The following is a 57,671-nucleotide window of genomic DNA, read 5'->3' on the forward strand; positions in this document are numbered from 1 at the left end:
GACCAAAGTCATCTAGGCAGATGGTTCAAACGCTGCTATAAATTCACTCCAGCAGATTATAAACGGCGCACGTTTATTCTATAAACATAAAACAGCTCTAGGCACAATTACCTTCTAAAGAAATGACGAGGTTAAGCTGTGTTGAGTTATTATTTTAATTTTCTTGTATTTGCTTTTGTGGCATCGATTACACCAGGCCCAAGCAATTTAATTTCACTAATGATTGGTTCGAAACGAGGTGCATTTGCGGCAATACCATTTGTTATTGGCTCATCTTTTAGCGCCGCTTTAATTTTGTGGTTATCAGGCTATGGATTGGTTTCACTGTTTACCACCTTTCCATTAGCACAAACCATAATGACTTGGACAGGCGCTTTGTGGATAAGTTGGTTGGCTTGGAAGTTATTTCAGTCTACCACTCAACACACCTTATCAGAACCGCAAAAAACTATAGGCTGGATCGAAGGCGTAACCTTACAGTTGGTAAACCCAAAAACATGGATAATGGCTATTACTGTTAATGCTATTTTTACAGCCCCTGATGCCCAAAATTCAACACCACTATTTTATCTAGCAGTTATTTTCTTCTTTGTATCAACGCCTTGCTTGTTAAGTTGGAGCTGGTTAGGTCAAGCAGCGAAATTGATTAAGAGCTTTGCTAGATGGGAACGTCTAATCAATCGCTCGTTAGCAGCTCTTTTGGTAATAACAGTATGGTTTTCTGTATTTATGATGCAGTGATGAGCTGTTTATCACATAATTCAAAAGCAAAATCCTGCCCTTTTAGACTTTGAAACTACCAAAGCAAACTCATGTATAGCATGAAAAACCTGGGCAATTGAAATCCTAACAGGTTAATCTTATCAACACCATTAAGCAAATTAGTGCTTGTGAGCACTGTATTCAAAGAGATCAAAGTATGAAAAATCTAAATTTTAAGGATCATTTTTCCAAAGGTTCTGAGGGTTATGCAACCTACCGTCCTTCATACACCCTTGATTTAGTGAATGAGCTTGCTGATTTATGCCTTACTCAAGGTCGTGTTCTAGATTGCGGTTGTGGTACAGGACAGCTTTCTGTGCTATTAGCCGAAAGGTTCAAAGAGGTTATTGCTACTGATGCAAGCTCAGCTCAAATAGCCAAAGCCCAGCAAAAAGATAATGTGATCTATCAAACAGCTTTGGCTGAACAAAGTGGATTGGCTGATGAATCAGTTGATTTGATTACCGTCGCTCAAGCAGCCCATTGGCTAGACTTAGATAAGTTTTATCAAGAAGTAGAGCGTATCGCTCGGCCTAACGGCATTTTGGCATTAATTACCTATGGTGTTTTACACGTAGAAGGTGCAATTGATACCCTTATTCAACAGTTCTATTACCAAACCATTGGACCATATTGGCCAGCTGAAAGACAGCATGTAGAAGATGGTTATCAAAGCTTGTCCTTCCCATTTACAGAGATCAAAGTGCCTGCTGTCAACATGGAAGAGTTTTGGAGTTTAGATGAACTGCTTGGTTATTTCAATACTTGGTCAGCAGTCAAAGAAGCTGAAAAGGTACTGGGCTTTAATCCAGTGCATCAGTTTCGAATAATTTTGTTACCTGAATGGGGACATCCTGAAGATAAGAAAAAAATCACTTGGCCTCTATCCATTCGAGCTGGAAAAGTAAAGACTCAATAAGTTTAGAAAAATAATGGTCAGCAAGTAATAAGGTATGACACTACAAACTACAATTTCGACAACATAGGACAGTTCGATGCCTGTATAGCACACCGAACACAAGTTTATGAGATAAGCGCAAGACTGAGCATATCTGTCCACTACCCAAAGTTGGACGTTAAGAACTGCACACCCTCGCCATGATATAGAACGTCAAAACAGACATAAAGACCCTTAGCTAGGCTTTAAGAGATGAAAATGAAAAAAAATTAGCAAGATAATTCTATTGTCCTTGATAGCGGTACTATTTTTAGCTCTTAGTATTGGGCTATATGTTCTTTATCAAGGTTATCTAGTGATTTTACATTCTGTCTAATAAGCAGCTTTAAGGATAATAAAAGAATGAATGAAATCAAAAAACCTTCGAGTTAATCACAATGATTACACTCACAAGTATATTGACAGCTACCATTAATATATAAAAATTTTAATCTCAATAACTTAGGTGCTATGTTTAAGTCTTCACTAGGGTACCATCATAAATATAATGCCATAAAAAAACTGAGCATATGGCTCAGTTTTTTATTTTATGCTAAGTATCAGACACTTATTTTAATGGCACACCAATACGGTCAGCCACTTCTTCATAAGCTTCAATCACATCGCCTAATGACTGACGGAAACGGTCTTTATCAAGTTTCTTCTTAGTGTTCTTGTCCCAGATACGGCAGCCATCTGGTGAGAACTCATCACCTAATACGATACGGTCATGGAATACGCCAAACTCTAGTTTAAAATCAACTAAGATTAAATCACCCGCATCAAACAATGCTTTTAGCACATCGTTGACTTGATAGGTTAGCTCTTCCATCTTAGCCAATTGCTCTTTGGTAGCCCAACCAAGAGAGACAGAAAGTGATTCGTTAACCATCGGATCACCTAGCGCATCATCTTTATAAAACAGCTCATACGTTGGCGGCGTCAATGCTTGACCTTCTTCTAAGCCTAAACGACGCACCAAACTACCAGCTGCAAAGTTACGAACCACGCACTCTACAGGAATCATGTCCAAGCGTTTAACCAACACTTCGTCATCAGACAATTGCTTCTCAAAATGTGTTTCGATACCAGCATCAGACAATTTTTGCATGATAAAAGCATTAAAGCGGTTATTAACCACACCTTTACGTGCTAATTGTTCGATACGCTTACCATCAAGCGCTGAGGTATCATCACGGAAGTGCAAAATCAGAAGATCATTGTCTTCTGTTTCATAGACAGATTTGGCTTTACCTTTATACAGCAGTTGTTGCTTTTGCATTATGGGGGTTCCTGTTCGTTCAAGCTTATGTGGTAAAAACGCGCAGCTACCGCTGACTGATGTAAGATACATGGTTTGCGGCTATGATAAAAAACGCAAAAGTCAGCGATATAGATAAGGTAATAAGTTTAGTTCGAAGTGTTGCTAACAGCACGCTGAGGTTTTGGTAGCTGATACTGATTGCCTGACTCATTTTGTAGCTTGAGCGTGTTTGCCCCAGCGTTAGGTGTTGAATACAAAGGTACAAAAGGTGCCGTTTCTTGGGCGGCAGGCAGCTCTATCGGTGCAAGCTTTTTGCTTTGCTGATAATCTAAGCTACCGTTGTCACGTTTACCAAGCAAGTTTTTGGTCGCTTGACAGCCACTCAATACCAAAGTGCTACCCAAAACCAAGGTCAGTATTGCTGGAAATAATTTTGTCGTTGATGATACTGTCTTTGATGTTACTGTCATCATGTTGTCTCTCTGAGTTAGCAGTTATTGCTTATGTAGGCGATTGACTTACCGTGATAAGGTGACTTGCTACTAGATCGAATGGCACTCATCTAATGTGCAGCAAGTCTTAAATCGCCGAATATCAATTGGCTAAATATCAATTTATAGTATGTTTGCTCGAACCAATGCTTCATCGATAGTCGCATGATGCTGCTCCGCGAGCCAAACCAATGGCAGACGAATACCCGTCTCGATCATACCCATTTTATGCAATGCGTACTTCGCTGGGATAGGGCTTGATTCGATGAATAGGTCGCGGTGCAGATGCTTGACCACGTCATGAATCTGACTAGCCGCTTCAAAATCGCCACGCAAGCCAGCAGCGAAAGTCTCGCTCATGGCTTTTGGTGCGACGTTGGCCGTTACTGAGATATTGCCTTTGCCACCTACTTTCATTAGATCAAGCGCAGTGCCGTCATCACCAGATAACACAACCATTCTGTCACCAACAGCTTTGATCAATTGCTCACCGCGACCGACAGATCCTGTCGCATCTTTGATAGCAACGATATTATCGATATCACACAAACGCTCGACCGTTTCTTGAGCGATATCAACCACTGTACGTCCAGGCACGTTATACAGCATTTGCGGTATATTTACGGCTTTGGCAATGGCTTGATAATGCTGGAATAAGCCTTCTTGTGGCGGCTTATTGTAGTAAGGAGCAACGAGCAGCGCGCAATCTGCACCTGCATCGGCAGCATCCTGAGTCAGCTTGATGGCTTCCATCGTGTTGTTGGCACCAGTACCCGCGATGACCGGCACACGACCTTTAACATGCTGGACAAAATAGCGAATGACATCGCTATGCTCTTGCATAGATAGGGTCGCTGATTCGCCAGTAGTACCAACAGCCACAAGGCAATGCGTACCCTGCTCGATCTGCCAATCTATGAGATCTGCGAGACGTTTATAATCGACCTTACCGTCAGGGTGCATGGGCGTTACCAAAGCTACCATTGAGCCTTGTAGTCGGGTTTTGATCTCGTCGTATGCTGTGCTCATAACCGTGCCTTACTGTATTATCCTAGCTTTTATTAAAGCTGTCACATGATAGGTCGTTTGCAAGTACCATTGCTTTATATGCGTTGATAAACGCTGATGGCGTAACTTGCTTGATGTTAATGCTGCGTCTCTACTTACTATAATAGCGTTTGTATCATAGATAATTATATCTATGATATCAGTATCGTGATGGCAATCTACCAAGAGTAATGGGCGTACCTACTAACCGACAGAAATATAATAATAAGAGTGCTCGTTAGTGTAGCATATTTTGATTTGACCGCTATCAATCAATTGGCAGTCAACCCATAATTTTAGTACCAAAAAACGTGTATTATTTTTTGCTTAAATATATAAAGCTTGGCCTAAAACCTTGCAAATAAATAATCACATTACTACAGAAGCAGTTTAGCGTAATCAATGTACGCTGATAAGTCTCTTATGTAATATTAACGAATCGTCAACACATCGATAGTAGGTCGATAGAAACGAAAAGGCAACCCTCTCGTATCGATGCTCATGAATATACAACATTCTATTAATAAGCTAAATAGAAAGCATAGTCATTGACGTGCTCGCTGCCTTTATACTCTGAACCCTATTCTAAGTTACATTATTAGTAACATTAACAGTCACGCTTTAATCATGACACCTACTCAATACGCAGACCAATAATAGCAGGAATGCCTTGACGTATAACTTCTATAGTGACCACGCCTTTTTTAGGAAGAGAAGCAATAGCACCTGAAAAGTCTGCCACTGTTTTAATCGGCTTTTGATGAAAGTTAGTAATGACATCACCTGCCAGAATACCTGAGCGAGCGGCCAATCCAGTAGGATCAACTGTGGTAACCAATATGCCTGTTTTATTATCTACAGCGATTTCTGCTTGTTCATCTGCCGTCAAATCGCGTAAACGCAAGCCCAATTGTACATCATCATTTTGCTCATCACCGCTCTGTGCTCTTACATCGTTGGGCGCGTAAGCGAGCTTGCCGTTAATTACCATCTGCTTACCGTTACGCTGAATCCGTGCACGGAAGGAGTCGCTTGGACGCGCTCGATTGAGCAAGTTCAGCAAATCTGATGCTTCCATGATTTGTACGTCATTGTATTGCAAAATGATGTCACCAGGTTTTAGGCCTGATTTTTGTGCTGGCGAATCTGGTGATACACGAGTCAGTAAAGCACCTTGAGGACGCTCTAAATTATAAGCCTCGGCCAGATTGCGATCGATATCTTGTGGATAGATTCCTAAATATGCACGTGCCACTTCACCGTCATTTTTTAGCTGCTCATAAATATCCATGGCAGCGTCAATAGGGATAGAGAATGACAGACCCATATAACCGCCAGTACCACTAAAAATACGCGAGTTAATACCAATCACTTCACCGCGTTGGTTAAATAGTGGCCCGCCAGAGTTACCTGGGTTTAATGCCACATCCGTTTGGATAAATGGCACACTGGTCTCACGCGAGAAGCTACGCGACTTGGCACTGACAATACCAGCAGAGGCTGAGTAGTCAAAACCAAATGGCGAACCGATTGCTAATACTGGCTCCCCTACTTTTAGACCATTGGAGTCGCCAATAGGCAGGGCTGGAAATTGATTGCCCTCCACTTTTAGCACGGCCACATCTGAGCGCTCGTCACTACCAACCAAAGTTGCATCAAGCTCGGTTCTATCATTGAGCGTCACAGTGATTTTGTCCGCACCTGAGATGACATGATGGTTGGTCAGCATATATCCATTAGAGGTAATAAAAAAGGCCGTACCATAAGCATGTTCAATCGCTGGCGTCGCGACTCGATCAGGGATACGTAGACGATCACCGAAGAACTGACGCAACACTTCAGCAGTCTGAGCCTTAGCAAGCTCGGCTTCACTAATCGTTTTAGTGACATTGACGCGTGCCACTGCTGGCGTGACTTGTTGCACCAAACCAGAGAAATCAGCCGTAGTGACTGCAGCCTGCGCACTGTTTATCGTCGTGACATTGATACTAGCAAACATAGCGGTACTAACAGCGAGTGCCAGCGCACTACGTTGTAACCAGCGCTGCATATTGGCAGTCGTCTGTCCTTTGAACATATTGATAGGCATTTTGTGTCCTCCATATGAGTAATCGCTGTTATTAACAGCCACGTTATGATTTTCAGCGATAGCGACTACACCAAGCGGTATGCCCCTATTCGTTACTATTTGGTGAAATTATATTCTTTTATCTATTGATATTGTGCAGCACTTTTATTCGAGCTTCCTGTTATAACCATTTAGCCGTTACTTTACGCTTATTTTTATCACTACTCATTACTTGAATACTTATAGAGCGCTCGTCTTCCAAATATGAATAAGGTTGTATCGTAAAATAAATACTATCAGCCGTCAGTATATGACATTTCATGGCACTAACACTATTATCCTGTGCGCGACGTGCATGCCCAACGCAGCTACTGTATGATAAATAAAAACTTAAAGCATTATGCTGATGCCTTTTGTATAGTGCAGGATAACCCAAGGCAGCGTTATTTCATATGGGCTTCGTATACTTTTGTGGCCGTGAGATAGCTTTTTAGCAGGTACGGCTTACATCAGCTTGAAATAAAATCATGGTATGATGTCAAACCAAATATTTTACTAAACAAACAAAAGTTAGCTTGTATATGAGTCTGTTTATTGCAGGCTTATGAACTGGCTATCATCACTCTTGTTTTCCATCTTTTGCATTTCTAGCGTATTGTGATTTATCTAGAAGCGCTTTTGTCTTTGCTACTTTATAGTAGTTATATCATATCTAGCTTATGTTGTGATTCATGAGGGCTATCAGTGCGATGGCTTGGCTACAACAAAAACGGATAACAACTTATTGTTAAATAAACGGTAGCGACTATCTTATAACAGCTATCGATAGATATAAAATATGACAAGATTATAAAAGGATTAATTTATGGATACCGCCCTTTTGCTATCCGGCGTGGTTGGGATTGGCATTGCCGCCCAATGGTTGGCTTGGTATTTAAAGCAACCATCCATTTTATTTTTATTACTGATTGGTATTATCGTCGGCCCAGTGCTGGGTGTATTTGACCCAGATCTGGTATTAGGCGAGCTGATGTTCCCCTTCATCTCTTTGGGCGTAGCGATTATCCTATTTGAAGGATCGTTAACGCTAGAGTTCGATGAGATTAAGCAACATGGTACCGTGGTACAGATGCTGGTATCGGTCGGTGTACTGATTACAATTGCTATTGTGGCACTATCAACTTATTTACTATTCGATGTCGACCCATTGATTGCTCTACTCTTCGGTGCACTAGTCTGTGTGACTGGTCCAACGGTCATTATGCCACTGCTGCGTAGTGTACGCCCTAACAAAACCATTTCCAACATCCTAAAATGGGAAGGTATTATCATTGACCCAATCGGCGCTATCGCTGTGGTATTGGTCTATGAGTACATTATCTCAGGCGGCGAAGCCAGTAGTATTCTACTGTTTGCTAAGATTGTCGTATTGGCGACTGCAATGGGTATGGCAGGCGCTTGGCTACTTGCCTTCCTTATGCGTCGTCATATGATTCCTGAGTTTTTGCGTAATGTTTTTACTCTAGCATTTGTACTGGTGTTATTTTCAATATCGAATCACCTAGAGCATGAATCAGGTTTATTGACTGTCACAGTATTGGGCGTAGCACTGGCAAACTGGCCAAAATTCCCCCGTGAGACGATTTTAGAGTTCAATGAGTCGTTGACCATTCTGCTGATTTCAGTGCTGTTCATTATTCTGGCGGCGCGTGTAGAGTTGGCAAGCTTGCTTAGTGTTGGTTTTGCAGGGCTAGTGCTCCTCGCGATTGTGATGTTTGTCGCACGCCCACTATCAGTCTGGGCATCCGCTATCGGCTCGAACCTTAAGACCAATGAAAAGCTAATGATTAGCTGGATTGGCCCACGTGGTATCGTCGCTGCTGCTATCTCATCACTGTTTGCCATTCGTTTGCAAGAGTATGATATCCAAGGCGTAGAGCTACTTGTACCTCTCGTATTTATGGTCATCATTGGTACGGTCATGATTCAGGGTCTAGGTGCAAAGGTCGTCGGCAACTTACTAGGCGTACGTGAGCCTGAGACCAATGGTATCCTTATCGTCGGCTCAAACCCAATTGCGCTATTGATTGCTACCTCTCTCAAAGACCAAGGCTTCGATGTCATCGTTGCGCACAATAACTACACCAATATTGCACGCGCACGCATGAGCGGTCTGCGTACTTACTTTGGCAACCCTATCTCCGATCACGCAGATCATCATCTGGATCTGATCGGTATTGGTCGCTTGTTTGCGATGAGTATGGACAAAGAAATGAACACGTTGTCCGAGATTCATTATCGTCATGAATTTGGTGAGCGTAAGCTATACCGTCTTAAATTCAGTGATGAAAAAGTCAAAAGTGAGCGTGATGACAAGCAATCGAACTTCCATTCACAGTGGTTGTTTGGCAAAGATGTGACCTATACCAAGCTTGCCAGTATGCTGTCCAAAAAAGCTCGAATTAAGATTACCAATATTACGGATAGCTATAGCTTTGAGCAATATAAAGCGGACAATAAGCAATTCGTACCGCTATATACCATCGACAAAGAAGGCAAACTGCACGTCATCACAGATAAGTTTGACGGTACTGTCCCTCGTGACCGTAAGCTTATATCGCTAGTGGTAGATGATGAAGTACAGCCGAAGCCAGTCGATGTAACGCCTAAGCAAGAGCAGGCTCGCATGGCAGCTGATGCTAACTTTGAGTCCAACTCAAAAGCACCTGAAAAGCGAAAAGAGCAGGAGCCTAGCCCTGATGATAGTCAGACAGCAGCGCCAGAGCCTTCGGTAGATAGTGACAAAAGTGATGAGCAAAACACTGCCAATCCGTCATCAACTACCCAAAGCAGTAACACCGAGACTAAGTCACCTTCTAGCACTACTGTAGAGAAAAGTGAACCAGTAGAAGAGCCAAAAACGTCTGCTACTAATGTGGATAATAAAGGCGTCATGTCTGCAAACTCAACAGCGACTTCGAAGACCAAAACCTCTACGAACAGTAATGGCAATGGTAGTGCGCCTAAAAACAAAAAAGGGGCGCTTGACCCAAACCGTCTACCTGACTCTGCTCAGGATAGCGACGCCTCTATCGCGACTACTGAGGATGTAAAAGTAGATAAAATAGATGACAAATAACGTGCATTGTTATCTGCTTTATTGACTTAAAGATGAAAGATTTAGCTTAATAAAAAGCCCCAGCATATTGCTGGGGCTTTTTATTGATGCTGACTGGCTATCGATACTTCTAACTACCTTATAAACCTACTTGGCAAAATTTAATTATTTGATATCAAATCTATCTATAACTGTCTGCCATATACGCGCACTCACATCATCCGTACTGCCCGATGCATCAATACGCTGTATTCGCTCAGGGTACTCGCTCGCAAGCTGGCTAAAACCAGTATGCACCCAAGTAAAAAACTCGGTAGCCTGCTGCTCAAAACGATCTGCCGCACTGCGCTTGTTGGCACGTTTCATGCCTTCTGCTACTGGCAAATCCAACCACAATGTCAGCTCAGGAAGCTGCGTCACAAATTGTTTGATAAGCATATCGATTTTGCCACGTACCAACTCGTCGCCATACGCACGCCCAAAGCCCTGATACGCAATAGTAGAGTCGGTAAACCTGTCACATATTACCCAAGTACCATTTTGGAGCGCTGGTAAAATGACTTGCTGCATATGATCACAGCGCGCCGCAAACATTAGCAGCAGCTCAGTATCGTCTTCGATATCAGTCGCTGGGTCCAATAATATGTCACGCAATTGCTCAGCAAATGGGCTACCACCCGGCTCACGAGTACGCAGATACGAGATGCCATTAGCTTCTAAGCGCAAACACAGCTGTTCAATCGCGGTGGTTTTTCCTACGCCTTCGGTCCCTTCAAAACTAATAAAGCGGCCTAAAGTCGGTGCCGTCTCCGTATTTGAAGCACTTGATTCAGGTGGATTCGATGGTGGTGTGTTGGTATATGACGGTGTTGCGCTAGTGTGCATAGATACTGACATGATATGACCTTATGTCATTGATGAGCGCTACCTCTACTTTGTAGCACTCAATAAACGATAAGTTTTTTAAGAAGATTAAGAAGGAATATTACTGCGGCGGCGTTTGAGATTTTTTCTCACGCATGACACTGAGATAGTCTTTTACCGCTTGATTGTGTTCAGCCAAGCTATTGGTAAATTTGTGCCCACCATTGCCCGTTGCCACAAAATACAACGCTTCACTATCGGCAGGATGTAAGGTCGCTTCGATAGAGGCCGCTGATGGTAGCGCAATTGGCGTTGGCGGTAAACCATCAATTTGGTAGGTGTTGTAAGACGTTTTTTCATTGATGTCTTTGCGGCGGATATTGCCATCATAACGACTGCCCATACCATAGATGATGGTCGGGTCCGTCTGCATACGCATGTTTTTGTTCAAGCGGTTTCTAAATACGGCAGAGACTAAAGGACGTTCATCAGCAACGCTGGTCTCTTTTTCGATAATAGAGGCCATCACTAGCGCTTCATATGGACTTTTGTAAGGAAGGTTCGGTGCACGATTTTCCCACGCATCAGTCAGTACCTGCTGCTGACGCTTATACAAGTCAGTCAATACTTCTTTATCGCTGGTCCCTTCACCATAATAGTAGGTATCAGGCGCGAACCAACCTTCAAGATTGTAGTTAACAATCGAGTCACTGCTATTAGCTACACTATCTGGCAATACACCTGTCAAATCTAGTGCTTGGGCGATACTAGCATTGTCACTATCTGCGGTCAGTACTTCTTTTTCGATTTTGTCATTATCACGCAGCGCTTGATAAAGGTCTTTAGATGTCTTGCCTTCGATGATTTGCACTTTGACCATGGCCGCTTTTGCGCCTTGACCTAGTATCTGTAGCGCCTCAGCGATAGTCGGGTTTTCGGGTAATTGATACGTACCAGCATGCAACGGTGCATCGACTTGCGATTTGATATACAGCTTGGCCACGCCTGCCGAAAACAGCGGAATCTGCTGCTGCCACTGCGGTAGTAGACCATAATAGGTCTGACCTGGTTCAATCGTGACCATTTGCTGCGGCTGCTCGATACGACCAAACAACGTCTGATAAACCATGACTAAGAAAAATGCAGCAATTAGCCCTAGCACTAGCAGCACTTGATAGCCACGTTGCATAAAAAAAGATGGGTTATTGACTTTATATTGACGCGGTTTACTGTTACCACTGATGAGCGAGACGTTGGTTGCTGGCGTGTCTTCCACCTCATCTACCACTGGTTGCGCGTCCGGCAGCGTGGTATCGACACGCTCCTCGACTGTGCCATCTTGCTTGTTTGACGGCGACTCATTGGGACGTTCAGGTGGTATATTGGGTGTAGGCTTGCTCATGGCAACTCGCGAGGCAGATGTTTGCTAGAATTTAGCACTGAACCGTGCGATTTTCAATGATATTTGTTTAGCTTATGAATTATCTTGCTATTGATAGCAGTTTGTATGACTTAACACTTAGGTGTTTTTTCAGTATTCTCAGCTTATCTATTAATAATGAAAATATCTTATGAACCTACATTTCAACCAAAGTCTTGCTACAAACTATCACTCTGAACCTCAAAAAGTTCGTGTACTCAGTGAGGGGTGGATTGAAGACAACTATACAATATTGTAGAAGTAATGGATAAAAATAAACAGTCTGCACTATTAAAAGCGCAAGAGATGTATAGAAATGAGCAGGTAGCATTATATCCAGATGATTTTATTGATACCAAATTTGTTGTTTTTCAATAGCAACTAAACGGATTCAAAATCCACAACATCACCTGACAATAACATCAGACTGCTCATTGGCATGATACCGCGCAGTGCATTGCAAAAAAATAACTGCGTTAATTTAGGTAAATCCTCATCTTGTAGCGACCTGATTATGACTGGATATTGTGTCGTGGATAGTGCATCTATAATTACCTGACGCATGACGCCAGTGACGCCCGATTGAGCCATAGAAGGGGTGTACCATTGACCGGTGGTTAAGTAATCTTCATCATCTTTATGAATACTAGAGGTGGTTTTGGATTCTGATAGTGGCGCTTCTGCCAATTGATAGAATACATTACTCATCGTACCCTCGACCCACTGCCAGCTCATATCGCGTAGCAGTCCTTCACTAAGTGTTGAAGCAAGATTTGATGCCAATGGCTCAGATTTTATACGTTGTAGCTCACCACTAGCGAGGACATTGTCTAAGCGATTAAGGCTCTTGAGACCTGCCAGCGATGGCGGTAAGCAAGCAATCTGAGAAGACAAACATATTGCCGAGGCATTAGGTTGGATGGGTACTAAGCTTCCATCAGGCAAAGACAATTGCAGTGCCGTAGAAACCCTCATTGCCATAGCCTTTAGCCATATTTCACAGTCGCTACCGTTTGTACTAGGTTCATAGCCATAACCGCGCACATTCTGCGCAGCGCGAGTGACTACTAGCTTTAACATACCCTGCCCTAACTGTTGGGCATACAGCTGCAGTACTGCTAATAGCTCTTCGCTATTTATATTTAGCTGCAAGGCTTCAGCATGAGATACGAGCCGCTGATAATGATAGTCTGACCATAGTATCAACCCATCGATGACACCCATGGTGGTAAAAAAACCATCAGCGTATGCCAGCCCGCGATTATCTAAAGACATCGTTACCGTTTGGCTAGTCGCTCTATCCTCTTCGATCACACTATTGTCTTCGATCAAACGGCTGACTTGTGGGTACAGACACACCCAGCCGTTTGGCACTGACGTCGTATCGGTCATGATTTAGCTATTGTCTGTTTGAGCAGCGGCTTTATTGATAACCAGCATGCAGCTATAAAACTCGCATTTTGCTAGCTCTATTTTTTGTCCACCGACGATTCTATTTTTAATGATTTGACTATTGAGCATATCAGCAACCATTTTACCGCCATCATCACCCATCAATTGACGCGATAGCTGATAGGCTTTTTTGGCGTGGTTTTGGCTCAGCTCTTTTTCTTTGTCTGTGTCAGTAGGATTGGCATAGTACCAGCCTAGCTCTAGATATTTTTCAGAGTCGATGATATCTAGATAAGGCGCATCCGTTTTCATAAAGCGATATTTCGCCGCTGGATTACTGGCATAGTCCAAGCTGTTTTCGTCAGTACTCATCACTTCGCCAAACACCGATTTTATATTATCTAACTCATCCACCGCGAGCGACTCAACCTTATCCGCACCCCATGCTGCAACATCATATCTCACTGGCGTACCTTGCTGAGCAGTTGCACCGTCTAGGTCCGGATTGTTTGCGCTGTCCTGTACTGGCTCATTCGTTGTTGCCTGCTCACTGGTGGTCTCAACATCTGGATTTTGAGCATCGTCTTTGGTGCTATCACAGCCACTGAGCGTCACACCAACTGCCATTATCGTACCGACTAGAAGGGTCTGTAGGTTAGGATTCCACATGGATAATTTACTCACACTTTTAGATTGATCTCGAAATAGTATTAACGAGCTGGCAGGAACGCCGCTGATAACGAATAGTTTTCAATAAAGAGCATATTTCACAAACATTATAATCTAGCAGTCATTACAGCATATTGATATAGGTTTCCATATTTTATAGTTTACCCAACTGCTCAGCAATTGACTACCTTTTACGTTACGCGGAGCACTCCCCGAGAGTATAGATTTGTTAAATATATAACGTACCAAAACAGTCTTCTCTTTAATAGAAAGTACAAAACTGCTTGCGCGTGTTTAGCGTACGTTTGCCTCAATGTCATAATTTATTTTCAAAAGCGATAAGGCCGCCTCTGACTAACGCTGTCATTTGCTAATCATTGATTAGTGATAGCCTTCTTGGTTTGTCAATCATAGCGTTATCCCTTATGATGATTGAACGCCATTTATCGCTCCTTCTATAGTATTTCTATTTTCTAGCCAGCGGACTATTTATGACCCAACACTTTATCGTTATTGGCAATCCAATCGCCCATAGTAAATCTCCTGAGATTCATGAGCAGTTTGCTATACAAGCAGGGATTGATATTAGCTATCAGCGTCAGTACTGCCCTGATGATGCCGCCAGTTTTACGGCTGTCGTTGAGGCTTTTTTTTGTGGTGGCGGTATGGGCGCTAACGTGACGGTTCCTTTTAAACAAGTCGCTTATGACTGCTGCGTGGCGCGTGGTGGTTTATCAGAACATGCCAAGACGGCAGGCGCGGTCAATACGTTATTGTTGAACAAAACACTATTAGAAAGCGGCGTACCAATCACTGAAGCACTCTATGGTGATAACACGGATGGACAAGGACTTATCAATCACATTATGAGTATGGACTGGCCGCTGACCGATGCTCGTGTGGCGCTAATAGGTGCAGGCGGTGCAGCGCGTGGCGTGATATTACCGCTATTTGAAGCGGGTATTGGCTCTCTCACGATTGCCAATCGCACCGTGTCTAAGGCAGCCGATTTGGTAAATGAGTTAAGTGCGGCCAGCTCAGTAATCGATAAACAACATATTGAGGTTTGTGCGACCAATGAACTCAGTGGCTCTTTTGACATTATTATTAATGCCACCTCTATCGGTCTATCAGGTGATACGCTGCCACTAGATGATGCTCTAAACTGTCAATACGCTTATGACATGATGTATGGTCGTTCGCTGCCATTCTTGCAGCATTTTGCCGCTCGTGGCGCACAGACCTCTGAAGGCTACGGTATGCTTATCGGTCAAGCCGCTTTAAGCTTTGAGCGTTGGACTGGGCATACTATCGATGTAGTACAAGCGACAACAGCACTAAATAAAGACAGTTAATCAAAGAGAAATCCTTACAGAGCTGTAGCTATTAACTAAAGCGCTGTAATAACCAGTTTTCAAAACGGCGTAGCGGTACACGCAATCTCGTAGAGTGTATCGCTATACCACCGCTCAACCCAATCATGCAACCGAGCGCCGTATCAATCATACGTGCTTGGATAACGTCTCCAGCGACTGGTGGCACCGACATCGTACTACCATACTCAGCGATAAATATCGTCAGCGGCGTGATAAATATTACTGCCAGTCCATAATGCCGATCAACAAATGACTCAATCAAAAACATCATACACAGTATCGCTATAGCGATGCCCCATACCGAGAGTCCCCAAGACAGCATCCAACCTGCCACGCCCATGCCAGCCAACGTACCCAATAATCGATGCAACTGTTTGATCCACATGGTTCGTAACTGCATACCTTGGATAATAATAAAGCAACTCATCGCTGCCCAGTATGGATAAGGCAGCTCTAACAGAACGGCTATAACCAACGCCAAACTGATAAAACTCACCACGATAAGGCTATCGCTAATCATATCAGGGTGATAATCATAGGAAGGTACAGGAGTAACAGGACGCGTCGCCAATAAAAACAAACTATACAATAATGCTAGCAACATCGAGGAGCCACTACCCAATATCACAAGCCCTATCGCTGAGAGCACTTGATCAATCGGTACAGGGATAAACAACGCTATCGCACCCGCCATCAATACAAACAGTCCTGCTGGTGGTGGCTGCCGATAGTAACGACCTAACATCACTACGCTAATACCAATCAGCATAAACACAGGTAGCCGAAGTACTGGCAATAGCTGCGCTATCAGACCTAGCGCAAAGCTCAGTATCATCGCAAACCCCCAAGCCATGACCGTCACTAGCCGATATGGTAGTCCGCCTGCAAATGGTAGGTTTAAGATAATCATTGAGCCTAGCGAGGCTTTGATACCTGAAGACAAATCACCAAAATAAGCTCCTACAAACACCGGAAAGCTAATCGCAATTGCCGCGATGATTGGCATATGCCATGGTCGCTGACTGCGATTGACTGTGAGTAAATGATTCAGCTCACCATTGATTAACCACTTAATACGAGTTAATAACGCGCTCAACCAAGAGGCTCGCTGTTGCTTTTTTGAGGTGCTCATAAATGGCTTTTCCTATTTGATAAGTCCATTTTTCTTTGGATTTAGATGAGCCTAAATAGCCCTTTATAAAATAATTTCAAGCAAAGATACAACTTACCTGTACAAACTAAAATGAATTAATAACATAGTTAATCATGAATAATAGTTATTAGTTGTATATTTGTTGCTGTATAAGATCTATAATCATATCAACGCCATAACAGCTGTCGCCACTAAGGACGTTCTAATAACTAACACCTTTGAAAGCTGTCCACTAATAATCTACTTGATGACTAATATAACGTCTACCTCATCTAAAATAAGTAAATATCGCTTACATAAGTTGTGACTCAAATATTGCGCCATAAGTCTATGATAGCGAACCAACCAAAGAGAGCGATTATGTTAACTTACAAAGCACCCTTACGTGATATCAAATTTTTGTTTAATGATGTATTTGATTTTCAAACCCACTATAAAGATTTGGACAACGGCGAAAACGCTGATCCTGAAACCGTAGACATGATTCTACAAGGCATGGCTGATTTTGCTGAAAATATCCTCGCTCCTATTTATCAATCAGGCGACGAAGAAGGCTGTCATTTTGAAAATGGCGAAGTCACCACGCCAAAAGGCTTTAAAGAAGCTTACAACCAGTTTGTAGAAGGCGGCTGGCAAGGTATCTCGTATCCTGAAGAATACGGCGGGATGAACTTACCGACGTCAATCAACCTGATCAAAGCTGAAATGATCGGTACTGCCAACTGGCCATGGGCAATGTACTCTGGCCTATCAACCGGTTGTATCAACACGCTACTCCAATACGGTACGGATGAGCAAAAAGCCCTTTATCTACCGAAGTTGGTCGAAGGCTCGTGGGCAGGTACGATGTGTTTGACTGAGCCACAGTGTGGTACGGATCTGGGCCAAGTAAAATCAAAAGCCATCCCGCAGGATGACGGTAGCTATAAAATTAGCGGTACCAAAATCTTTATCTCAAGCGGTGAACATGATCTAACAGACAACATCATCCATATCGTTTTAGCACGCCTACCAAACGCCCCAGAAGGCACACGCGGTATCTCACTATTTATCGTACCTAAGTTCACTCCGAACGCTGAAGGCGAGTCTGGCGAGCGCAATGCAGTAGTTTGTGGCTCGATTGAGCATAAAATGGGCATTAACTCATCATCAACGTGTGTATTGAACTTTGATGGTGCTGTTGGTTATCTAATCGGTGAGCCACATAAAGGCCTAAAAGCCATGTTCACCTTTATGAACACGGCTCGTATCGGTACTGGTATCCAAGGTCTGGCGCATACTGAATTGTCTTTCCAAAATGCCTTGCCATATGCCAAAGATCGTCGTTCTATGCGCACGCTATCTGGCACTAAAGATCCTGAAAAAGTAGCTGATGCTATCATTCACCATGCTGACGTACGCCGTATGCTATTGACGCAAAAAGCCTTTGCTGAAGGCGGTCGCTCAATGATTTATCACTCAGCACGCTATGCCGACAAAATGGCACAGGGTATTGTCAATGGCGATGATGAAGAGTTTGAAAAATGGGATGATAAGCTAGGTTTCTACACACCAATCCTAAAAGGCTTCTTAACTGAGCTAGGTATCGAAGCTGCTAAGCATGGTCAGCAAATCTATGGCGGCCACGGTTACATCAAAGAATGGGGCATGGAGCTAATCGCTCGTGATGCCCGTATCGCAACCATGTACGAAGGAACCACTGGTGTACAGGCATTGGATCTATTAGGCCGTAAGGTTATCTTACAGTCTAAAGGTAAAATCATCCGTGATTATACCTCTAGCATCATGAAATGGTGTGGCGAATATGCTCTTGATAAAGACATGCGTAAATTCGTTTGGGCACTGACCAAACTATGTGCTGAGTGGAATACCTTGACCGTACGCTTGATGCTGATGGCACGTAAAGATCGTGAAATCATCTCAGCAGCATCAGATGACTTCCTAATGTACTCAGGCTACGTGATGATGGGTTATCACTGGGCTCGTATGGCAGCAGTGGCTTACGAAAAGCTAGAAAATGGCGGCACAGAAGCGCCAGAATTCTACAAAGCAAAAATTCAGACTGCTGAATTCTACTTTGATAAGTTGCTACCACGTACGTCTGGTCACGCAGAAGCGATGGTCGCACCAAGCGAAAGCATGACATCAATGAAAATCGATCACTTCGCATTCTTAGACTAAAACTGCATCGTTAATTAATAAAAAAGCGCCTATCATTTAGGCGCTTTTTTATGTTTAACTGAAAGTATGCTTATTCATAACAATAGACATTAACTAGCAAGTTTAGGAGCAAGCTATGCTAATACCCCTTCATAAAGCTGCCTCGCTAGCCGCACGATTTATGCGAACACTGGCAATTAGTACTGCGGTGGTGAGTATCGCTGCAAATAGTGCAATTGCAAAAAATAGCGACACCCCTCTTCATTTTTCGAAAGGTGCTATTAGTAGCGTCATCACTGGTAAATTAAATCCCAATAACGATGAACGTTGGTATCGTTTTGACGCTATAAGCGAGCAATATACCGTGATAAATATTACCCCACTTGCGGGAACATCTGAGACTGCTAATGTCGGTGTATTACATATGCCGAATGGTACGCAAGATGGCAGTAAAGGCGGTATCGTCTATCAAGGCTGCTTACCTGCGACGGGAACATATCGATTGCGTATCGCCCGCAATCTCATGGCCACTGAAGGCAAAATTGCGGGTTACAAAGTTGAAGTGATGATACTACCAACATATGCCAGTCAGCCTTTATGCAAATGATTACCCTCATTTGCATAAAGGCAAATTTAGACTACGAGGAATCGCTTTTTAAGCAGTCGCTTTTTTAAGCAAATAGTTTTTGAGAAGGTGGTTTTTAAAGGACAGTTTTTAAAAGGACAGGTACTGTTAGCTACCAAGCATTTTCTTATGATAGACCTCACTTATCTCTTCAACTTCTACGCATATCTGCAATGCCGCACGCCCTGACTGCTCTGCGCCTATTTTTGCCTCGATAGTAGCGACCAACAGCTCAGCCAACTGGTCACGAGTGGCCATATCACGTCCGCTCATCAGCTTTAGGTGGGCATAAATAAATCCATTGGCCTGTTCATCGTCTTCAACACCTACTAGAAATGACTTAATAGGCACAATGCGTGCTTTGATATCAGCAGGCTGCTTGAACTGACCACTATCCCACAATGCTTTGTTTAGCGATTTGAGCAATGATTCTTCGTGAGCGATACTGACGTTGGGTGTCACTTGAATGGTTAGATGTGGCATGAGCATGTCCTTAAATGTAGATAAAAATAATAGATAAGTTGGTGTATAAGTCTACGCCTTATCGCTATGGTCAATCTACAACAATCTTGCGCCAAAATATCTTCAATACAAGCGAATCCAGTATAGATTACTCATAAATATGCTTAGCGAAATTGTCGACATGGCGAATTTATAATAGGCAGATTACAGCCACCGTGGAATCTTTTACTCATCCGTAATAGCGTCAAAGCAAGCATCAAGCGTCGCGGCCAACTGTGCAGGCGGCAATTCAATCTCTAGACCGCGGCGACCCCCACTCACATAGACTGTGGCCTGATCTTGAGCTGTGCTATCTATCACGGTTGTTAGTCGCTTTTTTTGACCCAGTGGACTGACACCGCCTAGCACATAGCCCGTGCTACGCTCTACTTGTTTGGGGTCGGCCATCTGCACTTTTTTACAGGATAGCAATTTATTAGAAGATAGCGCCTTCGCCATTTTTTTAAAATTAAGTGTTTTATCGACTGGTAATATCGCCACAGCAAGTACGCCAGTATCAGTGCTCACCACTAGAGTTTTAAATACTTGTGTCACCGCTACGCCGAGTTTTTCTGCGGCTTCTAAACCAAACGATGCGGCATTGCTGTCGTGAATATATTCGTGTAGTTGGTAATCAAGGTTACGTTTTTTGGCAAGATCGATAGCTGGAGTCATAAGTTTTAGGCTTAGTAAAATGAAATAGAGAAGTAGACGCTATATTTATGAGTCATCGGTGATAAAAATATATTATTACCCTAAACATGTTAACTTTCAAATGTTTGAGAATTTTGTATAATCCGTCACTCACTACAGCGTAACCAAACCGTATTAATATTGGTAGTATATACAGACACTATATATCGCTTTGGTGGCTTTTATGGCATCATAAGCGCAACATATTTGACTATTTTTGATACTGATTATGATACCGAAGTTCCTAAAAAAACGGATTTTTAAAGCGCCGGTCGCGACTGACCGTGCGTCTGAAACTGACACTGCTGAAACTGATGGCAATACAATCGCTACGAAGCCTTATTCTAATGCACCGATCAATCAGCTGTATCGTAAGCTGTCAGGTCAGATGCTCGATATCGCCGTAAAACCTAAGTTGCTAGGCGAGCTACCTGAGTTCGACAATGATGATCAAACGCTACGGTTTTATGTACTACAGGACTATTCTCGTTCCAACAGTATTCTGATTGACTTGCAGACGCAGGAGCACAACTTACCGCCAGCACTGGTTGGAGTAAATGATGCCGCCCATAATATTAAAGAAAATGCGGCCATCATATTTTTGAATCACCCAAGTGCCAAAGACAGTCAGCTGTCTCCTCGCCTTTCTCGCTTAGTATCTGCTGTATTGCAATATCCGGAGCTAAAGGTACGTCTAGTACCAGTATCGATTCTGTGGGGACGCGCACCTGAAAAAGAAGATTCTCTATTTAAGCTACTGACTGCTGACAACTGGCAAGACCCTAGTATTACCAAGCAACTATTTAATATTGGAGTAATGGGCCGCGATACTTTTGTACAGTTTCACCCACCGCAAGACTTACGTACCATTATCAATGATAATCTTAAAGGCGATGTGGAAGGACCTGCTACCTTTGATTCGGTCGCTACAGATACCCTTAAAGCAGATTTAACAGCGACGGATTCAGTCGATACAGAGTCAACGGATACTAACAATGATCTAGCAACTGATGCTGAGCAAGCACCAAGCTATGCACTAGTCGCATCGGCTGATAGTAATCGTGAACTGGTTCGTATGCTACAGCAGCAATTGTCAATTTATTTAGACAAGCAGCGTGCCAGCATGCTTGGCCCTGATTTATCGGATAGACGCAACTTGGTAGACAAACTGGTGTACTCACCAGCGATTAAGCATGCGATCGAAATGGAAGCGGCCGAAAAAGGGACTAGCGTTCGAGAATCTCGCAGTCAGGCCAGAGGCTATGCTAATGAAATGGTCAATGACTACTCTCATTCTATCATCCGTGGTTTTTACAAGTTTTTGACATGGTTGTGGACGCAGTTGTATGACGGCGTAGAAGTCCATCACTTCGAGCGAGTACGTGACCTTGCGACCGATTATGAGCTGATTTATGTGCCTTGTCATCGCAGCCATGTCGACTATCTATTACTATCTTATGTCATCTACAAACGTGGCCTGAGTATCCCTTATGTGGCTGCAGGTGATAACTTAGATGTACCTGTATTAGGCCCACTATTACGCGGTGCCGTTGCTTTTTATATTCGTCGTAGCTTCCGTGGTAACGCGCTATATACTGCTGTACTGCGCGAATATATGCATACTCTTATCACGCGCAACACTCCGATTGAATACTTTATCGAAGGTGGTCGCTCACGTTCAGGTCGCCTGCTACCGCCGAAGATGGGTATGCTAGCGATGACTGTGCATAGCCAACTACGCCAAACCAATAAGCCTGTAGTATTTATTCCAACTTATATTGGTTACGAGCGTATTATGGAAGGCGGCACTTATGTCGGTGAGCTAAAAGGTAAGCCAAAAGAGTCAGAGTCTTTGATTGGACTACTTAAAGTTGGCCGTAAAATCGAACGTATCTTTGGCAATGTGCACTTGAGCTTTGGTACGCCATTGCACCTTAGCGATTTTATGACGAAATTCGATGTGCCAGCCAATAGTTTGCCATCCGATCGTACTGACTCGCCGCTTGATGAAAAAACCAGCGCTATGGTTGATAACATCGGTGTGAAAGTCATGCAGCATATCAACAAAGCTGCGGTCGTCACACCTGTCTCGCTGCTGTCGTTAGTTTTGCTATCGGCACCAAAAGCTGCATTGGATGAAAATATCTGCCGTGAGCAAATCGCTTTGTATCAAGGTTTGGCTCAGCAGCTGGTCTACTCAGATGATACGGTTATCACTGATATGACGCCGCAGCAAATCATTGACTATGGTATTAAGCTAAAACTTATTGAGCGTACGCCGCACATCTTGGGCGATATCATTCAGGTCGCAGGTAAGCAAGCAGCGTTACTCAGCTATTTCCGTAACAACATTTTGCATGTCTTTATCCTACTGTCGTTCCTGTCTGCACTAGTCGCACGCAACGGACGTATCAAACGCAGCCGTCTCGATAGTATCGCTGAGCAGCTATATCCGTTCTTACAAAGTGAGCTGTTTTTATATTATCCAGCACATGGCTTGGCTGATACGCTCAATAAAAAAGTCGACAACCTGTTATCTCATGGGCTCATCGTTGACTTGGGTGATGATACGCTCAGCGTGCCTGAGTCTAATAGCAAGCATTATCAGCAGCTGCAAGTGCTTGCAACTCCAGTTGGACAAAGCCTTGAACGTTACTTTATGACGCTTGCCCTACTTGCTCAGCAAGGCTCTGGCAATTTGACTGAAAACGAAGTTGTGGACCTATGTCACCTGCTCGGGCAACGTTTATCTGTGCTCTATGCAGATGATATTCCTGATTTCTTTGATCGCGCCTTGTTTACCAGCTTTATCAGTGCGTTGACTCGTCTTGACTATCTACAAAAAGATGATGAAACAGGCATACTGACTTTCGATCATCGTATTAATGACATCGCTCATCATGCTAAGTACGTGTTGACGCCTGATATGATGCAAATCTTGCAACAAGTCGCTAGTTTGGACGAAGAAGAAATCACTCACGCCATTACTGAGATTAGTAATAAAAAGCAGCGTAAATTTGGGCGTAAACGTTAGTCTTAACAGCTGTCCATACCCTTTAAGATTTTAAGCTAAACAAAAAAAGACCGCTAACGATTAGCGGTCTTTTTTATTGAATTTCAATACACTAAACAGCCATATTAATTGGTAATTTTCTTATACTTGGCACGTTTAGGACTGGCGTCATCACCCATCGTCTTTTTACGGTACGCTTCAAACTCAGTATAGTTACCGTCGAACCAGACTGGGCCTTCTTCTTCGAACGCTAAGATATGAGTCGCGATACGGTCAAGGAACCAGCGATCATGCGATACGACCATTACTGTACCTGGGAATACTTGAATCGCATCCTCTAGTGCACGTAAGGTTTCGATATCCAAATCATTTGATGGTTCATCAAGAAGCAATACGTTTGCGCCTTGCTTTAGCGTTTTCGCTAACTGCAGACGGTTACGCTCACCACCTGATAATTGACCAACGTGCTTTTGCTGATCTGAGCCTTTGAAGTTAAAACGTCCGATATAGGCACGGCTTGGTGTGGTGTAGTCACCAACCGTAATGATATCAAGGCCGTCAGAGACTTCCTCCCATACGGTTTTGTTGTCATCTAGATGATCACGTACCTGACCGACATAGGCAACTTTAACACTTTCACCCAAATCAACTGAACCAGTATCTGGGGTATCGCGCTCAGTAATCATGTTAAACAGCGTGGTTTTACCCGCACCATTTGGACCGATAATACCAACGATACCACCAGCTGGTACGTTAAAGCTTAGGTTTTCATATAACAGACGATCGCCAAATGATTTAGAGATGTCATTGATCTCAATAACCTTGTTACCCAAACGTGGACCAGGTGGAATATAAATCTCAGAGGTCTCATTACGTTTTTGGAACTCAGTTGAGTTCAATTCTTCAAAACGCTGTACACGAGACTTAGACTTGGCCTGTTGGCCTTTTTGGTTTTTTCGAATCCACTCAAGCTCTTTTTTCAGCGCTTTAGCAAATGATTCTTCTTGCTTATTTTGCTGCTCTAGACGCGTGTTCTTTTGCTCTAGCCACTCAGTATAGTTGCCTTCATACGGATAGCCATGGCCACGGTCAAGCTCCAAAATCCACTGAGCAACATTATCCAAGAAATAGCGATCATGGGTAATGGCAACGATAGTACCGCTGTAGTTCTGCAAGAACTGCTCTAGCCATGCAACAGACTCGGCGTCCAAATGGTTGGTCGGTTCGTCAAGTAATAGCATGTCAGGGCGCGACAATAGTAGACGGCATAATGCCACACGGCGTTTTTCACCACCTGATAGTTTACTAACGTCAGCATCCCATGGTGGCAGACGGAGCGCATCGGCTGCTTTTTCTAGCTGGTTATTTAAGTTGTGCGCATCCCAAGACTGGATGATGTCTTCCATCTTGCCTTGCTCTTCAGCAAGCTTATCAAAATCAGCATCAGGCTCTGCGTATTCAGCATAGATAGCATCTAGACGTGCTAGCGCATCTAGTGCTTCGCGCATACCGTCTTCGACATTACCACGAACGTCTTTGCTATCATCTAGCTGTGGTTCCTGTGGCAGATAGCCAACTTTGGTACCTGCTTGCGCACGTGCTTCACCACTAAACTCAGTATCCACGCCTGCCATGATACGTAGCAAGGTTGATTTACCTGAACCGTTGATACCCAAAACACCAATTTTGGCACCAGGAAAAAACGATAGGTTGATATTTTTTAGGATTTCACGCTTAGGGGGAACAAGTTTTGACACGTTGTTCATCGTGTAAATATATTGAGCCATTAACACTCCGATAGACTGCATAGAAGAGAACAGCAAATGCAACTCAGCGATGATGCCAAGCGTGCCGTACCTCAAAATCAGGGTTACAAATTATAGGTCATTATCGCATTGTGGCGCATACCCTGCAAGCTGACAGGTTGTTTTACCAGTTGTTTTACTGTTTTTGACAGCAGGCTATGGCCTTTAACTATAAAACTTGCTTTAAAAAATAACTCAAGGAGTCTTATCTTAATGAACTAACTTAACATTTTGATTCATTAGCGTTTTATAAAGACCACAAAAAATAGCATCAAAACTTTCGCAAATTTAATCAATAGCCGTTAGCATGTTAGTGTGGCTTAACAAGGTCTAATGGTTCGATTATCAAAATCGATTGATCATCTGACTTTATGTTCGTCTCAACACTCACTTTCGTAGCAATCATAAAGGTACTGATAATATGGCCAACGGCTATCGCCCTGAAATTATTCAACGTGCGTTTGTCGATTTTATCGGATCGCGCTTACATCCGTTGTGGTCATTGACGACGCCTAAATTACGCCTGATCGCACGCTATACATTAAGTGATGATTTAATAGCACTTCGATTTGAGACCAATAGAGCTTTTAGGCAGCAGACTTCTGAGGTGATGGGTGGTTGGCAAGGCGGTCAATATCTCGATTTGCGCGTTTTTATCGATGGGGTCTATTATCAGCGTAGTTACTCAATAGTGGGCTTGGCGCACCAACCACTCTGGTGGCTCGACGATGCTACCGAGAGACACACGGCAGACCAACGTCATACGGTAACTATCGCGATTAAACCACAAGGGTTAGTATCTGACTATTTAACCAAGCAAATGCCACTGGCTAGCGTCGTTGATACAAGTCTGCCACTTGGTCATTTCACTTTGGGACAGACCTCGATAGTAGGGCAGGAAATATCAGAGAATGACAAACCTATTCCTTTGCTATTTATAGCTGGTGGTAGCGGTATCACGCCCATGCTCGGACTTATCAATCAGGCTCTGAGTAATGGACATCAGGTAACGCTATTGCATTATAGTCGGACTGTTTCATCCAAACTTAAACATCAGTGGCAACAGCTGAACGATGCATATCCAGACTTCATTTATCATTTAATCAATACTGAAGATCCGACTACCTATTTGGCTAGCACAAGATACTTGAGTGCAGAGGGTCTGCTATCGCTAAACTTACCTCTATCAGATACGCAAATATTTGCCTGCGGTTCACAAGCGTTATTAGCTGGCTTATATAAAGCCGCCGCAGAGATAACCTTATCTACAAACAAGCAGCTGCGCGATAACATCATCGTAGAGAACTTTGGTAATGCCCTAGCTGATGTTGATATCAGCAGTAATCAAACATTCGATAAGATAATATCTGTAGAAGAACGCACTGTCTATTTGCGGTCACGGCAGCGGCAATTTGTCAGTGACACGACAATACTGGCTGCGGCTGAAAATGCAGATGTACGGCTAGCACATGGTTGTCGGCAAGGCATTTGCCAATTGTGCCGCTGTAATAAAGTCAGCGGCGTGGTCAAAAACGTCCAGACAGGGACAGTGAGCGGGGAGGGTTACGAGTCTATTCAGACTTGTATCAATATTGCTATGACTGATGTGGTTCTCGATGTTTAATGACTGATTTAATAGAACAACTGGCTTAATAGAAAGCATATGCTAAACAACCTATGAGAAATAAAAGACAAACGTTACTTTATAGGCTAAAACTCAGATAACTTATCAAACCGGATGCAGTGCTGCTTATTCATGCCGTTTCGGTTAAGGATTTATTTATGCGCTTACTACCACCCGTTACTACGCCACAATCTGCTGTGCCTATTTTGACGCCACTGTCCGATGCACAGCTAGCAAAAAACGCGCCTTTATCTTTGACGCCGCAAACGCCTTACACGCAGCTTAATGATGAAGCAATCAATGATAGCGGTCAGCCAGACACATCAACACGGACGCGCTACCCAAAAGTAACTGATGCTCCTCTATCAAAGCCTCAAAGTGATGCTTTAGCCGTAGAGCTCAATGTCCTATATAAAAGCGTCATGGACTCGCTAGGCAGTAAGGATGCACGCTACATACAGCGGATATATGCCACCGTGGTATATAGTGAAGTTATTGCCCGTGGTCTACTTGCAGCGGCTGGGCGTATGCCATCGAAACGCAGTCTTGTCGCTACTTGGCTACTAGGTACGTCTTTACTTAGCTTTAGCAAAGTATTGAACAACATGGAGCTGGGTCATAATGTCATGCATGGTCAATATGACTGGATGCAACACCCGCACCTTAATAGTCAAAAATTCGACTGGGATATTGTCTGCCCTGCTCCATTATGGCAACACTCTCATAATTATTTACATCATACTTTTACCAATATTGTTGGCCGTGATCATGACGTAGGCTATCACTTGATTCGAGTGACTGACGAGCAGCCTTGGACACCAGAAGATCGCTATAATATGTTTAGTACAGCGGTACTGGCATTTGGCTTTGAATGGGCAGTAGCTTTTCATGACATCCAAATCAGTGCAGATGAATACGCTGACTCTCCTGATGTGCACAAAATCATGCAGCAAAAGTCTCGCGCGCTATTTGCTAAAATTGGACGGCAAATAGGCAAAGACTATATTGCACTGCCATCTGTGGTAGCGCTGACACTAGGTCGTCGTAGCGCCTTTAGTACGTTGAGCGGTAACATGACTGCCAACACTGTCCGAAATCTATGGACATGGGCGGTGATTTTTTGCGGCCATTTCACTGAGCAAGCGCATATCTATACCCATCTCGATGCCAATGAAAGTAAAGGCGATTGGTACGTACGCCAAATCCTTGGCTCTAGCAATATCAAAGGCAGCAAATGGTTTCACCTTTTGACAGGTAATTTGTCTCATCAAATTGAGCATCATATATTTCCTGATATGCCAGCTGGCCACTATGCAAAGATTGCACCGCAGGTACAGGCCATATGCCGTAAGTATGGTTTAACCTACAACACTGGCCGCTTTGGCACACAACTCAAGCAAGTACTGGGACGTATTTATCACTTTAGCAAACCCAGCGAAAAAGAATGGCAAGCCTATGTACAGTCAACGAAAAATGCAGATAGTACTACTCATAAAGATGATAGGTCAGCGGCCAATTTAGAAGACAAATTACCGATAGAAAACACTAGTGGTCTCACTCGCTTTTTACCTCCAGTCGTTCGTAAGGCCATATCATATGCATGGTGAAATATTCATATTTGCAACCAGATACGACCATGATAAGGTAGGACAGAATACATAGATGACGTTAACAGTCGTCCTATCAACCATTACGGTAAGCGTCTAGATTGTTAAGCATCAAACCTACATACTAAACTGGCACTATCAAAATTAATAAAACATTTAGTTCATAATAAAAATTCGATAATAAGAAATGGAGTATATTAATGAGTAACCAAACTTCTAAACCAAATCTAGACATTGTTCATAATCAAGCAGCGAACCGCTTTGAGACATCTATCGACGGTCAGACAGGTTATATTAGCTATCAGGAAAGTGCTGACAAGTTGGTCTACGATCATACTATCGTACCGCAGCAATTAGGCGGTCAAGGCGTTGGTTCAGCACTCGTTAAGCACGCATTGAATTATGCACGTGAGCAAGACAAGAAAGTGGTGCCACAATGCTCATTTGTCGCGTCATACATTAGCAAACATCCTGAGTATCAAGATTTAATTTAGCTAGCTATGTAATTAGGCTCAATTAACTCTTTAACTAGGCTCAGTTGAGTGATATCGGGCGAAGTAGTATAAAGTGTGTAGATATTATTTCGTATAGGAGATATAACCCAGCACCACTTTTAATAAACCAATTCGACATAATAATAAAGGTTGTTAATATGAGTAGTTTATCTGACAAACAAATCAATCTACAGCTAGAAGAGCTTGCCGGTTGGCAGCGTGATGGCAATAGTATCGTCAAGACCTATCACTTCAGCGACTTTATCGAAGCGATGAGCTTTATGAACCAAGCAGCATTTTATGCTGAAGCGCTTGAGCACCATCCAGAATGGCGCAATACCTACAATATCGTAGAAGTTCGTTTAACCAATCATGATACAGGCGGTATATCTAGCCTAGATATTCGGTTAGCCAAACGCATGGAGCATATTATTCAGCCCAAGCGATTATAGCAGTGCATTCATGTTCGTCAGATTAATAAGCAAAAACTTTGATGAAACATAAAAAAGACCCTCAATTGAGGGTCTTTTTTATAGTAGTTACTTATAATAATAAGCTGCTTTTACATCTTGCGACTTACAAACGCTACGATAAACAAAATCACAGCGACTGCTAAGAAAATGTACGCCAAGTTAGCAGACAGTCCTGCAACGCCGCCAAACCCTAATAAGCTCGCTAACAGTGCGACCACTGCAAAAATAATAGCCCAACGAAACATAATATTCTCCTCAAATAATGGTGAAAAACAGATATTAAAATTTATATAGCATTTATTTAACTTGTTTTTATCTAATGCTAGTTATTAATGTTTACGCTTATAGATTAGCAATGTTCATCTCTAAAAAACGTTCATTTTAGTAATAATATCGGTGGGTTATGTAAAGTTTGTAGCAAGTCTTATTACCTTTTATTTTTTCTTGTCTCTGTAAGTATCGCATTTAAGATCATGGGAAACGCATTGGAGAGACTGGTAATTACTTTTTAATAGCACAGAGCTAACCTCAGAACCTCCCGGAACAAATATCTGGCAATAAAAACTGTAGCGACCTCATAAACCACTAACCTAATCAAACGACTTGGTTTATAGTTTAAGTTCAACTTATCCTCAAGTCTATTAAGGACAATACATATGGATATCAATACGGATACTGAAAACCTTATACAAAAAACCAGCGGCGACACACGCCCTTATGCAGTTGTTCTATATGGTGCGACAAGCTTCGTCGGTCAGATCACTGCCCACTATTTAACCAATTTTTTATCAAATAATAAGAACGAAGATGGCTCAGACGTATCATGGGCAATCGCAGGCCGCGATGAAGACAAGCTCAACAAGTTGCAGGCCAAACTTGAGAGCAAGGTAGATATTATTATTGCCAACAGTAACGATGCTGACAGCCTTGATAAGATGACCAAACAAACTCAAGTCATCATTTCTACTGTAGGCCCATATCTGAAATATGGTGAGCCACTGATCAAATCTTGTGCTGAAAACGGTACAGATTATGTCGATCTTACTGGTGAGGCTATTTTCATCAAAGATATGATGGACAAGTACCAAGACACTGCCAAGCAGAGCGGTGCTCGTATCGTCAACTCTTGTGGTTTTGATTCTATCCCATCAGATTTGGGCGCGTACTTTACCCAAGCTAAGGCAGAAGAAAAGTTCGGTGAGACCTGTAATGTCATTCATATGCGTGTCAAAGCAGCCAAGGGTGGTATCTCAGGCGGTACTATCGCATCGATGGCATCAATATTTGAAGAAGCTGGCGAAGATAAATCGCGTCGCAAACAAGTGGCCAATCCTTATTTGCTAAACGATGATTCTGATGCACCAAATGTACGTCAGGATAATGTTAGCAAACCAGTATATGACAGCAATCATAAGCGCTGGTTAGCACCGTTCGTCATGGCGACTATCAATACGCGTATCGTCCATCGTACTAACCAATTACTCAGCTATGAGTACGGTCGCGATTTTAAATATGACGAAGCGATGTGGATGAAAGATGGCGTCAAAGGGAAACTGTCTAGCTATGCTATGAGCGCAGGTTTGTTAGGCTTTGCCACTGCAATGATGATTAAACCAAGTCGCGAGTTACTATCCAAGCATGTTTTACCAAAAGCTGGCTCAGGCCCTTCTAAGGACGAGCAAGAAAACGGCTACTTTGATATTCGTCACTTTGGACAAACGGCCAAAAATGACACTATTACCGTTAAAGTAACAGGTGATAAAGATCCTGGTTACGGCAGTACTTCTCGTATGATTTCGCAGGCGGCATTATGTTTGGCACAAGATATCAGCAAAGAGGACGTTGGCGGTGGGTTCTGGACACCGGCATCTGCGATGGGTGATAAGCTAATAACTCGCTTAGAAGCGCATTCTGGTCTTAGCTTTGAAGTGATTGATAGTTAATCTATGGAGTGATAACAAAGGCTCAATGTCTTTACGACCGTATCTTATTTTCAAGATACGGTTTTTTATTGTTTACTCTAAAATTCAAAAGAGAATTAAATAAAGAATAACGTACTTTTTTGGTGAACAATGTTTCTGTTTCCCAATTATTTAATACTTTATGATACTAACCATTAATCCAATATTACTACTATCATTTTATAGGTATTGTAGAAAAATTATATGCAAACATTAGTTTAATGAAGTATATGTTATCAAAGAGTTTATATAATAGAATTTAAGAATTATCAAAGCACTGGCTTTAGACTATAAATGAAAATTTTTAAAAGAAGTCTCTATAATACTGACAGATAGCACTCAAAAAACTATTAATAACAATCAGCTAAGTTTAAATAACAACTATAAGCAATCAAATATTCATATGTTGAATACTAGAGACATTGGTAGATATTTATAATTAACAGATTCATTTATTAACAGCTTTAATAACACAATCAACCTTTACTACTAATGAGTTTTTGAAAAATCTAGAAGTTAAAATATCAGCTAGACGTCAAGTATGGCAGTTTCATAACGTCACAAGAAAACATTAAACTGTTAGAACATTAATGAGTTTGCTACTGAAATATAAACTACATCGTTGATAATTTGCATACAGTATTTACAGACACCTTTAAATAAAGACAGCTCATCATTGAATATGAGTTATCGTTTTTAACTATTGCAAATTATGTATCATGGAGTTTTATAATGAAAAAGAATGTTTTATCACTAATCGTCGGCGCTACCCTTGTATTACCAACTATGGCAATGGCGGCACCCGTTAACAATAGCGATCTAATGCCAGCAGATATGCGTAATGCTCCTGTCGAGAGCACTGTACAGGCCGAAATAGAAGGTCCTGATGGTGAGTTGCTAGCGACTCAACCTGGCGCTGTAGATGTCGAAGCGTCAAATAATGCTGATGTCGATATGGACATGGATAATGAAGCAGACGAAACTGACGATATGGATAATGAAGCAAGCGATGATAACGCAGCTTTGATGAACAACGCTCAAGCAACAACCAATGCGGCAGCAATGACTAATGCTACAACTGCTCAGGCTCCTGTACAGAACGCTCAAGCGCCTAACATGCAACACAGCAATGCAGACTATCAGCCTTTAATCGCTGGTGAAGCGGCAACTGAGAACAAAGTTGCAGATGCTGCTAGTACTTTGCAAGAAAAGAAAAAAGACAAGCGTGGTGAGTTATTAGCTACTCAGCCAGCAAACGTACAGTTCAAAGAAAACCGTCGTATCGCTGTATCACGCTAAGCAGATAGTTAGTTTATTTGATTAGTTTGTAAGCATATTACTTATATAAAAAGGCAGCCATATGGCTGCCTTTTTTGTTATACCAAACTATAAATTTTAGCTATTTTTAGCAGCATTTATTTCTTAGTTTTAGTCACGCCAGCTTCTTGTAATAAAGCACCGAGTGTACCCATTTTACTTGGAGCTTCAGCTTTATCATTTTTTACTGGCTTACTACGATTGCTCGCATTGTCTTTATCCTGACGCTTGCCACGTGACTTAGACGGACGTTTGTCAGCAGTTGGACGGCTATTATTTGGACGGTCACTATTTGTATTATTACTGCGTGGACGACTGGTTTTCTCACCATCTGTACTAGCTGTCGTAGACTTGGCAGCCGTACGGACAGGTTTTTCAGATTCAGGTTTCATGCTAAATCCGATACGACCACGTTTTTCATCGATAGAGATAACCCGTACCGATACTATATCGCCAGGTTTGACACGGTTCATAGGATCTGCGACAAAGTCATTGGCCATCTGCGAGATATGTACCAGACCATCCTGATGTACACCAACATCAACGAAACAACCAAAGGCCGTTACATTGGTGACTACCCCTTCTAATGTCATGCCTTCGCTCAAATCTTTGATACTATTGACGTCATCACGGAAATTGGCCGTTTTAAATTCAGGACGAGGATCACGAGCAGGTTTAGCGAGCTCTTCGATAATCGCTTTTACGCTGACATTATCGTCATTAGCAGCCAGTGTAGTCGTATCGATAGTATTTAACACGCCATCATTACCGATGACTTCTGACAATGGCTTGCCCGCTTGTGCGAGTAAACTATCGACCAATGCATAGCTCTCTGGATGCACACCAGTGGCATCTAATGGATTGCTACCATTATGAATACGTAAGAAACCAGCTGCTTGCTCAAATGTCTTAGCGCCTAGACGTGGGACGTTTTTAAGTGCTTCACGACTATCAAATGCACCGTGCTCTTTGCGATAGGTGACAATTTGCTGCGCCACATTGCGGTTAAGACCTGCGATGTGAGCCAAGATAGCTGGGCTAGCTGTATTTACATCCACACCCACGGCATTCACGCTATCTTGAGTTACTTTATCAAGACTGTCTGCAAGCTGGTTTTGATTGACGTCATGCTGATATTGACCCACACCAATGGCTTTTGGATCAACTTTCACAAGCTCTGACAATGGATCTTGCAAGCGACGCGCAATAGAAACCGCGCCACGTACAGAAACGTCTAGATTGGCAAGCTCATCACTAGCAAGCTCACTGGCTGAATAAACAGAGGCACCAGACTCATTGACGATGACGGCTTTGGCTTTTAATGCATCATTCGCGGCCAAAATCTCTTTGATCATCGCATCTGTTTCGCGACTTGCCGTACCATTACCGATAGCGACCAAATCAACGTTATAAGTGCTCAATAGCGCATCGATGACTTTTTTGGCTTCATCCATCTTATTATCAGGTGCGAACGGATACACTGTCGCGATGACAGGTTTTTCTTCGCTATCTGACATGACATGACCTTGCGCATCGACGATGGCCATTTTTACGCCATGACGAATACCAGGATCGACACCCAAGATTACTTTAGGACCTGCAGGTGCAGACATTAGTAAATGCTGTAAGTTGCTAGCGAACACATCAATCGCATCCGCTTCTGCGGCTAGGCGCTTTTCAGTTAACAAGCGGTGCTCGATATGCGGACGCCATTTGTCTTTCCACAAGCTACTGGCTGCCTCTGCCAAAAATTCACGGCGTGCTGCTGGCGCTTTGGCATCGACATCGAAATGACTGATAATTTTTTCGATAAATGGTGCGTCTTCGCCTTCAATTTTTAGACCCAAGACATTTTCTTGACGACCGCGCAACATTGCTAATAGGCGATGATTTGGCAGTCGAGCAAGGCTTTCGCTATGTTCAAAGTAGTCTTTGAATTTTTCGCCAACTTCGCGCTTTTCTTCGCTCGCAACGCTCGATACGATACTGGCAGTTTTGGCAAAACCACTGCGTAAATTGTCCAACAAGCCCAATGCTTGTGTCCATTCATCAACGATAATAGCCTGTACGCCAGCGAGTTGTTTTTCGATATCGCTAAAATCAACTTCGATTTCATTACCACTGTCATCAGTGATACTTGACTGGACTTGATAATCAGCCAAGGCATCCGTCGGGGTGATTTCTTGGGTCAAGACTGCTTGGGCAGCAGTATCAAGACCAGCGGCACGAGCTTTGGCAGAAGGTGAACGACGACGCGGACGGTATGGCAGATAGATATCTTCAAGCTCAAGCTTAGACGTCGCATTATCGATACGCGTCTGTAGCTCGTCAGTCAGATTGCCCTGTGTGCTTAACAGCTCAGTAATTTTGAGACGACGTGTTGCCATGTCACGCTCATAATTAAGAGACTTCTCTAAAGCACGCAGCTGCGCATCATCAAGATTCTGAGTCTTTTCTTTGCGGTAACGCGCAATAAAAGGAACCGTCGCGCCTTCATCATAAAGTTTGACAAACGCATTGACTTGAGCAGTCTTAATGCCAAGCGCGCGAGCAAGCTTGTCGTGAATATTCGCGTGTGTGGTTGCATCTAAAACCTGTGCATTTGTCGAGGTTTGAGATGACGTTAAGGTATCAGTGCTACTCATATACGTATCAATCGTTGAGAAATGTAGCTTTGCATTATAGCAAAAGCTGCATGAATAAAAATCCTTTTTATCTTTTCGTTATTTATTGCACATTTTAGGACGCAAATCTTTCTATATCACACATCCTATGGACTTGTTAAACAAACGCATACAGCATTTATTATCATGGGTGATGCAATTCTCGGTGCAATCTTATACACTAAAGTATCAATAACACAAATATTGATATGTGCTGACATATTGAACAATAGTTTTTAATTTTATGAAGTGCTTATTCGTAACCAATAATTAAATAATGATAATTAGTGGCAGTGTTTTTGCTCATAGCTATTTACTTGTAGTTTCTGATAACAATAATTTTTATAAAAGGATGCCTGTATGACTGATAACAACAGCCCTGACACGTTGACTCAGCGTATTTTAGTCGTCGATGACGATGCTCGTCTGCGCTCTTTGTTGCAACGTTTCCTAGAAGACGACGGTTTTGTCGTTCGTACCGCTCATGACGGCAGTCAGATGGACAAACTCATGCAACGTGAGCTTTTCTCTTTGGTCGTGCTCGATTTGATGCTGCCAGGCGAAGATGGCATCAGTATCTGTAAGCGTCTGCGTGAAGACAATGCGGATATTCCTATTATTATGCTTACTGCCAAGGGTGGCGATGCTGATCGTATCGCAGGTCTAGAAGCGGGTGCAGATGATTATCTACCTAAGCCTTTTAACCCAAAAGAGCTATTGGCTCGTATCAAAGCTGTATTACGTCGTCAAAACCGTGAGTTGCCAGGTGCGCCAAGTCATCAAATGGAAGTGGTCGAGTTTGGTCCATGGACACTAGATTTATCAACTCGTACGCTCAAACGTGATGGTAACGTAGTTACTTTGACAACAGGTGAGTTTTCAGTACTAAAAGCGCTCGTACAGCATCCACGTGAGCCATTGACCCGTGATAAATTGATGAACCTTGCCCGTGGTCGTGAATGGGGTGCGATGGAGCGTTCTATCGACGTCCAAGTATCACGTCTGCGTCGCCTGATTGAAGACAATCCCTCACAAGCGCGTTATATCCAAACTGTTTGGGGCGTGGGCTATGTGTTCGTTCCTGATGAAGCTGAGGTAGAAACCATCAAGAGTGAATAACTTTTGACTGATCTAATTTTTTTTAATATAGGCCGTGTTTGGTTACTCACAAACACGTGCCAATATGATGAGCCTTTTTGTGAAAAACCCAATTATTTTTCAAAACATACCCTGCACGTTAGTGACAGGGTTTTTAGGTGCTGGCAAAACCACTGTAATTAATCAGTTACTGGCCACAAAACCTGATGACGAACGCTGGGCCCTCTTAATCAATGAGTTTGGTCGTATCGGTATTGATGGCGCACTCCTAGCAAGCTCCCAAGATAACGATCTTGAGCAAAAGAATATCGCCATTCGTGAAGTCAGTGGTGGCTGTATTTGCTGCACCAGTCAGCTGCCCTTACAGATTGCAATCAGTCGTCTGCTCAGTGACCATCATCCACAGCGATTACTCATTGAGCCTACAGGATTGGCACATCCACGTGAGCTGATACTACAACTCAGTGCGCCGCATTGGCAAACTGCCCTACAGATGAATGCTGTGATGACCGTACTGAGTGGCGAGCAGTGGCAACAGATTAAGTATCGTGATCATGATGGTTTTCAAGCGCATGTCCGTGATGCCGATGTGCTGATAATCAATCGTTATACCCAATTAGATACTAACGACAAACAAGCTTTGGTAGAATGGATAACCAAGCTCAATTCACAAGTGAAAATCATTTGGGCAGCATCAGAACTAACGGCACCTGAGACAACAGACTCATCAGATGTCCATTCATCAGACGTTCATTCCTCAGATAGTCTTGTAGCAGATGCATACTCGAAAACGTTAAACGACCAACTGAATCAGCCCAGCTCTATCATTTCGAATCAACGAAAAATCAGTATCTCTAATCCTCAAAAATCGATGATTGGTTTACAGTCTCCAGCCAATTCTTTAGCAACTGTACCATCATCGAGTTCACCTACCGATGGGACCGAAGCTCAGTCCAGTGCTGATAGTGATCTGCCCTATCGCTACCATGAAGAGCAGCAAGATTTTCAGTTGGCTGGATGGCGACTACCTGCACACTACATATTAAACGCTGACGATTTACAGAATTGGTTATTAGCCTTGCCAAACTGGCAACGTATCAAAGGCGTGGTGCATACTTCTGATGGCTGGATGCAGATGAATTTTAATCCTGGTAGTCTAACCACCAGAACTATCGACCCACACACTGATAGTCGATTGGAAATTATTTTGCAATTAGACAATGCCGTCGATACAGCTATAGCAAAAACAGAAAGTAAGGATAATACTGAAACGTCATCGGCCTTGATAAATTGGGAAGAGTGCGACCGTGAATTGATGGCACTGGTTATATAGTAATAGACAGAAAAAGGGCGGACACTGCTATTTTATCTAGCAATGTCCGCCCTTTCTTTTTTCAACGCAACTAACTATTTCTTAACGCAATTGACTGTCTTTACTACCACGACGATTAAATAGCTCAGCCGCTTTTGCTTCTTGTTCAAGCTCTGTCTGACAGCTAACGCAATGCTGAATACCAGGCACTGCCAGTCGACGTGCCTCTGGAATAGGCTTACCACATTCGTCACACAGCTCAGCACTTACACCTGTCGGTAACGAACGTCGCGCGCGTTCCAATGCATCATTTACCGTTGCATCCATTTGTTCGTGCTCAGCACCATCTCTTGACCAGCCACCTGCCATAATCTTATCCTATTTTTTTATTCATTATAATCAGACAATACAAATGTCTTTAATAACAAATAGATGGGGCTAGCTATGATTAATTGCAACCTGCAATAGTGTATAAAATTGTCAATAAAGAATGACGTAATCGACTTACAAACCTTGCTACTAATCTTTAGGTTGTAGCTCAACGACTTGACCACGTACGCCAATACTTTCATCACTCATCAGACAAACGTAGCCAGCCATGATATCTTCAGGTGTTTTTAAGCTCATAGGGTTTTCACCTGGATACGCATGCGCACGCATATTGGTACGCGTACCACCCGGATTGACACAGTTAAAACGTAGGTTGGTGGTGTTCTGCGTCTCTTGAGTAAAGATATCACTCATACCTTCTACTGCTTGTTTTGAGAGTGCATAAGCACCCCAAAATGCGCGAGGATGTGTACCTACTGTACTAGAGGTAAAGACAACAGAGCCATGATCAGCATCTTTTAATAGCGGCAATAACGCTTGGGTCAGCATAAACGTCGCTGTAAAATTTACTTTCATCACTTGCGCAAAAGTATCGACGTCATACATCTCAAGCGGCGTCAGTTGTCCTAATACACCAGCATTATGCAAGATACCATCTAACTGGCCGACCTCTTTATTGATTAGCCCTTCGAGCTGCTGCATCTCAGCATAAGTTGCCCCTTCTAGATTCATTGGCAACATAGCAGGCTGCTTACCTCCAAGGCTTTCAATCTCATCGTAAACGTATTCAAGCTTGCTACTAGTACGTCCTAACAATAAAACAGTGGCGCCATAACGAGCATAGGTCAATGCGGCAACACGGCCTATACCATCCCCTGCACCAGTCACCAAAATAGTCTTACCATCTAGGCAATTACTCGACGGTACAAAGCTACGAATATCATCATGAGTCAAAGGCTGGATAGGACTTTGAACAGTTTTTTTATTGTCTTGTGGATCGACTGGTTGATTATTGTTGTCACTCATGGCATTGCTCACTACTTATCATTAAATCGTTGAGGATATGTGCTTATGGTTGTAAAACTGATGTTATGAAATTTGTTTTTTAACTTCATTAATAGCCCTACTGAGGCAGCTTAGAAAAAAAACGACCCAGAAAGAGACCATTTATAAAAGAGCAGTCTATAAATACTCAAACTTACCCGATGATAGCAGCAATTTATTTAACTGCTCAGGCGTATCTGTAATATAGTCGGCGCCCCATTTTTTTAAAGACTTTTGATCTTCAGGTGGAATATATCCATAAGCGGCTAAAATCGTTGGCATGCCAGCGGCATTGCCAGCTTCAATATCACGTACATGGTCACCAACATAGAGCACGCAGCCCGCCGCACCTCGAGGAATACCGAGTTTTTCTAGCGCCATATACATTGGCTCTGGGTCTGGTTTGGTACGTGATACATCATCTGGACAGACCAAAACCGCACAGCGTTGCTCCAGTTGCATCTTACTTAATAGCTTTTCGGCTAAATAGCGCGGCTTATTGGTAACGATACCCCATGGCACGCCCTTTGCTTCAAGCTCAGTCAGTACCGCTTCAAGCTCCTGAAACACGCAGCTATCGACACAGATATCCGCTTCATAATCATCCAAGAACTGCTGACGAAACTCAAGCAACGCTTCCTCGCTGACTTCGAGTTGATCATTGTGTCTAAGCATCAATTGCACCATAGCTGAGGCACCTGCAGAGACTTGCTCACGAATTTCCACTTCAGGCGGTGCCTGCCAATCGTTTTCGAGACTCATTTTACCAATGATACGAATAAAATCAGCAGCAGTATCGATTAATGTCCCATCAAGGTCAAATAAAACAGCTTTTACAAATTGGGTCATAGTGAGTGCTCTTGAGATTGATGACGTGTTTAGTGAAAGTATGGCAAATAAATGGTCGTGTGTAGCATCAAGCCAGTGGCTTTTGTACGGCTATCATATAGTTAACATCGACGTTTTGAGCGAGCCAGTAGCGTTTAGTCAGCGGATTATAATGCAAACCGATAATATCCTGACGGACAAATCCAGTATTGAGTGCCATTTTGTCTAATTCTGCTGGCGTGATAAATTTGGCATAGTCATGAGTACCACGATCAAGCAATCGCAGCACATACTCTGCCCCAACGATGGCAAACAGATAGGACTTAGGATTGCGATTAATCGTTGATAGCACACAGACCCCACCAGGAGCTAATAAGTCATAGCAGGCTTGCACAATCGAGCTTGGATCTGGCACGTGCTCTAGCATCTCCATGCAAGTCACTACATCAAACTGACCAGCCTGCGTTTTTGCCAACTCTTCAACGGGTATATGCTGATAACGAAGCGTATTGTCTAACTGGCTTTGCTCTGCATGTAACGCAGCAGCTTTTAGGTTTTCTGTACCTAAATCAATCCCTGTCACATCAGCACCGCGGCGTGCCATAGATTCTGACAATATTCCGCCGCCGCACCCTACATCAAGTACTTTTTTGCCAGCAAGTCCTTGCTCAGCGGTTTTATTAGCAATGTCATGATTATTGTTAGTGTCGTGATTGTTAGCAGCGTTTTGATAGCCACGTTTAACGTTTTCTTCTATCCAATTTAGACGTAATGGATTAATCTCGTGTAGCGTTGCAAACGCCCCTGTGTTGCTCCACCACTCACTCGCCAAGTTATTAAATTTTTCGACTTCGCTAGGATCCACATTTATAGTATTAGCCTCTGTATTATTGAAAGCGCTATTTTGATTTTGATCATTTGGAGTTGACGAAGAATTCAAAGCTGAGCCCATGGTATTTTCCTTGATTGTCATTATAGTTATTATCGTTTACAGTATACGATTATGTACTCAATATTAGCATGAGAGCGGTCGTTTTGTCGTAAGTACATCGTCACCGATTGTGAATAGGTTTAAAAATTTATTCTCTTTTTTGGTAATGTCTCAATGTATAAAAGTTAAGTATCAGTGTGCCAAAATTGCGTACTAATACTCTGAGTTATCTTAAACCACGTCAGAATTAAAGTAGACGTTTGAAAAACAGTAGCTTCAGAAAGTAGCAGGTAATATACCTTAAATAATTGTTAACAGCTTTACAACGGTCGGCTAAGATTGCGATTCACAAGTACATGTTATATACGTTATCATATTCAATACTTTGCTATCGGTAGATTATAATCGCCATTGTTTGGTTTAGTCGTTTTAAGAACTTTATATTTCACATATCATATGTTTCAATCTTCTACATGACTGCCCTTTTAATAAACACTACATCCCCACATCTCAAGGATAAAGTATGAAACGTGTCATCACACTGACTGGTTTGGCTATAGCCATTGGATTCACCTCTATGGGCGCACAAGCTGCGGACTATGTCGCTGGAAAAGATTATCGTGTGCTCGACAACCCAGAGAAAATAAGCGGTGATGCTATCATCGTACGTGAGTTCTTCTGGTATGGCTGCCCACATTGTAATGTTCTTGATCCCCACATGGAGAAATGGGTAAAGACCAAAGACAAAGATGTTGTGTTTTTTAGAACACCAGCTGCTCTTAACCCTGTTTGGGAAGCCAGCGCTCGTGGTTTTTATGCAGCTCAGCTTTTAGGGTTTGAAGATAAAACCCATGCTGCGCTATTTGATGCTATCCACAAAGATGGTAAAAAATTATTTGATCAGTCATCATTGAGCAAATGGTATGCATCAAAAGGCGTTAACGAAAAGAAGTTTAACAGTCTTTATAACTCTTTTGCTGTTGGCACAAAGATTGGTCGTTCACAAGAAGGTGCTAAACGCTATCAGCTCTCTGGTGTACCAGCTGTGGTTGTGCAAGGCAAATATGTAGTCACTGGTGAGAGTGCTAAAGTACCTAAAGTCGTCGACTACTTGGTCGACAAAGCACGTGCTGAAAAAAAATAACTCAAGCAATAAATACTTGAATAATAGACATAACGCACAGTATATCCGTACATCATGCACAAAAAAGCCAATCATAAATTGATTGGCTTTTTTGCATCTTAACATTTTAGCTATTCATTTTTTGACTACTAACCTGTCAACTAATAATCTTTCAATTAATAACCTTCTAGCTTGGTGTAGGTATTATTTTTTCAGCTGCGACAAAATAGCCACTTCACGAATATAACTCGCTAAATCTGCTTTAGATTCTGCCAACAACTCATCGTCTTGCATATGTTTGGCATATTCTATCCACAACAGTAACTGATACATACTGTGGTGCTCAGAAGCTTTATATTGCTTCACAAACTGCTTGAGCGTACCTTCATCATTGATATTTAGACGCTCGTACCAGCTCTCTATTTTTGAGACTTGTTCTTTAGGAAAAAAGGCATCAAATAACGCCTTTATCAGCTCATGGCGATTCTCTTCAATCATCAGCTTGCCAACACGTTTGGTCTGACGATTGCGGGCATTGGCACTGGTAATATCAGCAAGTGCCATTAGCTCCGCCATAAAATAATCACTGGCAGGTAAGGCTTTTAGCTGTTTTTTCGATAAGCTAGCAAGCGGTATAGATAACTGCTGTAAGCGCTCATGGGCTTTTTTGAGTTCTGTGCGCGAGACGCGCATATCCTGTTCTTTCCAGTCAATCATAAAAGCTTTCCAAAATAATAATTAATAAATTAAATAGTATCTGACATCACTACCAACGACTTTTTTCGCGGTGTTTTGCCAATACCTTTACACCTTTAGGCATAGCGCCAGCAAGGCGGCGTTGTAGATGATCAGTGATAAAAACAGAGCGATGTTTTCCGCCCGTACAGCCTATGGCAACTGTGACCGTATGACGATTATTGTGCAAAAACTCTGGTAGCCAACGAGTTAAAAACTTATCAATGTCATCCATCATTTCTGCTACTTCCGGATAATCAGAGAAGAACGCGCCTACTTCGGTATCTAGACCTGTCGAGTCACGTAACTCAGGATTCCAATGCGGATTCGGTAAAATTCTGACATCAAACACAAAGTCGGCATCAATGGGGCTACCGTATTTAAAACCAAAAGACAGCAAGTTAACGACAATTTGATTATCGGCACCTATATGTTCACGCAGATTATCTTTTAATTGATGAATATTTAAATTGCTGGTATCAATAGTAATATCGGCATGACCAGAAATTGGCTCTAACAGCCCCAATTCTTTTTTGATAGCAGCAGGCAAGTTAAACGCGATATGCTTCGCATTATCACTATCTACATCTTGCGACATAAGCGGATGGACCCGACGTGTCGCATTAAAACGCGCTATCAATGTACTTTCTTGCGCTGTCACATATAGTACTCGTACCGCCTGCGCCCCATAGGTTGTTTTCAGTGAATCATGTATCATTGCAAAGTTAGATAAATCAGCACGCGGTGTTCGAATATCAACACCAAGCGCAATACGATGAATACCGCTTTCATTAACCAGTTTATGAGCAGCATTAGGCAATAAAGACAGCGGTAGATTATCAATAGAGTAATAACCCAGATCTTCTAAGATATTCAATACTGAGGTTTTACCAGAACCTGAACGTCCTGATACCACCAATATACTAAGCTTATTCGTGAACGCTGGATGCGTTACCGATGCTACGCTGTTACTATCTTGATCCTGACTTACACTCATGATCTACTCATCCAAGTCTATTGTATCCAGTATACTGGTCTGTCATAAAAGCTAATTTACCACTACCAACTGATTGTCTAACAAACGCGCTTTTCCTAGCCAAGCTGCAACTAAAATAACGATGTTTCTATTTTCTGTATTAAAGGTTTTAGAGTCACTTACGACAGAACCTAACTCCTCAGTCTTGATTTCCAGATAATCAATAATAAAACCTGCGTCACTAATACGTGTCCGCGTCTCTACTAATAGCTTATCAAATGCTTGATGACTCAGAGCCGTACTTTTCAAACTCTGCGCTAATTCTTGCAATGCTTGATGTAATACAGGAGCTACTTGTCGCTCATTTGCACTTAAGTATTGATTGCGCGATGATAGCGCTAAGCCATCATCAGCACGAACAATAGGCGCACCAATGATATTAATAGGATAACTCAAGTCACGTACCAACTGCTTAATGATAGCAAGCTGCTGATAGTCTTTTTGTCCAAATACTGCCACATCTGGTTGTACGATATTGAATAGTTTAGCGACAACAATACCAACACCGTCAAAGTGTCCAGGACGTGATTGACCACATAACTGATTGGCAATAGCCCCTGCCAACACAGCAGTAGGTGGTGGTAATACTGGATACATCGCATCAATGCTAGGTGCAAACACGTAATCTGCATCAACTGTCGCAAGCTTAGCCACATCGGCATCTAGCGTACGCGGATAGCTGTCAAAATCTTCCCCAACGCCAAACTGAGTGGGGTTAACGAAGATACTGACCACCACTACATCTGCATGCTGTTTGGCAATCTTTACCAGCTCAAGATGACCGTCATGCAGATTACCCATCGTTGGTACTAACGCAATGCGCTGCTGACGGCCTTGTTTGTCACGTTGCTGACCACGATAAGGCTGAAGCGCGGCACGTAGTGACGAGATATCATGATAAATAATTGGAGACATGATTACTTTTCTTCTATTCAAACGTTCTGTTGTTCAATAGCTTCAAAATCAGCTAAATTGGTGCTGCTCAGTCGGGAAGCTACCTTCGCGTACTGACTGCTGATAGAGCGCAAAAGCACCTTCGATACTATGTGCACTATTGCGCTCATCTGTTAAAAAGTCATGAATAAAACGTGGCACTCGGCCATGCGCCATACCTAGCATGTCATGCATAACCAATACCTGACCATCAGTATCGGCTCCAGCACCAATACCAATAACTGGCACGGCAACAGCTTCAGTAACGGCTTTTGCAAGCACGGCTGGAACACATTCTAGTACTAGTAATGCAGCACCTGCAGCGACAACTGCTTTGGCATCAGCAAGCAGTTTATTAGCCGCCTCATCACCGCGACCTTGAATTTTATAGCCACCAAACACGTTCACAGACTGCGGGGTCAAACCAAGATGTACACAAGTTGGTGTGCCTGCTTGTGCCAAGGTCGTTACCAATTCACAAAGCTCACTGCCGCCTTCGATTTTTATAACATGCGCCCCTGCTTGCATCAATGTGCGGCTATTAGCAACGGCTTCTGGTAGTGTCACATAACTCATAAACGGTAGATCAGCCAATATGAGCGCGTGTTTGTTACTACGGGCAATATTGGCAGTGTGATAAGCCATATCATTGACTGTCACAGGTAGTGTTGAATCATGACCTTGTACAACCATGCCCAAGCTATCCCCAATTAAAATCGTATCAACTTCGGCTTTTTCCATCATTCGTGCAAACATCGAGTCATAACAGGTCAAGCAAGTGAACTTGATACCTTCTTTTTTAAACTTATTTAGAGTAGATAATGTCGTCATATGACCCTCAATTAATCTGCAATGCCTTTGATTATTAATACTGCTACTATTCTAGCTATGATCGAGATGTCTTAGACCGATCTCTCAATCATTTATCGTCTATCACCTAGCAGCAGTTACTTATAATTAATCGCTTGATAGTAATGTTAAACCTGTCCAATCGCGACTTTGTGAATAGTCACTTATCGACTTACCGGCGATGGTTAAATTTGGCGCCAATTCTCGAAGTGGTATTAAGACAAAATTGCGCTCACTTAAACCAGCATGCGGTATTGTCAGTGTTGGATCAGCAATCTGCGTCTCACCGTATAGCAAAATATCAACGTCCAGACTACGTTCACCCCAACGGCGTAAACGTGCCCGCTTGGCCATGCTCTCTAACTGCTGACAAAAAGCAAGCAGCTCATAAGGGGAAAGTTTTGTCTCAAAACCAGCTACTGCATTGATAAAATCCGGCTGATCTTGCGGACCCATCGGTGCTGAAGCGTAAAAAGAAGAGACACTTACTTCACGTACCTGCTCATGTGCTCGCATTACTGCAAGCGCCTGCCGCAAATGATCGGCAGGCAAACCCAGCTCATTAGCGAGGTTGCTACCCAAGCCTACATAACAGGTAACCCAGTTACTATTATCTGTACTGTTATCCATATTATACGCTTTCAGTACTAGGCTGACGGCGGCGGCGCTTCGATGGTACAGGGCCTTTGTTATCAGTTACTTTCACAGCAGGCATCTGATCATTCGTATCTTGCTTCGCTTTAGCAGCCTTTGCAGTAGTTGCTTTCACCGACTTCTTGGCTCGCGCAGGTGCATCGGTTTTTGTCGCGTCTTTGCTATCTACTGCCTTGCTACCTACTTCCTTTACACTTTTAGTATCGCTTTTATCAGACGCTTCAACTGCAGGCTTAGGCGCTTTTTTCGCATACTTCGCTGCTGTCTGTGCTTTGCCATTACTGCCCTCCGTATCGCTATTGCTTTGTACTTCGATGTTGCTCGCACTATCTACAGTAGGTTGACGACGGCGACGCTTATGCGGAATCGGCTCGTTATTCATACTGACTAACGCAGGTGATCTTGCGATCGAGCGAGCTGGTCTAGCCTGACTAGCTGACGCTTGAGCTTCTGGCTGGTTAGTATTAGACAGCTGAACGTTATTTGAGCGTTCAGACTTAACCGCTTGCTTTGGAGCTTCTTGATTGGTTGATGCTTGCTTTCGTACAGGTGCTTTGCTGCGCTTCGATGTATCATCAGCTGACAGTTGCTTCTGCAATGGTGGCACTACGTTCTCGTGCTCGATAACAAATAATGGCTTAGGCTTTGCCTGTTGACTTGCCGATTGTTTGTTATTAGCAAGAGACAACTGCTGTAGCTGAGCAAGCTCGTTATTGTCTTGCTCTACTTGCTGCACGTTGTGTCTTCCGCTGTCATGGCGACCAGCTTTAGATTGGCTTGCAGCGCGGCGGCGACGGGCTGGGATATTTGACGAATCATTTACCATTGTTTGATCATTTCTACCTTTTTCAGCACGGCCATCGGCTTTATTTTGCTTTGTACTGTTCTGATTAGGTGTTGCGTTATCAGTAATCTGTGTTTTTGATTCTTGACGATTACGTCCGCGACCACGTTGGCCTTTTTTATAAGCACCTCGGCGAATATTTTCATCAAATTCATCAATCGCCTGCTGCTGCTCTTGTTCAGACAAGGTTTGATACGTCTGCCACCAGTCACCCATATCATTGGTTGACTCTGATAGCGGATGCTCAGCATCGCCGCATTGCTCACGCAATAACAAAAAGTCAAAGCCCGCACGGAAACGCGGATGCTCAGATAGCTGGACGATTTGTTTGCTGCGCGGAGCTGCAAGTTTTGGCTGCAATATCCAAATATCACGGATAAATTGCTCAGCAAATTTCGGAATAGCGGTTTTGATACGCTGACGGTCGATGACTTTACCAGCAGCATGCATTTGCGCTTCGGCAAACGGCATATTACGTTTCTTGGCTTTTGCCAATTGATGTAGGTAATTTTCCCACAGTAAGGCAGCATAGAAGAACGCAGGGTTGATACTCTTGCCCGCTGCAATACGCTTATCGGTATTGATAGCTACCTGATTGACTAAAGCGCTTGGCTCAGATGGGGGATAGATAATAAGGCTGTCAATCGCACCTGATTCAAACAATAATGGTAATAGGGGTACTAAATAGCCACCAGTAAACATCTTTTGCGTTTCATCATAGAGACGATGCGGTGATATTTGCTCAAGCAGCGCCCAGTTCCCGTCATTAAATTGCTCGGACAACGCTTCATCAAACTCAAAGCCTAACTTGGCTTTGAAACGTAAGGCACGGAGCAAGCGCACAGGGTCTTCTTCGATACGTACTGGCGCATTGCCCAATAGACGAATGATTCTGTTATCAATATCATCAAGCGCGCCGCAGAAATCATGAACGATGCCTTTGAGCGGTTGATAATAAAGCGCATTAATAGAGAAATCGCGACGAGAGAAGTCTTGTTGGATATCGCCCCAAACATTGTCGCGCAGAATCATACCGTCTTGATTGGTATTAGCATCACTGGTTGGTGGACCACGGAAAGTAGCAACTTCAATCAACTCGCGACCTGAATATACATGCGCTAACTGGAAGCGGCGACCGATAATGCGGCAGCGCTTACCAAAGACATCTTTAATCTCATGCGGCTTGGCATCAGTGACGGCATCAAAGTCTTTCGGGCGCAGACCTAATAAAGTATCGCGCACACCACCACCGACGATATACGCATCAAACCCAGCACGGGTCAATGTGGCAATCACTTCAGTAATGGAATTGGGTAATTCAGATTTGTTCAGTTCTAACTGCTTGGCGGCACGCTCGGCCATGCATCTACTCCTCGCCGGTATTCTTTAACTACCCCTGAATAACACAGCGTTTATCAGGCGGATGTACCCGCTAGTTTAACAAATTTTGGACCTACTGGGGGTGTTATGACATTTACTTACATGCTATTTTGTCAATATTGGGGTTAATTAATGCAAAATACCGTCATTAATCGCGCACGCTTAAACGTCTTTGGTTTTTCTCGACTGTTTTTGCACCGATACCTTTAACCTTTGCCAACTCATCCACTGTCTTAAAATCACCAAACATGTCACGATATAAAATTATCGCCTGCGCTTTACTACTGCCGATACCATCTAACGAAACCAGCTCGCCTTCATTGGCTCGATTGATATTGATAACTTTCTGCTCACGCGCTTGTGTAACAGCTTTTTCTTTCGCGATTAAATACTCATAAGCACGCTGAGGGTCGTCAAAACAAGGATCGGCGTTGGCATTACTGAGTGCGACCACAGATAATAGGAGACTAAAAGCTGTGGTCGTCAGTAAGCTGGCAAATGAAAATTTACGATGAGCGTTCATGTTGTTTCGCCGCTTCCCACAGTGCATCCATTTCTATTATATCGCTGTCTTCAATACGCTTGCCAGCGAGTTCTAGCTGCTCCTCAATATAACCAAAGCGTGACTTAAATTTATGCACGCAGGTTAAGGTAGCCGCTTCTGCATCGAGGTTTAGTTTACGTGCAACGTTCACGAGTGCAAACATACAGTCGCCTAATTCTTTTTCGACCTCTCTAATGTTAGCTTTGACCTCAGCTGTAGACTTATCTGTTAGCTCATGTTTTAGCTCAGCAATCTCTTCGTCTAGCTTATCTACGGCACCTGCAATACTTTCCCAATCAAAACCTAACTTTGACGCTTGCTTTTGTACATCCTGCGCCTGCATCAAGGCACTACCCACCTTAACCTGATCTAAGCGACGTTTTGATTTACCACGTGCTTCGCGTGCCTGCTGCTCCTCAAGCTTGATTTCGTCCCAGCGTACTTTTACTGCTGCATCGTCTTTGAGCGTTTCGGCTTCAAACACATGTGGATGACGACGAACCAACTTCTCTTGCAAAGTACTGATAACATCACTCATATCAAAGCGCCCTTGCTCCGCATACATCTGACAATGAAACACCACTTGCAGCAGCACATCGCCAAGCTCACCTTTGATGTCTTCATCATCGTCGCTTTGTACCGCTTCGCCTAGCTCGTAAGCCTCTTCGATGGCATAAGGAATAAGACTATGATTGGTTTGCTTTTTGTCCCACGGACAGTCTGCTCTTAGTCGTGCCATCAACGCTAACAAATCATCAAGCTGGCCAGTAGCGTCTGGCGTTCCTTGCACAGGCTTAGGCACGGTAATTTTATTGTCTGAAATACTCATAAGGATGGCTCTTATCGTTTTATGTGTTGTTTGCTGATTCGTTTAATAGTTAGTGTATCATTGAACACAGCTTGGCTTATAATTGTGCTACTGACGACTTCATTTTACCACTGCTCATGCGAGAGGAACTTTATCATTATGTCCACTTCTGCGACCACCAGCTATCAACCAGCCGCGACATTCGACCCTATTACTATCAGCTCATTTAAAGCTTATGATATTCGGGGTGAGCTTGGGGTTAATCTCGACGAAGAGATTGCCTACCGTATCGGGCGGGCGTTTGCAAAGATTTTATATCAGCGTTATCAGGCAGCGGCTCAAACCCAAGCCAATGATATAGCAACTCTAAAACCTGCTATCGTTATCGGTAGTGATATTCGCCACTCTAGTGAGCAGTTAAAGCAAGCAGCTATCACAGGTATGATGGATGCAGGCGTTGATGTGATTGACTTGGGTATGAGTGGTACTGAAGAAGTGTATTTTGCCACCAGTCACTATCAGGCGTTAGGTGGTATTGAGGTGACTGCCAGTCACAACCCTATCAACTATAATGGCCTAAAACTGGTCAAAGAACATTCAAAACCCATTAGTGCCGATGACGGTTTGGCAGAGATTCAAGCACTGGCAGAATCTGGGCAATTCACTACGGATAATCAATCAGGCAAATTGCAGTTATTGACGGATAAAAGCGCGTACATCGATCATGTTATGACTTTTATCGATACTGATAAACTAAAACCACTCAAACTGGTCGTTAATTCAGGCAATGGTAGCGCAGGTCCTGTGGTCGATTTATTAATCGATAAATTAGCACAAGCAGATGCACCGATTGAAGTGATTAAATTGCATCATACACCAGATGGTAGCTTTCCTAACGGCATCCCCAATCCAATGATTGAAGCCAATAGAGTGGCTACCCAGCAAGCCGTTTTGGAAAATAACGCGGATCTTGGCATCGCTTTTGACGGTGACTTCGATCGCTGCTTCTTATTTGATGAGCGAGGCGAATTTATCGATGGTAGCTATATCGTCGGTATGCTCGCTCAAGCGTTTTTGAACAAATACCCGAATGAATCAATCGTCTATGATCCACGAGTGATTTATAACACCGAAGCAGTGATAGAGGAACACAACGGTAAGGCTGTCATTAGTAAATCTGGACACTCATTCATCAAGCAAGTCATGCGGGACTCAGGTGCTGTATATGGCGGTGAAATGTCTGCCCATCACTATTTCCGCGACTTCTTCTATTGCGATAGTGGCATGATTCCATGGTTATTGACCATTGAGCTGTTGTCTATCACTGGTAAAACACTATCCGAATTGGTCACAGGCTATATTGCCGCCTACCCTAGCTCAGGCGAATTAAACTTTCACCTCACTACTCACGATGCACCAGCTATCATCAGCGCTATTGAAGAAAAGTTTAGTTCACAGAATCCAGTTAAATCGACACTCGATGGTCTAAGTCTGAATTTTGGAGAGTGGCGCTTCAATCTGCGAGCATCGAATACCGAGCCGCTTATCAGATTAAATATCGAAAGTCGCGGCGATCAACCGTTACTGGCTGCTAAAACTCAAGAAATTCAGCAATGGCTAGCAACGCAAGGTGCCGTACCAGCATAAAGTCATTAACCCAGTAAAACAGTTCTGATTGTCAGTCTAAAAAGGCTCGCTAATGAGTGTTAGCGAGCCTTTTTCTATACACAGAAAACCTTAAACCAAATCATTTAGATCGGCCAATACCCATATAATCACCTACTAAGCTATTAATTTGCGAGTGTGTCAGGGCGTTTTGCGCATCAAATACTGGCATAGCTTGCTGATTGATTTTGGCGATATCTAATTGATCTCGCGGTGACCAACTAATAATAAAAATAGCATGGGTATCGCAAAGCTGTTGATAGGGACTAGTAATCAGCTCAAGTAATGGTTGTTGCTGATAAAGCTCAGCAAGCTCGTGCTGTGCCTTGTCACTATAAACCAGTGTGCGAATATTATAAGACCATAGTAATGCTAGTAACGGATGGATAGCTGAACCAGCGGTACGTCCTGAGCCTGACTTATAACTACCGCCCCAAATCATGACTGCTTTATTATCGATGAACCCATCAAAGTATTGCCAAAATTTACGGAATATCAGCTCTTTTTGATCTTCATTAATATGCACGATAGATTGCAATAAAGGCATATCCAAACTGTGTGTACGGCTTGATTGTTGCAATTTAGCCAGCTCAGTAGGCAAAGTATTACCACCGAATCCCCACCCTGCTTTTAGATAACTACTGCCTACCCGCTCATCCAATCCCATGATACGACTGACTTGACTGATATCGACATTTTGACTATCAGCCAAACGTGACATCTCATTCATAAAGCTCACTCTAGTCGCTAGCATCGCCATGATACTACTGCGAGCAAACTCTATCGTTGCGATATCAGCATGATGAGTAGCGCGTGCATGCTGCATTAAAGGCTTCAACACATCTAATTGCTGGCTGCTACTCGCTGTCTTTTCACCCAGTAGCCATAACGAAGGATTCAACATCGAGCTATACGCATCGCCGTCTTGTAAGAATACAAATGGCACATAATAGACCCAAGCACGCTGTAAACACTGAGCCAATCCTGCCACATGGCCTAATTGCTCAATGCCGCTCATAATCACAGGGAGTGCCTGCTGATGGCTTTGATTAAAAGCGGTAATCCAATTGTCTTCTGTCCACACAGCCTTAATACTGTCTAAAAATAACCAATAAAGCATTACCGTATTTTGAGCATCAATTTCGTTATGACTAGCTACTTCATAGCCTTTTATGAGCATATCGGCACTAGCTGGTAATTCCTTACTGATAATGACCTGCTGCTGCTCATACATTTGCCATAGAGCTTGCAGATGATGCTCAAAACCATATTGCTGTATCTGCTGCATCAATAGCGTCTTGTCTGCGTAAAGATGCACACACTGACCGAGACTTGCCAGCACTACTGCACTGGTAATCGCCTCTATACTATGACCAATAAGCACACAAACTGTAGAATCGGTTAATTGGCTTGGTTCGGACTTATTGTTATATTTATTCATATGGCTACCATCTAAAACCTTTTCCATGAGCGTACTTTCCTATATTGTTGACACACCACTATCGCTAGGACAGCTGTTTAATACGCTGTAGTAATTGGTCAGTAGACGTATCAAATTGACCTTGAGCATCTTTTTGCATGTGCTGCATAGCATGGTGTACGGAGTCTGCCATTTGCTTACCCATCTCGACGCCCCATTGATCAAACGGATTGATATCCCAAATGCTGGCCATGACATAGACCTTATGCTCGTAGAGCGCTATCAATGCTCCTAAGCTATGCGGCGTCAGCTCATCAATCAATAACGTGGTTGACGGTTGGTTACCACGGTAGTACTTATATTTGTCTGATTCGGACACTGTCTGTGGATCGACCAGATCTGTCACAGCAGCATTGCCAAATGCCAATACTCGACTTTGCGCCAAACAATTTGCTAAAGACAACTCGTGCTGTTGTTGCAATGAAGAGTTTCGCGCCTCATCACCGTAACGACGTACACAAGCGATAAAGTCACAGGAAACCTGCTGCGTGCCTTGGTGTAGCAGCTGATAGAATGCATGCTGCGCATTTGAGCCAATTTCACCCCATAGAATTGGACACGTATCATAATCAATATGATCCCCATTTCGAGTAACTGACTTACCATTACTCTCCATCTCTAGCTGGGTAAGATAGCTGGGTAGATAGCCCAATCGGCCATCATAAGGCAATACAGTGTGCGCATTTACTTGTAAAAAAGTACTGTTCCAAACTGCCAGCAGGCCTAGTAGCACTGGTAAATTGTCAGCAAATTCAGCTTGTGCAAAATGCTCATCCATACTATGCGCACCGCTTAATAAAGCCTTAAAGCCATTCATACCGATACGAATAGCAATGGCAAGGCCAATCGCCGACCATAAAGAAAAGCGACCACCGACCCATTCCCAAAGCTGCAACTGATGCTCAGGATGAATTCCCCAAGCACTCATTTTTTCACTATTCGCTGAGATGCCGATAAAGTGACGACGCAACACACTATCTTCTGTACCTGCACGGAGTTTTGCCGTCGTAAGTAGCCAAGATAATGCTGTCTTAGCATTCGATAAGGTATCAACCGTACCAAAGGATTTGGAAGAAATAATAAATAGCGTGGTCTCAGGGTTTAAATGCTTGAGTAGATTATCAAGCTGCGTACCGTCCATATTGGAGACAAAATGCACCTCAATATTGGTATCTGCCCATTCATCAAGCGCCGTAGTCGCCATGAGTGGGCCAAGATCAGAGCCACCGACCCCAATATTGACAACGTCTGTAATGGCCTTGCCCGAAAACCCGCGCCACTTACCGTTTCGCACGCGTTCTGAGAGGCGTGCTACTTGAGCCAAACTATGATGTACATCAGCGACGATATTTTGTCCATCAACTTGTAATGTCGCTGTCTCTGGCAATCGTAATGCTGTGTGCAATGCAGCACGCTGCTCGCTGGTATTTACCATCGCCCCTTGTAGTAATGAATCAATACGAGCATCCAGCTCACAACTATCGGCCAAACTTAGTAAGTTAGACAATACTGTCTGATCGATACGCTGCTTACTAAAGTCCATATACAGCGCACCAGCCTGCACGCTAAAATGCTTGGCACGCTTATCATCTTGTGCAAATAGCTGTGCAAGGGACCATGGATGCTTTGCAAGCGTTTGTAGTTGCTGCCAGTATTTAGAATGTCGAGCACTACTATATGTTTTGTCGCCCTTTATTTCTTTCATCAGTTACTCATCATCTGCTAGTTGCTGCTCAGCAAAATAGATAAACGCCTGCATGTACGAACGCATATCGCCTGCATCGTAGCTATCACCACGCATAGTTGTGACATGGACACCATATTCACTAATGAGCGAGTCAATCGCATCTGTCAGCTGAATTTCACCACCGACTGAAGCTTTAGTATTGGACAGGTAATCAAATATCTTATTGTTAAATACATAGCGCCCTACCACAGCCAGATTGGAAGGAGCAGCGGCTAAGTTGGGCTTTTCGACAAAACCAGCCACTTTAAAGCTAGCATTAATCTTTACTTCTTCACTAATGTCATCAGTATTGCTGAGTTTTTCATCTAGTTGAGCAATACCATATTTATGTACATCTTCATCCGCTACTTGATCAACCAATATCTGTGAGTGACCATCTGTAGAAAAGGCATCTAGCATAAAGGCCAAATTATCAGCTGACATATCAGTGGTAAATGGATCAAGCACGACATCAGGCAATAATACGGCAAAGTCATGCTCACCGATGATTGGGCGCGCTGCCAATACCGCATGACCCAAACCCAAAGCCTTACCTTGGCGTATCATCGATACAGTTACGTCTTCTGGCAACCAGTTTAAGCTATCAGCCAGCTCATCTTTGCCCTTGTGACGTAACTGATTATCCAACTCCGCATTGATATCAAAGTAGTTTTCAATCGCGCTCTTTTGCACATGACCAACCAAGACAATATGCTTGATACCAGCAGCGACAGCCTCTTCAACCACGTAATGAATAGCAGGACGATTGCCAAGCGGTAACAACTCTTTTGGTACAGATTTCGACAATGGCAGCATACGTGTACCAAAGCCTGCGACAGGAATAACGGCGTGAGTAATTTTTTTCATGTGGGTAAGACTATCTCAAAAGTTAAGTTAGAATAAGCTAGCAAATAAACGATGATAGCTTAACAAGTATCAAGATACATTGTATCCATTCGGGTTCATGCTCTGCCAACGCCATGTATCTTGACACATATCAGTAATTAATAATTCGGCTTGCCACCCTAACAACGTTTTCGCTTTATCGGCACTGGCATAACGACTCGCAATATCACCTGCTCGACGATCTGTAAACTGATAAGGAATGGCCTGTCCAGATACATCAAGAAATGCAGATACCAACTCTAATACAGACGTACCTTTGCCAGTACCTAAGTTAATAGGTAAAAAGCCTACTGAGTTTTGCGTCATGCTATCTTCATTTAGACTGGCTTGTTTATCTAGATAATTTAGTGCAGCCACGTGACCTTGAGCCAAATCAGTAACATGAATAAAGTCACGGACACCTGTTCCATCTACAGTAGGACAGTCATTACCAAAGATAATGAGCTTATCAAGTTTACCGACGGCTACTTGAAAAATATAAGACATCAAATTATTAGGAATATCATTTGGGTCTTCCCCAATTTCTCCTGATGGATGGGCCCCTACTGGATTAAAATATCTAAGAGCAATCAGGTTCCAGCTGTCATCGGATACGGCTAAATCTTCTAATATATGCTCGACGGTCAGCTTCCTCTGACCATAAGGGTTGGTACAAGAGCGCTTCGAGCTCTCATCGATGGGTAAGGATTCAGGATCACCATAGACAGTGGCAGAGGATGAAAAAACTAAATTCTTAACACTATGTTCTTTCATGACTTCTAACAAGGTTATGGTGCCGCTGACATTGTTATTATAGTATAGCAATGGCTTGGCAACTGACTCTCCCACTGCTTTTAACCCAGCGAAATGAATGACGCCAAAAAAATGATGTGCAGAAAATATTTTTTTGAGGGATTCAGCATCTCGTATATCGCCTTTGATAAACTCAACAGGCTGTCCAATAAGCATAGATACGCGATTGATCGCTTCATGGCTACTATTGGATAAGTTATCGTATACAACAATATCATAGCCTGCTTCATGCAATGCATTGCATTGCAAGTATGGGAACCGATATATCTAGCACCGCCAGTAACTAATATTTTATTTTTTATAAAATTTTCAGGCAAAAAAAAGACACCCCATTGTAGGGGTGTCTTAGCAGTAATTCAATAGAGTTTTAGTAGTTAGTAGACTAATGCCTATTTTACCAACCAGTAACTTCTTTTAGCTTATCACCAAGTTTAGATGGGTCACGTGTGTACGCGATACCAGCATCTTCAAACGCTTTGAATTTCTCTTCAGCAGTACCTTGACCACCAGAGATGATAGCCCCAGCATGGCCCATACGCTTACCTTCTGGAGCAGTAACACCAGCGATATAACCCACAACTGGCTTAGTTACATGGTCTTTGATGTAAGCAGCAGCTTCTTCTTCAGCAGTACCACCGATTTCGCCGATTAGGATGATAGCTTCAGTTTGTGGATCAGCTTCAAACAGTTTCAGTGCGTCAATCTGGTTCATACCAGGGATAGGATCACCACCGATACCGATACAAGTTGACTGACCAAAACCAAGCTTAGTAGTTTGAGCTACGGCTTCATAAGTCAACGTACCAGAGCGTGAAATGATACCCACTTTACCTGGCTGATGGATATGGCCTGGCATGATGCCGATTTTGCACTGACCTGGAGTGATAACGCCTGGGCAGTTAGGACCAACCAAACGTACGTCACCAGCTTCTTCAAGATAGCGTTTTGCTTTTAGCATATCGATAGTCGGTACGCCTTCAGTGATCACAACGATCAACTTAACGCCAGCATCGATTGCTTCAACGATAGAATCTAGTACAAATGGTGCTGGTACGTAGATAACAGAAGCGTCAGCTTGAGTCGCTTCCATGGCTTCCGCCATGGTGTTGAATACTGGTAGGCCTAGGTGCGTTTGGCCGCCTTTACCTGGCGTTAC

Annotated in this window: 49 protein-coding genes and 1 pseudogene (2 of these 50 cut by a window edge); 19 read left to right on the forward strand and 31 right to left on the reverse strand. The window is 43.1% G+C overall.

Annotated elements, in window-relative coordinates; translation table 11 throughout:
* The 3 genes from DXK30_RS08610 to DXK30_RS08620 form a co-directional block, all read left to right on the forward strand.
* On the forward strand, window positions 1-84 hold the 3' portion of the coding sequence (locus tag DXK30_RS08610) for an AraC family transcriptional regulator (RefSeq protein WP_114701352.1). It extends 756 nt beyond the left edge of the window; 84 of the gene's 840 nt are visible here — the last part of the coding sequence; its start codon lies off the left edge, out of view; the stop codon is at window positions 82-84.
* 54 nt (window positions 85-138) lie between these two features.
* The gene (locus DXK30_RS08615; RefSeq protein WP_114701353.1) at window positions 139-741 is read left to right on the forward strand and encodes a LysE family translocator; all 603 of its coding nucleotides are present in this window, start codon (window positions 139-141) and stop codon (window positions 739-741) included.
* A 178-nt stretch (window positions 742-919) separates the two neighbouring features.
* On the forward strand, window positions 920-1,681 hold the full coding sequence (locus DXK30_RS08620) for a class I SAM-dependent methyltransferase (protein WP_114701354.1): 762 nt from the start codon (window positions 920-922) through the stop codon (window positions 1,679-1,681).
* A gap of 586 nt (window positions 1,682-2,267) precedes the next feature.
* On the opposite strand, the gene purC is transcribed toward DXK30_RS08620, so the two are convergent.
* The 4 genes from purC to DXK30_RS08640 all read right to left on the reverse strand — a co-directional run bounded on the left by purC (window position 2,268) and on the right by DXK30_RS08640 (window position 6,500).
* On the reverse strand, window positions 2,268-2,981 hold the full coding sequence (gene purC / locus DXK30_RS08625; RefSeq protein ID WP_057757995.1) for a phosphoribosylaminoimidazolesuccinocarboxamide synthase: 714 nt from the start codon (window positions 2,979-2,981) through the stop codon (window positions 2,268-2,270).
* A 128-nt stretch (window positions 2,982-3,109) separates the two neighbouring features.
* Window positions 3,110-3,436, reverse strand: coding sequence for a hypothetical protein (locus DXK30_RS08630; protein ID WP_390178034.1), 327 nt, complete (start codon window positions 3,434-3,436; stop codon window positions 3,110-3,112).
* Between the two features lie 141 nt (window positions 3,437-3,577).
* Window positions 3,578-4,483, reverse strand: a complete 906-nt coding sequence (gene dapA / locus DXK30_RS08635; RefSeq protein WP_114701356.1) for a 4-hydroxy-tetrahydrodipicolinate synthase — start codon at window positions 4,481-4,483, stop codon at window positions 3,578-3,580.
* A 652-nt stretch (window positions 4,484-5,135) separates the two neighbouring features.
* Window positions 5,136-6,500 (reverse strand): Do family serine endopeptidase, encoded by a 1,365-nt coding sequence (locus DXK30_RS08640; protein WP_390178037.1) that lies wholly within the window; start codon window positions 6,498-6,500, stop codon window positions 5,136-5,138.
* A gap of 934 nt (window positions 6,501-7,434) precedes the next feature.
* On the opposite strand from DXK30_RS08640, the gene DXK30_RS08645 reads away from it, so the two are divergent.
* Complete coding sequence (locus DXK30_RS08645; protein ID WP_114701358.1) at window positions 7,435-9,708, forward strand: cation:proton antiporter; 2,274 nt, start codon at window positions 7,435-7,437, stop codon at window positions 9,706-9,708.
* Between the two features lie 144 nt (window positions 9,709-9,852).
* Here the strand turns inward: DXK30_RS08645 and tmk are convergent, their stop codons facing one another.
* Entirely contained in the window at window positions 9,853-10,572 is a 720-nt protein-coding gene (gene tmk, locus DXK30_RS08650) for a dTMP kinase (protein WP_114701540.1), read from the reverse strand.
* Between the two features lie 100 nt (window positions 10,573-10,672).
* Entirely contained in the window at window positions 10,673-11,953 is a 1,281-nt protein-coding gene (gene mltG, locus DXK30_RS08655) for an endolytic transglycosylase MltG (protein ID WP_114701359.1), read from the reverse strand.
* A 169-nt stretch (window positions 11,954-12,122) separates the two neighbouring features.
* On the opposite strand from mltG, the gene DXK30_RS08660 reads away from it, so the two are divergent.
* Window positions 12,123-12,230, forward strand: a complete 108-nt coding sequence (locus tag DXK30_RS08660; RefSeq protein ID WP_114701360.1) for a DpnI domain-containing protein — start codon at window positions 12,123-12,125, stop codon at window positions 12,228-12,230.
* A gap of 122 nt (window positions 12,231-12,352) precedes the next feature.
* Here DXK30_RS08660 and DXK30_RS08670 read toward each other — a convergent pair whose 3' ends face one another.
* A complete protein-coding gene (locus DXK30_RS08670) occupies window positions 12,353-13,363 on the reverse strand; it encodes an aminotransferase class IV (protein WP_227670784.1) in 1,011 nt (336 codons plus the stop codon).
* Window positions 13,364-13,366: 3 nt separating this feature from the next.
* On the reverse strand, window positions 13,367-14,032 hold the full coding sequence (locus DXK30_RS08675; protein WP_114701362.1) for a hypothetical protein: 666 nt from the start codon (window positions 14,030-14,032) through the stop codon (window positions 13,367-13,369).
* A gap of 491 nt (window positions 14,033-14,523) precedes the next feature.
* On the opposite strand from DXK30_RS08675, the gene aroE reads away from it, so the two are divergent.
* Window positions 14,524-15,387 (forward strand): shikimate dehydrogenase, encoded by an 864-nt coding sequence (gene aroE / locus DXK30_RS08680; RefSeq protein WP_114701363.1) that lies wholly within the window; start codon window positions 14,524-14,526, stop codon window positions 15,385-15,387.
* 31 nt (window positions 15,388-15,418) lie between these two features.
* Here aroE and DXK30_RS08685 read toward each other — a convergent pair whose 3' ends face one another.
* Window positions 15,419-16,540 (reverse strand): FUSC family protein, encoded by a 1,122-nt coding sequence (locus tag DXK30_RS08685; protein WP_114701364.1) that lies wholly within the window; start codon window positions 16,538-16,540, stop codon window positions 15,419-15,421.
* Window positions 16,541-16,921: 381 nt separating this feature from the next.
* Here DXK30_RS08685 and DXK30_RS08690 point away from each other — a divergent pair, with 381 nt between their 5' ends.
* Together DXK30_RS08690 and DXK30_RS08695 are read left to right on the forward strand one after the other, a co-directional pair.
* Complete coding sequence (locus tag DXK30_RS08690) at window positions 16,922-18,742, forward strand: acyl-CoA dehydrogenase C-terminal domain-containing protein (protein ID WP_114701365.1); 1,821 nt, start codon at window positions 16,922-16,924, stop codon at window positions 18,740-18,742.
* Window positions 18,743-18,857: 115 nt separating this feature from the next.
* Entirely contained in the window at window positions 18,858-19,328 is a 471-nt protein-coding gene (locus DXK30_RS08695; RefSeq protein WP_114701366.1) for a hypothetical protein, read from the forward strand.
* Between the two features lie 126 nt (window positions 19,329-19,454).
* On the opposite strand, the gene DXK30_RS08700 is transcribed toward DXK30_RS08695, so the two are convergent.
* Window positions 19,455-19,829: a 5-carboxymethyl-2-hydroxymuconate Delta-isomerase gene (locus tag DXK30_RS08700; protein WP_114701367.1), complete on the reverse strand. Its 375-nt coding sequence runs from the start codon at window positions 19,827-19,829 to the stop codon at window positions 19,455-19,457.
* A 204-nt stretch (window positions 19,830-20,033) separates the two neighbouring features.
* Entirely contained in the window at window positions 20,034-20,522 is a 489-nt protein-coding gene (gene ybaK / locus DXK30_RS08705) for a Cys-tRNA(Pro) deacylase (RefSeq protein ID WP_114701368.1), read from the reverse strand.
* A 247-nt stretch (window positions 20,523-20,769) separates the two neighbouring features.
* Here ybaK and plsB point away from each other — a divergent pair, with 247 nt between their 5' ends.
* Complete coding sequence (gene plsB / locus DXK30_RS08710) at window positions 20,770-23,574, forward strand: glycerol-3-phosphate 1-O-acyltransferase PlsB (protein ID WP_114701369.1); 2,805 nt, start codon at window positions 20,770-20,772, stop codon at window positions 23,572-23,574.
* A 104-nt stretch (window positions 23,575-23,678) separates the two neighbouring features.
* On the opposite strand, the gene ettA is transcribed toward plsB, so the two are convergent.
* Window positions 23,679-25,340 carry an energy-dependent translational throttle protein EttA gene (gene ettA / locus DXK30_RS08715; RefSeq protein WP_057757965.1) on the reverse strand — a complete coding sequence of 554 codons (1,662 nt, stop codon included), beginning with the start codon at window positions 25,338-25,340 and terminating at the stop codon, window positions 23,679-23,681.
* 439 nt (window positions 25,341-25,779) lie between these two features.
* Between ettA and DXK30_RS08720 the strand changes: the two genes are divergently transcribed.
* The 4 genes from DXK30_RS08720 (at window position 25,780) to DXK30_RS08735 (ending at window position 29,535) form a co-directional block, all read left to right on the forward strand.
* Complete coding sequence (locus tag DXK30_RS08720) at window positions 25,780-26,982, forward strand: flavin reductase family protein (protein ID WP_114701370.1); 1,203 nt, start codon at window positions 25,780-25,782, stop codon at window positions 26,980-26,982.
* Between the two features lie 158 nt (window positions 26,983-27,140).
* On the forward strand, window positions 27,141-28,589 hold the full coding sequence (locus DXK30_RS08725) for a fatty acid desaturase family protein (RefSeq protein ID WP_114701371.1): 1,449 nt from the start codon (window positions 27,141-27,143) through the stop codon (window positions 28,587-28,589).
* Between the two features lie 200 nt (window positions 28,590-28,789).
* A complete protein-coding gene (locus tag DXK30_RS08730; RefSeq protein ID WP_114701372.1) occupies window positions 28,790-29,083 on the forward strand; it encodes a GNAT family N-acetyltransferase in 294 nt (97 codons plus the stop codon).
* A gap of 158 nt (window positions 29,084-29,241) precedes the next feature.
* The gene (locus DXK30_RS08735; RefSeq protein WP_114701373.1) at window positions 29,242-29,535 is read left to right on the forward strand and encodes a 4a-hydroxytetrahydrobiopterin dehydratase; all 294 of its coding nucleotides are present in this window, start codon (window positions 29,242-29,244) and stop codon (window positions 29,533-29,535) included.
* Between the two features lie 110 nt (window positions 29,536-29,645).
* Here DXK30_RS08735 and DXK30_RS08740 read toward each other — a convergent pair whose 3' ends face one another.
* Window positions 29,646-29,801: a DUF1328 domain-containing protein gene (locus DXK30_RS08740; protein ID WP_114701374.1), complete on the reverse strand. Its 156-nt coding sequence runs from the start codon at window positions 29,799-29,801 to the stop codon at window positions 29,646-29,648.
* Window positions 29,802-30,212: 411 nt separating this feature from the next.
* Here DXK30_RS08740 and DXK30_RS08745 point away from each other — a divergent pair, with 411 nt between their 5' ends.
* The gene (locus DXK30_RS08745; RefSeq protein WP_240314097.1) at window positions 30,213-31,499 is read left to right on the forward strand and encodes a saccharopine dehydrogenase family protein; all 1,287 of its coding nucleotides are present in this window, start codon (window positions 30,213-30,215) and stop codon (window positions 31,497-31,499) included.
* A 750-nt stretch (window positions 31,500-32,249) separates the two neighbouring features.
* Window positions 32,250-32,816 (forward strand): hypothetical protein, encoded by a 567-nt coding sequence (locus DXK30_RS08750; RefSeq protein WP_114701376.1) that lies wholly within the window; start codon window positions 32,250-32,252, stop codon window positions 32,814-32,816.
* Between the two features lie 116 nt (window positions 32,817-32,932).
* Here DXK30_RS08750 and DXK30_RS08755 read toward each other — a convergent pair whose 3' ends face one another.
* Window positions 32,933-35,479 carry a Tex family protein gene (locus DXK30_RS08755; protein WP_114701377.1) on the reverse strand — a complete coding sequence of 849 codons (2,547 nt, stop codon included), beginning with the start codon at window positions 35,477-35,479 and terminating at the stop codon, window positions 32,933-32,935.
* A 378-nt stretch (window positions 35,480-35,857) separates the two neighbouring features.
* On the opposite strand from DXK30_RS08755, the gene ompR reads away from it, so the two are divergent.
* Together ompR and DXK30_RS08765 are read left to right on the forward strand one after the other, a co-directional pair.
* Window positions 35,858-36,616, forward strand: coding sequence for an osmolarity response regulator transcription factor OmpR (gene ompR, locus DXK30_RS08760; RefSeq protein WP_057757943.1), 759 nt, complete (start codon window positions 35,858-35,860; stop codon window positions 36,614-36,616).
* 79 nt (window positions 36,617-36,695) lie between these two features.
* Entirely contained in the window at window positions 36,696-37,928 is a 1,233-nt protein-coding gene (locus tag DXK30_RS08765; RefSeq protein WP_227670783.1) for a CobW family GTP-binding protein, read from the forward strand.
* A gap of 81 nt (window positions 37,929-38,009) precedes the next feature.
* On the opposite strand, the gene DXK30_RS08770 is transcribed toward DXK30_RS08765, so the two are convergent.
* The 4 genes from DXK30_RS08770 to ubiG form a co-directional block, all read right to left on the reverse strand.
* A complete protein-coding gene (locus DXK30_RS08770) occupies window positions 38,010-38,276 on the reverse strand; it encodes a DksA/TraR family C4-type zinc finger protein (protein WP_101204603.1) in 267 nt (88 codons plus the stop codon).
* A 150-nt stretch (window positions 38,277-38,426) separates the two neighbouring features.
* Window positions 38,427-39,263 carry a YciK family oxidoreductase gene (locus tag DXK30_RS08775; RefSeq protein WP_227670782.1) on the reverse strand — a complete coding sequence of 279 codons (837 nt, stop codon included), beginning with the start codon at window positions 39,261-39,263 and terminating at the stop codon, window positions 38,427-38,429.
* Between the two features lie 156 nt (window positions 39,264-39,419).
* Entirely contained in the window at window positions 39,420-40,130 is a 711-nt protein-coding gene (locus DXK30_RS08780) for an HAD family hydrolase (protein ID WP_114701378.1), read from the reverse strand.
* A 67-nt stretch (window positions 40,131-40,197) separates the two neighbouring features.
* The gene (gene ubiG / locus DXK30_RS08785) at window positions 40,198-41,061 is read right to left on the reverse strand and encodes a bifunctional 2-polyprenyl-6-hydroxyphenol methylase/3-demethylubiquinol 3-O-methyltransferase UbiG (RefSeq protein ID WP_114701379.1); all 864 of its coding nucleotides are present in this window, start codon (window positions 41,059-41,061) and stop codon (window positions 40,198-40,200) included.
* 502 nt (window positions 41,062-41,563) lie between these two features.
* Between ubiG and DXK30_RS08790 the strand changes: the two genes are divergently transcribed.
* A complete protein-coding gene (locus DXK30_RS08790) occupies window positions 41,564-42,184 on the forward strand; it encodes a thiol:disulfide interchange protein DsbA/DsbL (RefSeq protein WP_114701380.1) in 621 nt (206 codons plus the stop codon).
* Between the two features lie 183 nt (window positions 42,185-42,367).
* On the opposite strand, the gene yjgA is transcribed toward DXK30_RS08790, so the two are convergent.
* The 8 genes from yjgA to mazG all read right to left on the reverse strand — a co-directional run bounded on the left by yjgA (window position 42,368) and on the right by mazG (window position 49,967).
* Window positions 42,368-42,880 (reverse strand): ribosome biogenesis factor YjgA, encoded by a 513-nt coding sequence (gene yjgA, locus DXK30_RS08795; protein ID WP_057757930.1) that lies wholly within the window; start codon window positions 42,878-42,880, stop codon window positions 42,368-42,370.
* Between the two features lie 49 nt (window positions 42,881-42,929).
* Window positions 42,930-43,895: an RNase adapter RapZ gene (gene rapZ / locus DXK30_RS08800; protein ID WP_114701381.1), complete on the reverse strand. Its 966-nt coding sequence runs from the start codon at window positions 43,893-43,895 to the stop codon at window positions 42,930-42,932.
* A gap of 51 nt (window positions 43,896-43,946) precedes the next feature.
* On the reverse strand, window positions 43,947-44,849 hold the full coding sequence (panC, locus tag DXK30_RS08805; RefSeq protein WP_114701382.1) for a pantoate--beta-alanine ligase: 903 nt from the start codon (window positions 44,847-44,849) through the stop codon (window positions 43,947-43,949).
* A 48-nt stretch (window positions 44,850-44,897) separates the two neighbouring features.
* Window positions 44,898-45,698 carry a 3-methyl-2-oxobutanoate hydroxymethyltransferase gene (gene panB, locus DXK30_RS08810; protein ID WP_114701383.1) on the reverse strand — a complete coding sequence of 267 codons (801 nt, stop codon included), beginning with the start codon at window positions 45,696-45,698 and terminating at the stop codon, window positions 44,898-44,900.
* Between the two features lie 126 nt (window positions 45,699-45,824).
* Window positions 45,825-46,346: a 2-amino-4-hydroxy-6-hydroxymethyldihydropteridine diphosphokinase gene (folK, locus tag DXK30_RS08815; protein WP_114701384.1), complete on the reverse strand. Its 522-nt coding sequence runs from the start codon at window positions 46,344-46,346 to the stop codon at window positions 45,825-45,827.
* Between the two features lies 1 nt (window position 46,347).
* Window positions 46,348-48,576 carry a polynucleotide adenylyltransferase PcnB gene (gene pcnB, locus DXK30_RS08820; RefSeq protein WP_114701385.1) on the reverse strand — a complete coding sequence of 743 codons (2,229 nt, stop codon included), beginning with the start codon at window positions 48,574-48,576 and terminating at the stop codon, window positions 46,348-46,350.
* Between the two features lie 166 nt (window positions 48,577-48,742).
* A complete protein-coding gene (locus DXK30_RS08825) occupies window positions 48,743-49,117 on the reverse strand; it encodes a ComEA family DNA-binding protein (protein ID WP_114701386.1) in 375 nt (124 codons plus the stop codon).
* Entirely contained in the window at window positions 49,101-49,967 is an 867-nt protein-coding gene (gene mazG / locus DXK30_RS08830) for a nucleoside triphosphate pyrophosphohydrolase (protein ID WP_114701387.1), read from the reverse strand. The genes DXK30_RS08825 and mazG overlap by 17 nt, the downstream gene beginning before the upstream one ends.
* Window positions 49,968-50,105: 138 nt before the next feature.
* On the opposite strand from mazG, the gene DXK30_RS08835 reads away from it, so the two are divergent.
* The gene (locus DXK30_RS08835) at window positions 50,106-51,593 is read left to right on the forward strand and encodes a phosphohexomutase domain-containing protein (protein WP_114701388.1); all 1,488 of its coding nucleotides are present in this window, start codon (window positions 50,106-50,108) and stop codon (window positions 51,591-51,593) included.
* 100 nt (window positions 51,594-51,693) lie between these two features.
* Here DXK30_RS08835 and DXK30_RS08840 read toward each other — a convergent pair whose 3' ends face one another.
* The 5 genes and pseudogenes from DXK30_RS08840 to sucD all read right to left on the reverse strand — a co-directional run.
* On the reverse strand, window positions 51,694-53,052 hold the full coding sequence (locus tag DXK30_RS08840; protein WP_114701544.1) for a UDP-glucose/GDP-mannose dehydrogenase family protein: 1,359 nt from the start codon (window positions 53,050-53,052) through the stop codon (window positions 51,694-51,696).
* Window positions 53,053-53,116: 64 nt separating this feature from the next.
* Window positions 53,117-54,796, reverse strand: a complete 1,680-nt coding sequence (gene pgi / locus DXK30_RS08845) for a glucose-6-phosphate isomerase (protein WP_114701389.1) — start codon at window positions 54,794-54,796, stop codon at window positions 53,117-53,119.
* A gap of 3 nt (window positions 54,797-54,799) precedes the next feature.
* Window positions 54,800-55,684 (reverse strand): UTP--glucose-1-phosphate uridylyltransferase, encoded by an 885-nt coding sequence (locus tag DXK30_RS08850; RefSeq protein ID WP_114701390.1) that lies wholly within the window; start codon window positions 55,682-55,684, stop codon window positions 54,800-54,802.
* Between the two features lie 69 nt (window positions 55,685-55,753).
* Window positions 55,754-56,817: pseudogene (gene galE / locus DXK30_RS08855) on the reverse strand (UDP-glucose 4-epimerase GalE).
* 92 nt (window positions 56,818-56,909) lie between these two features.
* Window positions 56,910-57,671, reverse strand: the 3' portion of a protein-coding gene (gene sucD, locus DXK30_RS08860; RefSeq protein WP_101204626.1) for a succinate--CoA ligase subunit alpha. It continues 114 nt past the right edge of the window; 762 of the gene's 876 nt are visible here — the last part of the coding sequence; its start codon lies off the right edge, out of view; the stop codon is at window positions 56,910-56,912.

Source organism: Psychrobacter proteolyticus (assembly GCF_003350005.1).
GTDB lineage: Bacteria > Pseudomonadota > Gammaproteobacteria > Pseudomonadales > Moraxellaceae > Psychrobacter > Psychrobacter proteolyticus.

Bases quoted from the DNA above. Each gene is read 5' to 3' on its own strand.
- DXK30_RS08620 (WP_114701354.1), top strand. From the start codon at position 920: ATGAAAAATCTAAATTTTAAGGATCATTTTTCCAAAGGTTCTGAGGGT.
- purC (WP_057757995.1), bottom strand. From the start codon at position 2,981: ATGCAAAAGCAACAACTGCTGTATAAAGGTAAAGCCAAATCTGTCTAT.
- DXK30_RS08630 (WP_390178034.1), bottom strand. From the start codon at position 3,436: ATGATGACAGTAACATCAAAGACAGTATCATCAACGACAAAATTATTT.
- dapA (WP_114701356.1), bottom strand. From the start codon at position 4,483: ATGAGCACAGCATACGACGAGATCAAAACCCGACTACAAGGCTCAATG.
- DXK30_RS08640 (WP_390178037.1), bottom strand. From the start codon at position 6,500: ATGTTTGCTAGTATCAATGTCACGACGATAAACAGTGCGCAGGCTGCA.
- DXK30_RS08645 (WP_114701358.1), top strand. From the start codon at position 7,435: ATGGATACCGCCCTTTTGCTATCCGGCGTGGTTGGGATTGGCATTGCC.
- tmk (WP_114701540.1), bottom strand. From the start codon at position 10,572: ATGCACACTAGCGCAACACCGTCATATACCAACACACCACCATCGAAT.
- mltG (WP_114701359.1), bottom strand. From the start codon at position 11,953: ATGAGCAAGCCTACACCCAATATACCACCTGAACGTCCCAATGAGTCG.
- DXK30_RS08660 (WP_114701360.1), top strand. From the start codon at position 12,123: ATGAACCTACATTTCAACCAAAGTCTTGCTACAAACTATCACTCTGAA.
- DXK30_RS08670 (WP_227670784.1), bottom strand. From the start codon at position 13,363: ATGACCGATACGACGTCAGTGCCAAACGGCTGGGTGTGTCTGTACCCA.
- DXK30_RS08675 (WP_114701362.1), bottom strand. From the start codon at position 14,032: ATGTGGAATCCTAACCTACAGACCCTTCTAGTCGGTACGATAATGGCA.
- aroE (WP_114701363.1), top strand. From the start codon at position 14,524: ATGACCCAACACTTTATCGTTATTGGCAATCCAATCGCCCATAGTAAA.
- DXK30_RS08685 (WP_114701364.1), bottom strand. From the start codon at position 16,540: ATGAGCACCTCAAAAAAGCAACAGCGAGCCTCTTGGTTGAGCGCGTTA.
- DXK30_RS08690 (WP_114701365.1), top strand. From the start codon at position 16,922: ATGTTAACTTACAAAGCACCCTTACGTGATATCAAATTTTTGTTTAAT.
- DXK30_RS08695 (WP_114701366.1), top strand. From the start codon at position 18,858: ATGCTAATACCCCTTCATAAAGCTGCCTCGCTAGCCGCACGATTTATG.
- DXK30_RS08700 (WP_114701367.1), bottom strand. From the start codon at position 19,829: ATGCCACATCTAACCATTCAAGTGACACCCAACGTCAGTATCGCTCAC.
- ybaK (WP_114701368.1), bottom strand. From the start codon at position 20,522: ATGACTCCAGCTATCGATCTTGCCAAAAAACGTAACCTTGATTACCAA.
- plsB (WP_114701369.1), top strand. From the start codon at position 20,770: ATGATACCGAAGTTCCTAAAAAAACGGATTTTTAAAGCGCCGGTCGCG.
- ettA (WP_057757965.1), bottom strand. From the start codon at position 25,340: ATGGCTCAATATATTTACACGATGAACAACGTGTCAAAACTTGTTCCC.
- DXK30_RS08720 (WP_114701370.1), top strand. From the start codon at position 25,780: ATGGCCAACGGCTATCGCCCTGAAATTATTCAACGTGCGTTTGTCGAT.
- DXK30_RS08725 (WP_114701371.1), top strand. From the start codon at position 27,141: ATGCGCTTACTACCACCCGTTACTACGCCACAATCTGCTGTGCCTATT.
- DXK30_RS08730 (WP_114701372.1), top strand. From the start codon at position 28,790: ATGAGTAACCAAACTTCTAAACCAAATCTAGACATTGTTCATAATCAA.
- DXK30_RS08735 (WP_114701373.1), top strand. From the start codon at position 29,242: ATGAGTAGTTTATCTGACAAACAAATCAATCTACAGCTAGAAGAGCTT.
- DXK30_RS08740 (WP_114701374.1), bottom strand. From the start codon at position 29,801: ATGTTTCGTTGGGCTATTATTTTTGCAGTGGTCGCACTGTTAGCGAGC.
- DXK30_RS08745 (WP_240314097.1), top strand. From the start codon at position 30,213: ATGGATATCAATACGGATACTGAAAACCTTATACAAAAAACCAGCGGC.
- DXK30_RS08750 (WP_114701376.1), top strand. From the start codon at position 32,250: ATGAAAAAGAATGTTTTATCACTAATCGTCGGCGCTACCCTTGTATTA.
- DXK30_RS08755 (WP_114701377.1), bottom strand. From the start codon at position 35,479: ATGAGTAGCACTGATACCTTAACGTCATCTCAAACCTCGACAAATGCA.
- ompR (WP_057757943.1), top strand. From the start codon at position 35,858: ATGACTGATAACAACAGCCCTGACACGTTGACTCAGCGTATTTTAGTC.
- DXK30_RS08770 (WP_101204603.1), bottom strand. From the start codon at position 38,276: ATGGCAGGTGGCTGGTCAAGAGATGGTGCTGAGCACGAACAAATGGAT.
- DXK30_RS08775 (WP_227670782.1), bottom strand. From the start codon at position 39,263: ATGAGTGACAACAATAATCAACCAGTCGATCCACAAGACAATAAAAAA.
- DXK30_RS08780 (WP_114701378.1), bottom strand. From the start codon at position 40,130: ATGACCCAATTTGTAAAAGCTGTTTTATTTGACCTTGATGGGACATTA.
- ubiG (WP_114701379.1), bottom strand. From the start codon at position 41,061: ATGGGCTCAGCTTTGAATTCTTCGTCAACTCCAAATGATCAAAATCAA.
- DXK30_RS08790 (WP_114701380.1), top strand. From the start codon at position 41,564: ATGAAACGTGTCATCACACTGACTGGTTTGGCTATAGCCATTGGATTC.
- yjgA (WP_057757930.1), bottom strand. From the start codon at position 42,880: ATGATTGACTGGAAAGAACAGGATATGCGCGTCTCGCGCACAGAACTC.
- rapZ (WP_114701381.1), bottom strand. From the start codon at position 43,895: ATGAGTGTAAGTCAGGATCAAGATAGTAACAGCGTAGCATCGGTAACG.
- panC (WP_114701382.1), bottom strand. From the start codon at position 44,849: ATGTCTCCAATTATTTATCATGATATCTCGTCACTACGTGCCGCGCTT.
- panB (WP_114701383.1), bottom strand. From the start codon at position 45,698: ATGACGACATTATCTACTCTAAATAAGTTTAAAAAAGAAGGTATCAAG.
- folK (WP_114701384.1), bottom strand. From the start codon at position 46,346: ATGGATAACAGTACAGATAATAGTAACTGGGTTACCTGTTATGTAGGC.
- pcnB (WP_114701385.1), bottom strand. From the start codon at position 48,576: ATGGCCGAGCGTGCCGCCAAGCAGTTAGAACTGAACAAATCTGAATTA.
- DXK30_RS08825 (WP_114701386.1), bottom strand. From the start codon at position 49,117: ATGAACGCTCATCGTAAATTTTCATTTGCCAGCTTACTGACGACCACA.
- mazG (WP_114701387.1), bottom strand. From the start codon at position 49,967: ATGAGTATTTCAGACAATAAAATTACCGTGCCTAAGCCTGTGCAAGGA.
- DXK30_RS08835 (WP_114701388.1), top strand. From the start codon at position 50,106: ATGTCCACTTCTGCGACCACCAGCTATCAACCAGCCGCGACATTCGAC.
- DXK30_RS08840 (WP_114701544.1), bottom strand. From the start codon at position 53,052: ATGAATAAATATAACAATAAGTCCGAACCAAGCCAATTAACCGATTCT.
- pgi (WP_114701389.1), bottom strand. From the start codon at position 54,796: ATGAAAGAAATAAAGGGCGACAAAACATATAGTAGTGCTCGACATTCT.
- DXK30_RS08850 (WP_114701390.1), bottom strand. From the start codon at position 55,684: ATGAAAAAAATTACTCACGCCGTTATTCCTGTCGCAGGCTTTGGTACA.